Source organism: Streptomyces triticirhizae, from assembly GCF_003696235.1.
GTDB lineage: Bacteria > Actinomycetota > Actinomycetes > Streptomycetales > Streptomycetaceae > Streptomyces > Streptomyces triticirhizae.
Window position 1 is genome coordinate 1 of sequence record NZ_RFFJ01000014.1, and the last position, 53,590, is coordinate 53,590.

Annotated in this window: 40 protein-coding genes and 1 pseudogene; 16 read left to right on the forward strand and 25 right to left on the reverse strand. The window is 74.0% G+C overall.

From position 1 onward, the window contains the following. The 4 genes from EBN88_RS04765 to EBN88_RS04780 form a co-directional block, all read right to left on the reverse strand. Positions 1–629, reverse strand: a 629-nt coding sequence (locus tag EBN88_RS04765; protein ID WP_147472642.1) for a thiamine pyrophosphate-binding protein, incomplete at its 3' end; no start/stop codon positions are given. Next, positions 626–1,393, reverse strand: a complete 768-nt coding sequence (locus tag EBN88_RS04770; protein ID WP_122182531.1) for a class I SAM-dependent methyltransferase — start codon at positions 1,391–1,393, stop codon at positions 626–628. The genes EBN88_RS04765 and EBN88_RS04770, both read right to left, overlap by 4 nt. A gap of 449 nt (positions 1,394–1,842) precedes the next feature. Further along, positions 1,843–2,886, reverse strand: a complete 1,044-nt coding sequence (locus tag EBN88_RS04775) for a porin PorA family protein (RefSeq protein ID WP_122182532.1) — start codon at positions 2,884–2,886, stop codon at positions 1,843–1,845. Positions 2,887–2,990: 104 nt separating this feature from the next. Continuing rightward, the gene (locus tag EBN88_RS04780) at positions 2,991–3,800 is read right to left on the reverse strand and encodes an SGNH/GDSL hydrolase family protein (protein ID WP_233580461.1); all 810 of its coding nucleotides are present in this window, start codon (positions 3,798–3,800) and stop codon (positions 2,991–2,993) included. 322 nt (positions 3,801–4,122) lie between these two features. Here EBN88_RS04780 and EBN88_RS04785 point away from each other — a divergent pair, with 322 nt between their 5' ends. After that, positions 4,123–4,965 carry a glycoside hydrolase family protein gene (locus EBN88_RS04785; RefSeq protein ID WP_122182534.1) on the forward strand — a complete coding sequence of 281 codons (843 nt, stop codon included), beginning with the start codon at positions 4,123–4,125 and terminating at the stop codon, positions 4,963–4,965. A gap of 21 nt (positions 4,966–4,986) precedes the next feature. Here the strand turns inward: EBN88_RS04785 and EBN88_RS04790 are convergent, their stop codons facing one another. The 4 genes from EBN88_RS04790 to EBN88_RS31100 all read right to left on the reverse strand — a co-directional run bounded on the left by EBN88_RS04790 (position 4,987) and on the right by EBN88_RS31100 (position 11,610). Next, positions 4,987–5,709, reverse strand: coding sequence for a siderophore-interacting protein (locus tag EBN88_RS04790; protein WP_122182535.1), 723 nt, complete (start codon positions 5,707–5,709; stop codon positions 4,987–4,989). Positions 5,710–5,873: 164 nt separating this feature from the next. Continuing rightward, a complete protein-coding gene (locus EBN88_RS04795; RefSeq protein ID WP_122182536.1) occupies positions 5,874–6,983 on the reverse strand; it encodes a DUF4037 domain-containing protein in 1,110 nt (369 codons plus the stop codon). A gap of 88 nt (positions 6,984–7,071) precedes the next feature. Then, a complete protein-coding gene (locus tag EBN88_RS04800) occupies positions 7,072–8,406 on the reverse strand; it encodes a purple acid phosphatase family protein (protein ID WP_122182537.1) in 1,335 nt (444 codons plus the stop codon). 177 nt (positions 8,407–8,583) lie between these two features. After that, positions 8,584–11,610 carry an AfsR/SARP family transcriptional regulator gene (locus tag EBN88_RS31100; RefSeq protein WP_199742253.1) on the reverse strand — a complete coding sequence of 1,009 codons (3,027 nt, stop codon included), beginning with the start codon at positions 11,608–11,610 and terminating at the stop codon, positions 8,584–8,586. A 141-nt stretch (positions 11,611–11,751) separates the two neighbouring features. Between EBN88_RS31100 and EBN88_RS04820 the strand changes: the two genes are divergently transcribed. The 6 genes from EBN88_RS04820 (at position 11,752) to EBN88_RS04845 (ending at position 20,206) form a co-directional block, all read left to right on the forward strand. After that, entirely contained in the window at positions 11,752–12,762 is a 1,011-nt protein-coding gene (locus EBN88_RS04820) for a LacI family DNA-binding transcriptional regulator (RefSeq protein WP_122182539.1), read from the forward strand. 246 nt (positions 12,763–13,008) lie between these two features. Then, on the forward strand, positions 13,009–14,358 hold the full coding sequence (locus EBN88_RS04825) for an ABC transporter substrate-binding protein (RefSeq protein ID WP_233580462.1): 1,350 nt from the start codon (positions 13,009–13,011) through the stop codon (positions 14,356–14,358). Between the two features lie 14 nt (positions 14,359–14,372). Next, positions 14,373–15,332, forward strand: a complete 960-nt coding sequence (locus tag EBN88_RS04830; protein WP_122182541.1) for a carbohydrate ABC transporter permease — start codon at positions 14,373–14,375, stop codon at positions 15,330–15,332. Between the two features lie 14 nt (positions 15,333–15,346). After that, positions 15,347–16,249, forward strand: coding sequence for a carbohydrate ABC transporter permease (locus EBN88_RS04835; protein ID WP_122182542.1), 903 nt, complete (start codon positions 15,347–15,349; stop codon positions 16,247–16,249). A 66-nt stretch (positions 16,250–16,315) separates the two neighbouring features. Beyond that, positions 16,316–18,436, forward strand: coding sequence for a glycosyl hydrolase family 28-related protein (locus EBN88_RS04840; protein WP_233580463.1), 2,121 nt, complete (start codon positions 16,316–16,318; stop codon positions 18,434–18,436). Between the two features lie 105 nt (positions 18,437–18,541). Beyond that, on the forward strand, positions 18,542–20,206 hold the full coding sequence (locus tag EBN88_RS04845; protein WP_122182543.1) for a glycoside hydrolase family 13 protein: 1,665 nt from the start codon (positions 18,542–18,544) through the stop codon (positions 20,204–20,206). Positions 20,207–20,768: 562 nt separating this feature from the next. Here EBN88_RS04845 and EBN88_RS04850 read toward each other — a convergent pair. Genes EBN88_RS04850 through EBN88_RS04870 form a run of 5 tightly spaced genes read right to left on the reverse strand, consistent with a single transcriptional unit; the run spans position 20,769 to position 28,055 of the window. Further along, on the reverse strand, positions 20,769–23,660 hold the full coding sequence (locus EBN88_RS04850) for a DUF5682 family protein (RefSeq protein ID WP_122182544.1): 2,892 nt from the start codon (positions 23,658–23,660) through the stop codon (positions 20,769–20,771). Beyond that, positions 23,657–24,784, reverse strand: a complete 1,128-nt coding sequence (locus tag EBN88_RS04855; protein WP_122182545.1) for an ATP-binding protein — start codon at positions 24,782–24,784, stop codon at positions 23,657–23,659. The genes EBN88_RS04850 and EBN88_RS04855 overlap by 4 nt, the downstream gene beginning before the upstream one ends. Positions 24,785–24,799: 15 nt before the next feature. Next, positions 24,800–26,158, reverse strand: coding sequence for a VWA domain-containing protein (locus EBN88_RS04860; protein WP_122182546.1), 1,359 nt, complete (start codon positions 26,156–26,158; stop codon positions 24,800–24,802). Continuing rightward, positions 26,155–27,558: a hypothetical protein gene (locus EBN88_RS04865; protein WP_147472643.1), complete on the reverse strand. Its 1,404-nt coding sequence runs from the start codon at positions 27,556–27,558 to the stop codon at positions 26,155–26,157. The genes EBN88_RS04860 and EBN88_RS04865 overlap by 4 nt, the downstream gene beginning before the upstream one ends. Further along, positions 27,558–28,055: a hypothetical protein gene (locus tag EBN88_RS04870; protein ID WP_122182548.1), complete on the reverse strand. Its 498-nt coding sequence runs from the start codon at positions 28,053–28,055 to the stop codon at positions 27,558–27,560. The genes EBN88_RS04865 and EBN88_RS04870 overlap by 1 nt, the downstream gene beginning before the upstream one ends. A 202-nt stretch (positions 28,056–28,257) precedes the next feature. Between EBN88_RS04870 and EBN88_RS04875 the strand changes: the two genes are divergently transcribed. Further along, positions 28,258–28,701: a cytidine deaminase family protein gene (locus EBN88_RS04875; protein WP_122182549.1), complete on the forward strand. Its 444-nt coding sequence runs from the start codon at positions 28,258–28,260 to the stop codon at positions 28,699–28,701. Between the two features lie 448 nt (positions 28,702–29,149). Here EBN88_RS04875 and EBN88_RS04880 read toward each other — a convergent pair whose 3' ends face one another. From EBN88_RS04880 to EBN88_RS04915, 8 genes are all read right to left on the reverse strand, one after another. Next, positions 29,150–30,403, reverse strand: coding sequence for a sugar ABC transporter permease (locus EBN88_RS04880; protein WP_122182550.1), 1,254 nt, complete (start codon positions 30,401–30,403; stop codon positions 29,150–29,152). After that, entirely contained in the window at positions 30,403–31,230 is an 828-nt protein-coding gene (locus EBN88_RS04885) for an ATP-binding cassette domain-containing protein (RefSeq protein ID WP_122182551.1), read from the reverse strand. The genes EBN88_RS04880 and EBN88_RS04885 overlap by 1 nt, the downstream gene beginning before the upstream one ends. A 1-nt stretch (position 31,231) precedes the next feature. Then, entirely contained in the window at positions 31,232–32,311 is a 1,080-nt protein-coding gene (locus tag EBN88_RS04890) for a substrate-binding domain-containing protein (protein WP_233580464.1), read from the reverse strand. Positions 32,312–32,321: 10 nt separating this feature from the next. Next, positions 32,322–32,972: a histidine phosphatase family protein gene (locus EBN88_RS04895; RefSeq protein ID WP_122182552.1), complete on the reverse strand. Its 651-nt coding sequence runs from the start codon at positions 32,970–32,972 to the stop codon at positions 32,322–32,324. After that, entirely contained in the window at positions 32,969–34,018 is a 1,050-nt protein-coding gene (locus EBN88_RS04900; RefSeq protein ID WP_233580465.1) for a 2-hydroxyacid dehydrogenase, read from the reverse strand. Before EBN88_RS04900 ends, EBN88_RS04895 begins: the two co-directional genes overlap by 4 nt. Before the next feature lie 53 nt (positions 34,019–34,071). Beyond that, complete coding sequence (locus EBN88_RS04905) at positions 34,072–35,547, reverse strand: FGGY-family carbohydrate kinase (protein WP_199742254.1); 1,476 nt, start codon at positions 35,545–35,547, stop codon at positions 34,072–34,074. Continuing rightward, a complete protein-coding gene (locus tag EBN88_RS04910) occupies positions 35,540–37,033 on the reverse strand; it encodes an FGGY-family carbohydrate kinase (RefSeq protein WP_122182554.1) in 1,494 nt (497 codons plus the stop codon). Before EBN88_RS04910 ends, EBN88_RS04905 begins: the two co-directional genes overlap by 8 nt. Before the next feature lie 285 nt (positions 37,034–37,318). Next, positions 37,319–38,122, reverse strand: a complete 804-nt coding sequence (locus EBN88_RS04915) for a DeoR/GlpR family DNA-binding transcription regulator (protein ID WP_199742255.1) — start codon at positions 38,120–38,122, stop codon at positions 37,319–37,321. A gap of 159 nt (positions 38,123–38,281) precedes the next feature. Here EBN88_RS04915 and EBN88_RS04920 point away from each other — a divergent pair, with 159 nt between their 5' ends. The 4 genes and pseudogenes from EBN88_RS04920 to EBN88_RS04935 all read left to right on the forward strand — a co-directional run bounded on the left by EBN88_RS04920 (position 38,282) and on the right by EBN88_RS04935 (position 42,674). After that, positions 38,282–39,226: a quinone oxidoreductase family protein gene (locus EBN88_RS04920; RefSeq protein WP_122182555.1), complete on the forward strand. Its 945-nt coding sequence runs from the start codon at positions 38,282–38,284 to the stop codon at positions 39,224–39,226. Between the two features lie 107 nt (positions 39,227–39,333). After that, positions 39,334–40,692: a family 43 glycosylhydrolase gene (locus EBN88_RS04925; protein WP_122182556.1), complete on the forward strand. Its 1,359-nt coding sequence runs from the start codon at positions 39,334–39,336 to the stop codon at positions 40,690–40,692. Between the two features lie 450 nt (positions 40,693–41,142). Further along, positions 41,143–42,060: pseudogene (locus EBN88_RS04930) on the forward strand (RHS repeat-associated core domain-containing protein); the annotation flags it as partial. A 305-nt stretch (positions 42,061–42,365) separates the two neighbouring features. Continuing rightward, positions 42,366–42,674, forward strand: coding sequence for a hypothetical protein (locus tag EBN88_RS04935; protein WP_147472644.1), 309 nt, complete (start codon positions 42,366–42,368; stop codon positions 42,672–42,674). Positions 42,675–42,733: 59 nt separating this feature from the next. On the opposite strand, the gene EBN88_RS04940 is transcribed toward EBN88_RS04935, so the two are convergent. Beyond that, complete coding sequence (locus EBN88_RS04940; RefSeq protein ID WP_122182558.1) at positions 42,734–45,028, reverse strand: exo-beta-d-1,3/1,6-glucosidase; 2,295 nt, start codon at positions 45,026–45,028, stop codon at positions 42,734–42,736. A 329-nt stretch (positions 45,029–45,357) separates the two neighbouring features. Between EBN88_RS04940 and EBN88_RS04945 the strand changes: the two genes are divergently transcribed. Further along, positions 45,358–45,978 carry a TetR/AcrR family transcriptional regulator gene (locus tag EBN88_RS04945; protein WP_122182559.1) on the forward strand — a complete coding sequence of 207 codons (621 nt, stop codon included), beginning with the start codon at positions 45,358–45,360 and terminating at the stop codon, positions 45,976–45,978. A 73-nt stretch (positions 45,979–46,051) separates the two neighbouring features. Here the strand turns inward: EBN88_RS04945 and EBN88_RS04950 are convergent, their stop codons facing one another. Further along, positions 46,052–46,375: a DUF4333 domain-containing protein gene (locus EBN88_RS04950; protein ID WP_122182560.1), complete on the reverse strand. Its 324-nt coding sequence runs from the start codon at positions 46,373–46,375 to the stop codon at positions 46,052–46,054. Positions 46,376–46,649: 274 nt separating this feature from the next. On the opposite strand from EBN88_RS04950, the gene meaB reads away from it, so the two are divergent. Beyond that, positions 46,650–47,705, forward strand: coding sequence for a methylmalonyl Co-A mutase-associated GTPase MeaB (gene meaB, locus EBN88_RS04955; protein WP_122182561.1), 1,056 nt, complete (start codon positions 46,650–46,652; stop codon positions 47,703–47,705). Between the two features lie 135 nt (positions 47,706–47,840). Continuing rightward, positions 47,841–49,037, forward strand: a complete 1,197-nt coding sequence (locus tag EBN88_RS04960; RefSeq protein ID WP_122182562.1) for a lactonase family protein — start codon at positions 47,841–47,843, stop codon at positions 49,035–49,037. Positions 49,038–49,118: 81 nt separating this feature from the next. On the opposite strand, the gene EBN88_RS04965 is transcribed toward EBN88_RS04960, so the two are convergent. Both EBN88_RS04965 and EBN88_RS04970 read right to left on the reverse strand, forming a co-directional pair. Further along, entirely contained in the window at positions 49,119–51,500 is a 2,382-nt protein-coding gene (locus EBN88_RS04965) for a glycoside hydrolase family 95 protein (protein WP_233580467.1), read from the reverse strand. A 280-nt stretch (positions 51,501–51,780) separates the two neighbouring features. Beyond that, on the reverse strand, positions 51,781–52,530 hold the full coding sequence (locus EBN88_RS04970; protein ID WP_122182564.1) for a B3/B4 domain-containing protein: 750 nt from the start codon (positions 52,528–52,530) through the stop codon (positions 51,781–51,783). 464 nt (positions 52,531–52,994) lie between these two features. On the opposite strand from EBN88_RS04970, the gene EBN88_RS04975 reads away from it, so the two are divergent. Then, on the forward strand, positions 52,995–53,590 hold a 596-nt coding region (locus EBN88_RS04975; RefSeq protein ID WP_147472645.1), incomplete at its 3' end, for an MFS transporter.

The window sequence follows — 53,590 nt, forward strand, 5'->3', positions numbered from 1 at the left end:
ACCGGCCGCCGGGCGGCGTCGAGCCGGCCGGCGGCGGCGCGCACCGCCTCGGGCGGGGCGGCGGGGCGCCGGCCGGGGACGAGCGCCGGCCTCTCGGGGGCGTTGACCTGCGGGGGGAGCGGGACGGTCTCCTCCAGCACGTCCTCGGGGATGATCAGCGCCGCCGGCCCGGGCCGGCCCTCGGTGGCGGCGGCGACGGCGCGGGCGACGAGGGCGGGGATGTCGGCCGGCCGCTCCACGGTCTGCCGCCACTTGGTGCAGGCGGCGAAGAGCTGGTCCTGGTCGACCTCGCTGATCGGCGAGGTGCCCCGGCTGCGGCGGTTGTTGTCGGTGGTGACGGCGAGCAGCGGGACGCTGGCGGCGAGGGCCTCGGCCATGCCGCTGGCCAGGTAGACGGCGCCGGCGCCGCTGGACGCCTCGCAGACGCCGAGCCTGCGGGTGGTGCGGGTGTAGGCGTCGGCCATGAACCCGGCGTGCCGCTCGTCGCGGGCGAGCACGTGTCGGATGATGTCGGCCCGCTCCCGCAGCACGTCGTAGAGGGCGATGCTGGTGTCGCCGGGGAAGCCGAAGACGGTGTCCACGCCGTGTCGGACCAGCGCCTCGACGAGCAGTCGCGCTCCGGCGGTCATGCGGCGACCCCCCGGGGTCCCGGCAGCGTCGGGCGGCCGGCGGCGTGCGCGGTGACCACGGCCCTGACGCGTTCGCCCGAGATGGGGCGCCGGTAGCGGTACTCCTCGGTCTCGGCGGAGCCGAAGCCGGCGCGGAGCGCCTCGTCGCGCAGGTGGTCGGCGGAGAGCCAGTGGAAGCCGTGGACGCCGGGCGCCGGTTGGGCGGGGGAGTCGTCCCTCGGCGCGTCGTTGGAGGCGACGAGGACGCCGTGCGGGGTGAGCCAGGACCGGACGCGGCGCAGCACGGGGACCAACCCGTGGGCGGGGTCGAGGAGATGGCCGAGCACGCCGTCGAGGTAGATCACCGACCAGGGCTCGGCCGGCTCCCAGCGGTGGATGTCGCCGCGCTCGGCGTCGAGGCCCTTGGACCGGGCGATGGCCACCGCCTCGGGCAGGGCGTCGACGGCCAGCACCCGGTGGCCGCGCAGCGCCACCTCGGCCTCGACGGCGGCGTTGCCGCAGCCGAGGCTGAGCAGCCCGCCGCCGGTGTCACCGAGCGCCCGATGAAGCTTTTCGGTCATCCACTGTCGATAGGCGGCACTGTAGGTGGAGGGAGTGACCGAATCTCCGCGACTTCCGCCGGATTCCCAGATGTCGAAGAGATGGCGGCCGCCCTCGACCTCGGCCCGGTAGAAACGGATCAGATCCTCGTGGTTCCTCGCCTCACGGTCCGCCTCGCGGACCCTCTCACGATTCGCCTCGCCGTCCGCGCCCCTGTGGGTCATCGCTCCCCCTTGAAACCCCGTTCACCAGCCCGAACCTCCCCTGGGTTTCGAGCCTTCGCCAGGATGCGGGCGGCGCGGAATGGGCGTCAAGGAATGGCCAAAGCTCCGCGCTCCGCGCGGAATGCAATTGATCGAAGCTGACCGCGACGCTTTCTTCTTCTCGGGAGAACGGCCGATCAATCGACCGCCGTCGCAAGGAATTCGACCGGCCGCAGGGAAAGAACGGAGCCGCGCGGTGATCTGAATCACACCTCGCCGTCGGCGCGGGACGTCAACAGCCGCCAGCCGCACGGAAAGAGCGCCCCCGAGGCGCCGCCACGGCCCCGACCGCGGACCACGTTCAGTTTCGACAACAACCGAACACGGGAGTGCGGACGCAAGAAGGAAGGGGCCCGTGGGGCGGGAGGAACACACCTCCCGCCCCACGGGCCCCGAAGTGGCGCCGGGCCTCAGGCGGTCGCCGGCGGCGGGTCGGCGGCGGCCGGACCGCCGTCCTCCCCGTCGCGGCCCCGGCCGCGCAGCTCGCGCCAGACGGCGAGGATCACCAGCACGGCCGCCACGGCGGCGAGCCCGAGCGGGATGGCCATCCGCACCAGCCAGAGCATCTGGGAGTTGGAGTCCGCGTCGTCGGCCCGTTCCTTGGCGCCCTCCGGCGTGCCCTCCACGGAGAGGGTGCTGACCGGAGCCAGGTCGATCGGGCCGTCCGGGCCCGGGATCTGGGCGACGACGTTCTGTTCCAGGGAGCCGTTGAGCACCGCGCCGGTCTCGGAGTCGATCCAGGCGACCCGCGCCGTGCTGGCCGCGTAGGACAGCGGCACCTCCTCGGGGAGCTGCCCCAGCATCGCCGGGTCCGGCTGCTGCTCGGGGGGCAGCCCCTGGGCTATGCCGGCGAGCACGTCCCTGGGCAGCGCCGCCGGGAAGCGCTCCACCATGGCCGGGTCGGCCAACTCGCCGGCGGTCTCGATCACATAGACGTAGGCGGTGCGGCCCTCGACGTCCTCCGTGCGGTCGTAGACGGCCGGCGCCTCGGTGGCCGTGGTCGGGTCCCAGAAGGTGTAGTCCTTCTCCTCCGGGTCCAGCGGCCAGGAGATCACCAGGCCCTGGTGCTCCTCGGCCTCCGAACCCTCCGGCGGGTCGACGTTGACCAGGTCCACGCGGTCGACGGCCCAGCGGTGGCTGGTGGTGGACAGCTCGGTGCCGTCCTGGCCGGTCACCGTGACGTCGTCGGTGACGACGGCGGTCGACCCGTCGGTCTCCACGACCTTGACGTGGCGGTCGAGGGTGATCGGAACGTCGCTGAGGAAGGCGTTGGCCAGGTCCCCGGTCTCCAGGGCCGCCGCGTTGAGCAGCGTGGCCGTTCCCGTGTACTCGAACGTGGTGTCCGTGTCCCCAGGCAGCTGGTGGACGGACGGGTAGACCACAAGGCGGGTCACGACCGAGGCGGCCACCAGCACGGCGGCCGATCCGGACAGGACCCAGGTGCTTCTGCGCATGGCATCTCCCGGTTACGCGCACACGACATTGTGCGACGGCTGGGTCAACCTATGGTCGGCACCCGTGCGGGTCAATAAACTTCCCACAACAGGTGAACGACTGTTCACCCCAGCTCATGGGCCCGGCCCCACCCCGGGTGGAGGGGCACGGCGGCCGCCATGGCCTCGTTGCCGGCGTCGTTGGGGTGCGGATGGTCGCCGCTGTCGAAGCGCGGGGCGAGGCGGTCGGGCTGGTCGGGGTCGCGGAGCGCGGCGTCGAAGTCGATGACGGAGTCGAAGGCACCCGAGGTGCGGACCCAGGCGTTGACCTCCTGGCGCGTTCGCTCGTTCTCGGGTGTGTCGAAGTCCGGGGCGTCGCGGAAGGGCGTGATGGTCGCGCCGTGCACCCGCACGCCCCGCTCGTGCGCCCGCGCGATCAGCTGACGGTAGCCGGCGACGAGGTCGGCGGAGGTGACGCGTTCCGACTCGGGGGCCACGGTGCCCGGGTGCCCCATGTCGTTGACGCCGAGGTGCAGGATCACATCGCTGACGCCGGGGTGGGCCAGCACGTCGCGGTCGAAGCGGCGGAGTCCGCTCTCGCCGAAGTAGGCCGCGAACCCCTCCGCCTCGGAGCCGGCGGGCGGGTTGGGGTCGTGCAGCAGCCGGTTACCGCTGGTGCCCTTGTTGAGGACGCCGACCGTCCGGCGCCCGGGGGCCTCGGCGAGGCGGTCGTTGAGGAAGTCGGTCCACCGGTGGTGGGCGTTGACCGTGGTGCCGGTCCGGTGAGCCTCTGGTGACGGTCGGGGGAACGGCCGGGCAGCGGGGAGGGTGACGGCACGCTGGGCTCCTGTGAGGGTTCGAGGGCGGCGTTCGAACGGGCCGGCGCTGGCCGGACGGGGCGGGGTGAACCCAGGCAGCGCCACCGGGTCGGTCAAGGCGGCCAACGCGCCCCGCCGTCAGGGGCGTTGGCCCCGCGTGCCGGGTCGCCACGCTGACCTGCGGCGCGGCTGGGCGCCCCGCGTGCGGCGGCGGCGCGGCCGTCGGGGCGGGCGCCCGTTCTGGCCGACGGTCGTCTGACCGCGCCCCGGAGAGGGAAGGCCGGCCGGTCGGGGTGTTCCGGAACGGCCGGGGCGCGTTGACGCTGCTCGGCGGCCCGTGCCAGCATCGCCCCCCAGAGAGCGCTCTCCGGTCAACGCGCCGCCCCCACCGGCGAGTTGCCCCGCTCCCCCACGCCCCCGTTCCGCAAAGGCCCCAGCGATGCCCCTCGTTCCCCGCGTGTTGACCGGTCTGATCGCCTTTCTGTTGGGCATCGGCACCCCGAGCCTGGCGGGCGTCGAGCCCGGCGGGGCCGCCGGCGCCGCGCCCGTCGCCGCCGAGCGCAAGGGCGCCAACGTGACGCCGGTGGACGGGATTTCGGAGGCGCTCGCCGACGTCGGTGCCTCCTGGTACTACACCTGGACCTCGCATCACGACGGGATCGCGACGCCCGACGGCGTGGAGTTCGTGCCGATGATCTGGGGCGCGGACGCGGTCAACGACGAGGCCCTGGCGGAGGCGGCCCGGGAGGGCGAGCAGCTGCTGGGCTTCAACGAGCCTGACCTCGGGGAGCAGGCGAACATGTCGGTCGAGCAGGCCCTGGACCTCTGGCCGCGCCTGGAGGCCACCGGGCTGCGGCTGGGCGCGCCGGCGGTGGCCTACGGGGGCGACACCCCGGGCGGCTGGCTGGACCGCTTCATGGCGGGGGCCGAGGAACGGGGCCTGCGCGTGGACTTCATCCCGCTGCACTGGTACGGAGCGGACTTCGGGCCGGACGCGGTGGAGCATCTGCGGGGCTATCTCCAGGCGGTGGCTGACCGTTACGGCAAGCCGGTGTGGCTGACGGAGTACGCGCTGATCGACTTCTCCGGGCCCAGCCCGCGCTACCCGAGCGAGCAGGAGCAGGTGGACTTCGTGCGGAACTCCACGGCGATGTTGGAGGAGTTGCCGTTCGTGGAGCGCTACGCCTGGTTCACGCTGTCCACGGGCACCCATCGCACCGGGCTCTACGACGGGGCGACGCCCAACGCCAGCGGGCGCGCCTACCGGGAGGCCGGCTCGTAGGCCCGCGCCGGCTCGACCCGCTCAACCGCGCCAGTAGCCGAGGGCGTGCAGCCGGCGCCTGGGGAGGCCGACCTCCTTGCGCAGGAAGGTGGCCAGCGTCCTGGTGGTGGTGGCGTCGCAGGTGACCCAGGCGTAGACCCGCTCGGGGTCGTCGACCAGCTCCGGCAGCTCGGCCCGCACCTGGCGGACCAACCGGCCGCCGCCGTCGGCCCGTTCGACCAGGCGCAGCTCGTGTCGGTCCGGGTCGTGGCGGAACGGCAGGACGCGGTCGCTCAGGTGCGGGGTCTCGAACCAGAGGGTGGCCGGGGTGGCGGGGTGGGCGGCGAGCAGGGAGACGATCGCGGGCAGCGCGGCGGGGTCGCCGACGACCAGCAGCCGGGAGGGCGCGGGCTCGGGCGGCTCGAAGCCGGTGCCCTGGAGGGTGGCCTCGATGGTGTCGCCGGGCCTGGCGGCGCGGGCCCAGTCGCTGGCGGTGCCGGGGTGGAGGGTGAACTCCAGGCTGAACTCGCCGGCCTCGGCGTCGGGTTCGACCAGGGTGAAGGCGCGCTGGTGCGGCTTGCCGTCCCGGTCGAACCAGAGCCGCACCCACATCGTCGGGTGCGGCGGGACGGCGGTCAGCAGCCCGCCGTCGGTGACCCGGACCCGGCGGTAGCGTTCGGTGATCTGCTCCACGTCGGTGACGGTGAACGTGAAGTCCTTGCCCCGGAACAGCCTGAGGACCGCGCCCTCCCAGCCGTGTGCCATCGTCTGCGCCCCTTGTCCGCTTCGTCCGGGCCCGGCCCGGAGCCCAACCCGGCGCGTTCGCGCGCGGGTTCCCCGCACACCGCGCGGGGGTGAGTTAGGTTAGCCTAGGCTAAGTTCTCTGGGCTCGCCCGGTGGCGGGGTAACGGACCGGCATCGGCCGGGGCTCAGGGCTGGTCGTCGGCCAGCGCCCGGACGGTGGCGGCCAGGGCGTGCGGCTGGTGGATCAGGTCGGTGTTGTCGGCCCACTGGTCCACGCCGCCGGTCAGCGGCAGGGCCACCAGCGTCGGGTCGGTGAGGGTGCCGGCCAGGGCCTCGGCGAAGCGCTCGGCGTGCAACACCCGGAACGGGCGGCCGTGGTAGTTCCGCAGCGTGGGGTCCACCGGGGGCGCGAGGTCCGCCGCGTTCTGGAGCCTGGCGACCCGTTCCATCGCCGCGCCCAACGCCCGTTCCCGCTCGGGATGGTCAAAGGCGGCGATCGCGCGGCGCAGCAGGGGCGACAGCTCCCCGGCGACGGGGAGTTGGGCGAAGGCGCTGCCCAGCCACTTGCTGTAGGGAGCGTAGCGGCGGGCGAGCAGCAGGCACAGCCGCATCAGGTCGCGGGCCAACCGGGCGGCGACCACGGCCGAGCCCAGCGCGTCACCCACCTCGGCGCAGCGGCCGACGAACGCCTCCTCCTGGGAGATCCGCTGCCACTGGCAGGCCAGCAGATAGCGCCAGACCTCGTCCGGGTACCAGGCCAGCCGCCGGCGGGCGGCGGTCAGCGCGCCCGGGCCGTCGTGGTGGACGGCCCCGCCGGTCGCCTCGGCGAGGCGCTGCTGGGGCACGGCCAGCCAGTCGAGCGGGGTGAGCGGGTCGGCGGCGCCGGCGGGGCCCAACTGGCGGACCAGCCAGCCGTCCACGGTGTCCACGGCGACCCGGTGGTCGACCGGACCCTCGGTCGGGGTCATCAGGCCGACGGGGTCCGAGCCGGCCCGCACGAAGTGGGTGGGCCAGCCCCGGATCTCCTTGGGTAGCCGCTCGGCGAGGAACGGGCCGATGCGCGGGCCGAGTTCGGCGGCGTCCTCGGGGGCGAGGAAGAGGTCGAGGCGCGGGCCCCACTCGTGGTCGGCGGAGCGGGCGGTGTCGAAGCCCAGCACCTCGGAGCCGGCGCCGACGCGGGCGGCGGCGTGCGGCAGCCCGGGGCGGATCTCCTCCAGCAGGGGCAGGACGGCCTCCCGGTAGAGGATCTCGGAGAGTTGGAGGCCGGGGACGAAGGCGGCCGGGGGTGTGCTCATGGGGCCACTGTGGCCCGAGGGGCCGGGCGCGGGCCAGCGCGTTTCTCCGCGCGCCGGCCCGCGCCCGTCCGCTCTGGTCCGGCCCGGCTCAGTCCTCGACGACGCGCTTGCCCTGGGCGTCGCGGATCACGGTGAACGCGTCGACCACCGCGCCGTCCCCGGTCCTTGACTCGTAGCGCAGGCGGTCGGCGGTGACGTCCACGACCTGGTAGGTCTGGGTGTCGCCGCGCTGGACGCGGACCTCGGCGCCGGCGGCCGTCCAGTCGGCCGGGGTCGGCTCGTACATCTTGGGCCCGGCGACGGAGACGACATAGGCGGGTCCCGTGGTGACGGCGGGGTCGTCGGTGCGACGGTCGAGCAGGTTGCCCCGGCCGTAGGAGTGGTCGTGGCCCTGGAGCACCAGGTCGACGTCGTGCTCCTCCAGCACGTCGAGGAACGCCTCCCGCACCAGTACTCCGGTGCGGCCCTCGCTGTTGGCCATCACCGGCTGGTGCAGGGTGACCACGGTCCAGCGGTTCGGGTTGTCGCTCAACACCCGGTCCAGCCAGACCCGTTGGTCCTCCAGCCAGTCCACCACGTCGAACCAGGGCGCGTTGGTGTAGTTGCTGTTGAGCGAGACGAAGCGCACGCCCTGGTAGTCGGTGTAGTAGACGGTGCCGTCGAGGTCCTCGTCGTCGGGGCCGTTGCCGGCGCCGGGGAACTGGCGGGTCCAGTGGTCGGACAGCTTCCAGCCGTCGTACTCGTGGTTGCCCGGCGTGGCGATCTGCGGGTGGGTGGCGGTGTGCGGCGTGCCGAAGGCGGCGAACCACTCGGCCCACTCGGCGTCCGCGTTCGCGTTGTTGATCAGGTCGCCGGCGTGCAGGGTGAGTTCGGCGTGCGGGACGTCCGCCTGGGCGGCGCGGACCAGGGGGGCGGCGCCCGTGGTGATGTCGTTCTGGATGTCGCCGAAGTAGAGGAACGAGAACGGGGCCCCGGCCGCGCCGGCGGTGCGGAAGGTGATCCAGTCGCTGAACTCGGCGCCGTCGCCCAGCCGGTAGCGGTAGGCGGTGTCGGGGGTCAGGCCGGTGAGGTCGGCGCGGTGGTAGTGGCCGCCGGCGACCTGGCCGGTGGGGGTGGCGGCGACGGTGGTGGCGGGGCCGCCGTCGGCCGGCTGGTACTCGACCACGGGCGCGGCCGAGGCGGCGGGGGTGCGCCAGGTCAGGGTGGCGGCGGTGTCGGGCGTCGCGGTCGGGGAGAGCACGATCCGGTCGAACGTCTCGTTCTGGGCCGCGTGCTCGGCGGCGTCCTGCGCCCGGGCGGGCGCGCCGGCCAGGCCGGCCAGCAGCAGCGCGGCCGTGGCGGGCAGCGCGAGCCGGCGGGCGCGGTGGGCAACGAGGCGCGGGCGGGCGTTCGTTGGGGCGGACCTGCGGGCGGGGACGGTCATGCGGACTCCTCGGGGAGACGGCGGAGCGGGTCCGGGCCTGGCGGCGCCGGGCGCGGCGTGGCTTCGCGGGAACGCTTCCCGGGACATCTGGCATGGGCATGAACGGTGGGGCGTGCGGCGGTGAACGAACGGCTGAGCCACGGGGCGGCCACCCCAGGGCCGTCGCCGGCCCGCCGTTCACGGCTCGATGCGGAGCGGACCTCCCCCGACGGGGCGCTCGCCGTTCGCCGCGAGGCGGGCCGCGGCCTCGTCGGCCTGGGGCAGGCCGAGGTCAGCGACCAGTTCCACGACCCGCCGCCAGTCCTGACGGGCCCGTTCGCGCTCCCCGAGGGCGGCCAGCACGTCCCCCCGGTCGAGCCGGGCGGCGGCCACCTCGCGGCGGTGGTTCCCGGCGGTGGCCACCGCCACCGCCTCGTCGAGGCGGGCCAACGCCTCGTGGGGCCGGTCGGCGGCCGCGAGGGCGACGGCCAGCGACCGCAGGCACTGGGCCAGGATGTCCCGGCTGTCCAGCGGCCGGGTCAGCGCCACGGACTCCTCCAGCAGGGACAGCGCCCGCTCGTGCTCGCCCCTCCTGTGGTGCAGGACGCCCAGCGTCCGCAGGCAGATCGCCTCGACGATCCGGAACCCCGTCTCGCGGGCGAGCGACAGCCCTCGCCGCGCCGGCTCCCACGCCTCCTCGTCCCGGTCCAGGCACACCAGAACGCGGGCCAGAACGGAACGGGCGTTGGCCTCGATGGCCCGGTCGTCGTGGGCGGCGCACAGCTCGACCCCCGGGAGCACGTGCGCCAGCGCCTCCTCGTGCTCCCCCAGGTCCGCCAGGTGCGCCGCGTGGTTGATCAGCAGCGCGCGCCGGAGCTGCCAACTGAGGCCGGAGCCGCCGGAGTCGAGGGCGCGGCGCGTCTGGCGGACGGCCTCCCTCAGGTCGCCCTCGGCGGTGTGGAGGATGCTCAGGTTGTTCAACACCGCGCCCCGCGCCTCCGTCAGGCCGTGCTCCTCGAACCCGGCCAGGGCCAGCCGAAGGTGCTCGAGCGCCGTCGCGTACTGGCCGCCCACCGTGCTCAGGACGGTGCCGAGGTGCCGCCTGGCGTGGGCCTCCTCCACGGTGTCGCCCAGCGTCCGGGCCGCGCGCAGCGCCCGGGTCTGGAGGGTGATCATCTCGTCCTTGAGGCCGCCGATGTCCTGGTAGCGCCAGACGGTCCGCGCCAGGAGCGTGACGAACTCCGGGCCGCCGTGCCGGCTGGCCTCCATCAGGTTGTTCCGCTCGGCGTCCAGCCAACGGCGCGCCTGGTCGGGCGAGTTGAGCGCCGGGATCTCGGCGGGCGCGTCGGGGACCTTGGGGAGCCGGTCGGCCTCGTAGGGGGCGAACGTCTCCATCGCGAGCGCGGCGGTCGCCAGGTAGTACCCGCACAGCCGGTCCAGGGCGGCGCGCCGCTCCTGTGGAGGGTCGAGGGACTCGGCCAGCTCGGCGGCGTAGGCGCGCAGCAGGTCGTGGGGCTGGTAGCGGCCGGCGGGCGTCCGGTCCACGAGGGAGGCGCGGCGCAGCGCCTCCAGGGCCCGGTGGGTGCGGCGCCGGTCCTCGCCGGCCAGCGCGGCCAGGGCGTGCGCGTCGGTGTCGTGCCCGGGGTGGGTGCCCAGCAGGCGGAACGCCCGCGCGGTCTCCGCGTCGAGCCGCTGGTAGGACCAGGAGAAGACGGCGCGCACGGCCGTGTAGGGGTCGCCCTCGACGTCGAGCACGTCCAACGCCTCCTGGCGGCCGGCGAGTTCGTCGGCGAGGTCGGCGATGGCACGGCCGGGCTGGGTGTCGATCAGCTCGGCCGCTACGCGCAGCGCCAGCGGCAGGCGGGCGCAGCGTTCGATCAGCGCGTCGGTGGCCGGCGGGTCGGACTCGGCGCGCTCGCCGAGGAGTTCGCGCAGCAGGCGGCGGGCGTCGGCGAGCGGCGGGCGGTCCAGGTCGAGGCGGCGGGCGCCGTCCCTGGCCACCAGGCCGGCGAGGGACTCCCGGCTGGTGATCACGGTGACACAGGTCGGGGTGCCGGGCAGCAGGGGCCGCACCTGTTCGACGGTTCTGGCGTTGTCCAGCACCAGCAGCATCCGCCGCCCGTCGACCAGGGAGCGGAAGTGGGCGGCGCGCTCGTCGAGTTGTCGCGGGAGCGGCGGCCCGTCGCGGTCGAGGGCGCGCAGGAAGCCGGCGAGCGCCTCGTCGGCCGTCAGCGGGCGGTCGGGCCCGTAGCCGCGCAGGTCGACGTGGAGCTGTCCGTCGGGGAAGCGGTCCCGCACCCGGTGCGCCCAGCGCACCGCGAGGGCCGTCTTGCCGACGCCGGCGGTGCCGGCCAGCACGGCGACGGCGGCCGGCCCGTCCAGCAGCTCGTCGAGCGCGGCGATTTCCGCCTCACGGCCCACGAAGTCAACGATGTCCCTGGGGAGTTGGGCGGGGCGCACGGCCGGCGCCCGCGCGGCGGCGCACGGCGTGGGCTCCAGGGGCTCGCCGGCCAGCATCCGGCGTTCCAGCTCCTGGAGTTCGGGCCCCGGTTCGAGGCCCAGCTCGGTGACGATCAGCCGCCGCGCCGCGCGGTGGGCGGCGAGGGCCTCGTCGGTGCGGCCGGCCCGGTGCAGCGCGGTGACCAGCAGGGCGTGGGCGCGTTCCCGCAGCGGGTGTTCGCCAACCAGCTCGCGCAGCCGCCCGATGGCGGCGTGGCCGGCGCCCTGGGCCAACTCCACCTGGCAGAGCGCCTCCTGGGCGGCGAGGCGGCGCTCCTCCAGCGTCCGCGCCCAGTCGTCGAGCGCGGGGACGTCCAGGTCGGCGAACGGCCGGCCGCGCCACAGCCCGAGCGCCCGGTGTAGCAGCACGGCCGCCCGCTCCGGCTCGCGGGCGGCCACCCGTTCCGCCTCTTCGGTCAGCTCGGTGAAACGGTCCGCGTCCAACTCGCCCTTCGCGACGGCCAGTCGGTATCCCTCGGGCCCCCAGGACAGCCGCTCGGGCCCGCCCAGCGCGGCCCGCAGCCGGTGCACCTGGATGTGCAGCCTGGTGCCGGCCCTGGGCTCGGCGTCCTCGCCCCACAGCAGGTCGATCAGGTGGTCGGCCGAGACCGACTCGTTGGCCCGCGCCAGCAGCGCGCCCAGCAGCGTCCTGCGCAGCCGGCCCGTCACCGGCCGCCGCTCACCGTTCCGCCGGATCTCGACCGGCCCCAACACCGCGAACTCCATGTCCCGCCCGTTCCGTTCGGCCGTCTCGTTCGGCCATCCCCCCAGTCTGACGGGTGGCGGGGCGGGTGGCGGACCGCGTGATGCGTCATTTTTTTGCGGCTTCGCTTCGATATTTTGCAGAGCCCGTTATAGAGTCCCACCGTGAAGCAACGACTCTCTCAGGTGGCCGCCTTCGCCGGTGTCAGCGAGGCGACGGTGCGCCGGGTGCTCAACGGCGCCCCCGACGTGATGCCGAAGACCAGGGACGCCGTGCTGACGGCGCTGGACGTGCACGGCTTCGAGCGGCCGGCGCGCTTCCGGCGGGGCCGGGCCCCGCTGGTCGGGCTGGTCATCCCCGAGTTGCTCAACCCGGTCTTCCCCGCGTTCGTCCAGGCGCTCTCCGGGCTGCTGAGCACGCACGGTCTGGTGCCGGCGCTCTGCAACCGCGCGCCGGACGGCGGGCCCGACGCGCACTCGATCAACCTGCTGCTCGGGCAGCGCGTCGCCGGTCTCGTCTTCGTCGGCGCCAGCTACACCGACATCGGCGAGGAGCAGGGGCGGCGGCTGCGCGAGGAGCGGATACCCCTGGTGCTGATCAACGCGGCCGACGAGAACCTGGACCTGGCCCAGGTCAACGTGGACGACGCGCTCGCCGCCGAGCAGGCCATGGCGCACCTGACCTCGCTCGGCCACCGGCGGATCGGCCTGGTCCTGGGGCCGGTCGGCCATGTGCCGAGCGCGCTCAAGCTGCGCGGCTACGCGGCGTTCCAGGCCCGCAGAGGGCTGGGCAGCGACGACTGGCGACCCTGGGTGGCGCACACCATCTTCTCGATGGAGGGCGGCTCGACCGCGCTGCCGCGCCTGGTGGACGCGGGCGTGACGGCGGTGGTCTGCGCCAGCGACGCGCTGGCGCTCGGCGCGATCCGCGCGGCCCGCCGGCGCGGGCTGCGCGTCCCGGACGACCTCTCGGTGGTGGGCTTCGACGACTCCCCCTTCCTGGTGGCGACCGATCCCCCGCTGACCACGGCGCGTCAGCCGGTGGCGACGATGGCGGCCGCCGCCGTCGCCTCGCTCGTCTCGCAGCTGGGCGGGCACGCCGCCGCCAACGAACTGATGCTCTTCGAGCCGGAGTTGGTGGTGCGCTCCTCGACCGCCCCGCCGCCGGCCGGATGACCGGGACCCGACCGGACCCGGGCGGACCTGGGCGGGGCGCCGGCCGGGACTGAGCCTCCCGGAACCCATGGCTATCGTCAAGATCTTGCGCACAACGATTGACTTCTTGCGTGAGCCGATTCTACTGTCAGGGCTCGCCGTGGGGCGCGGGGCACGATCCCGCGCCGTCGCGGACGTCCCCGGCAGACACCCCAGGGCCGCGCGCGGTTGACGCGGTGTCGCCTCCGCTCCCAGAAAGGCCCCGCCATGGTTGGCTCACACGTCCGTCGGTTCGCGGGACGGGGCACGGCGTGCGCGCTGGTCCTCGGCCTGACCGCCTGTGGCTCCTCCTCGTCGTCCCAGGAGGACGGGGTGGTCACCGTCAGCGTCAACGGGCTGCCGCCCGAGACCCAGGCGATCGACCGGCAGAACTTCGAGGACGACATAGCGGCCTTCGAGGCGGCGCACCCGGACATCCGGATCGACGCCCGCGAGGGGCTGATGGACCCGGAGACCTTCACCGCCAAGCTGGCCGGCGGGCAGCTGGAGGACGTCTTCTACGTCTACTTCACCGACCCGGCCGGCCTGATCGAGCGCGGCCAGGCGGCCGACATCACCGACTACCTCGACGAGTTCCCCGAACTGGCCGACGTCCGCCCCGAGTTGCGGGACGTCTTCCGCGACGATGAGGGCCGCGCCTACGGCCTGCCCACCGGCAACTACTCGATGGGCCTGCTCTACAACCGGGAGCTGTTCCGCGAGGCCGGCCTCGACCCCGACCAGCCGCCGGAGACCTGGGACGAGGTGCGGACCGCCGCCCGCGAGATCAGCGCGCTCGGCGAGGACATCGTGGGCTTCGCGGACTACAGCAAGAACAACCAGGGCGGCTGGCATCTGACCGCGTGGATCTACTCCATGGGCGGCCAGGTCGCCGAGCGGGACGGGGACGGCTGGCGGGCGGCGTTCGACGACGAGGCCGGTCGGGCCGCGCTGGAGGCGCTGCACGCGATGCGCTGGGAGGACGACAGCATGGGCACCCGGCAGCTGCTGGAGATCGCCGACGTGCAACGGATGATGGGCAGCGGCCAGTTGGGCATGTATCTGGCCGGACCAGACAACATCCCCACGATCGTCAAGCAGTTCGAGCGCGAGTACGACGAGTTCGGGCTGGCCGCCATGCCGGGCGAGGCCACCCTCGGCGGCGGCGACGGCTTCATGGTCAACCCCGACGCCTCGCCCGAGGAGATCAGGGCCGGGCTGACCTGGGTGCGGTGGAAGTACCTCAACCCCGAGCGCGAGGAGGAGGTCACCCGGAACGCGGTCGAGGCCGGCATCCCCGTCGGGCTGCCCCAACCCAACCTGTGGCAGGGCGAGTCACAGCGGATCGTGGACGCGATCCACGAGGAGTACGCCAACGTCCCGCTGGAGAACTACCAGCCCTTCCTCGACCGCGCCGACGAGGTGGAGGTCCTGGTCGAGCCGCCCAACGCCCAGCAGATCTACACCGTGCTGGACGGCGTGATGCAGGCGGTGCTCACCGAGGAGAACGCCGACCTCGACCGTCTGCTGAGCGACGCGGCCGACCGCGTGGACGACATCCTCGCCACGGTGCGCTGAGGCGGTCCGACGCCATGACGGCACACACCCGGACCCCCCGGCCGGCGCCCGTCGCCGCGCCCGAGCAACGCGCCGCCCGGCGCCGCGTCCCGCCACGGCGCGGCGGTCGGTCGGCCGCGCTGCGCCGCAACCTGGCCGCCTACCTCTTCCTGGCCGGCGCGGTGGTCTGCTTCGCGCTGTTCTCCTGGTACCCGATCGTGCGGGGCTTCCTGCTGAGCTTCCAGCGGGTCACGTTCACCGGAGCGGACGAGTGGGTGGGCTGGGAGAACTTCCAACGCCTCTTCGACGACCCGCTGTTCGCGACCGCCTGGCGGAACACCGGCTACTTCACGCTGCTGGCGCTGGTCTTCGGCTTCGCCGCGCCGCTGCTGACGGCCGTGGTGCTCAACGAACTGCGGCACGGGCGGGCGTTCCTGCGGATGGCGGTCTATCTGCCGGTGATGCTGCCGCCGATCGTCACCATGCTGCTGTGGCGCTGGATCTACGACCCGGGCCCCGGGCTGCTCAACAACGCGCTGGAGGTGGTGCGGCTGCCGCCGCAGGCGTGGCTTGAGTCGGAGAACCTGGCGATGGTCTCCCTGGTGCTCGTCTCCACCTGGGCCAACATGGGCACCACGACGCTGATCTATCTGGCCGCGCTCAGCAACATCCCCGGCGAGCTGTACGAGGCGGCCCAGCTGGACGGCGCCTCGATCCGGCGGCGGCTGTGGCATGTGACGCTGCCCCAGCTGCGGTTCATCCTGATGATCACCCTGCTGCTCCAGGTGCTCGGCACCATGCAGGTGTTCATCGAGCCGTTCGTCCTCACCGGCGGCGGACCCGACAACGCCACGGTCACCGTGCTGCTGCTGCTCTACCGGTACGCGTTCGTCTACAACGACTTCGGGCTGGCCAGCGCCATGAGCACCGTGCTCTTCCTGGTGCTGGGCGTCTTCGCCGCCTGCTATCTGCGCCTGACCAGGACCCGAGGCTGAGGGGAGCCGCACACATGGCCGTCAAGCCCACGGACCGCGATCCGTCGGTCCGCACCCTGATCGCCCCCGGCGAGATGACCGGCCGCACCGGGCGGTGGATCTACCGCTTCGTGCTGACGCTGACCCTGGTCGGCTTCGTCCTCGCCTTCCTCTTCCCGCTGTACTGGATGGCCTCGGGCGCGCTGAAGTCGTCCGCCGAACTCGCCCGGTCCACGCCGACGTTGCTGCCCCGCTCCTGGCATCCGGAGAACTACGGCGAGGCGTGGTCGACGCTCGGCCTGGACCGCTACTTCTGGAACACGGTGGTGCTGGCGTTCGGCGCCTGGGCCTTCCAGCTGGTGTTCGCGGTGGCCGCCGCCTACGCGCTCTCCGCGCTGCGCCCGGTGCTGGGCAACGTGCTGCTCGGCATGATGCTGGCCACCCTGATGCTGCCGGTCTCCGCGCTGCTGGTGCCGACCTATCTGACGGTGGTGGACGTGCCGCTGCTGGGCGTCAACCTGATCAACACCCCGTTCGCCGTCTGGCTGCCGGCCTGCGCCAACGCGTTCAACGTCTTCCTGCTCAAACGGTTCTTCGACCAGATCCCGACCGAGCTGCTGGACTCGGCCCGGATGGACGGCGCCGGCAGCCTGCGCATCCTGGTCTCCGTGGTGCTGCCGCTGTCCCGGCCGGTGCTGGCCGTGGTGTCGATCTTCGCGATCGTCGGGGTCTGGAAGGACTTCCTGTGGCCGATGCTGGTGCTGCCCGACCCGGCGCGCCAGCCCATCACGGTGGCGCTCAACGCGCTGGCCGCCGACATGCCGGTCAACCAGCTGCTCGCCGGCATGGTCATGGCCAGCGTCCCGCTGCTGGTGCTCTTCCTGATCTTCCAACGCCACATCGTCGCCGGGCTGACGGCCGGCAGCCTCAAGGGCTGAGCCGCGCCCGAGGCGTTCACCCCCCACAACGGCGGCCCCGCGCCGCCCCAACCGAAGGGCTCCCCCATGACACCCACCGCACCCCGGCGCGCCCCGCGCCGGCCGAGCCGCCGCGTGCTCACGCTGCTCGGCGCGGCGGCGCTGGCGCCGACCCTGGCGTTGACGCTCTGGCAGCCGGCGGGCTCGGCCGCCCCGCCCGAGGAGACGACGCCGGCCGCGCACGGGATGATCCCCGTCGCCGACGCCTTCCGCTCCGGCGGCGCCCAACCGGGCCAGGACGCGCTCGCGTTGACCGGCTTCGCCGCCGAGGGCGCCCGCGCCGTGTTCACGGTGGCCGGCGCGGAGGAGGGCGCCAGCGGGCTGACCGTGCACTACCGCACCCAGGGCGAGGAGACGGCGACGGTCACGCTGCTGGCCAACGGCACCGAGGTCGAGCGGCTCGCCCTGCCCGGCACCGCCGGCGCGTGGGACACCCTGGAGACCGGCGTCCCGCTGCGGGCCGGCCTCAACACCGTGACACTGCGCACCGCGTCCGGGGACAACGGCGCCTTCGAGCTGTCCGGCATCACCGTGGCCGACGCCGCCCCCGCCCCGACCCGGGGCGCCGCCCTGCCCTACACCGCCTACGAGGCGGAGGCCGGCACGACCGACGGCACCGTCATCGGACCGGACCGCACCTATCTGACCGTGCCGTCGGAGGCGTCGGGCCGGCAGGCCGTGGTGCTGGAGGAGACCGGCTCCCACGTCGAGTTCGAACTGACCGAGCCCGCCAACGCGTTGACCCTGCGCCACTCGATCCCCGACAGCGCCGACGGCACCGGCATCGACGCGACCCTCAGCCTCTATGTGAACGGCGAACACCACCGCGACCTGGAGTTGACCTCACGCCACGCCTGGGTCTACGGGGAGTACCCGTACACCAACAACCCCGCCGAGGGTTCCCCGCACCGCTTCTTCGACGAGAGCCGGGTGCTGCTCGACGAGGAGTTGCCGGCCGGCACCGTGCTGCGGCTCCAGAAGGACGCCGAGGACACCGCCGACTCCTACACCGTCGACCTGCTGGAGGCCGAGACGGCGCCCGGGCCTGGCACGATGCCCGACGGCTTCGTCGACGCCACCGAGCGCGGCGTCACCCCCGACGACGGGAGCGACGACACCGCCGCCCTCAACGAGGCGCTCGCGCAGACGAGTTCGGAGGGGCTCGGGCTGTGGCTGCCGCCCGGCGACTACCACATCTCCGACCATGTCAACCTGACCGGGGCCACCCTGCGCGGCGCCGGCGAGTGGCACACCGTGCTGCGCGGCAGCGACGGGCTCGGCGGCTTCTTCGGCCGGGGCGGCACCAGCGTGGTGCAGGACCTCACCCTCGACGGCGGCGCGACGGTCCGCGACGACGCCGGCGACCACGCCGCGTTCGAGGGCGACTTCGGCAGCGGCTCGACGCTCCAGAACATCTGGATCGAGCACAGCAAGGTCGGCCTGTGGATCCAGTCGCCCACCGACGGGCTGCTGGCCACCGGGCTGCGCATCCGCGACACCTACGCCGACGGCGTCAACCTGCACCGGGGCACCGCCAACACCGAGGTGACCCACTCCAGCATCCGCAACACCGGGGACGACGGGCTGGCCATGTGGTCGGAGTCCGAGGCGGTCAGCGACAGCGCGTTCCGCTTCAACACCGTGCAGGTGCCGCTCCTGGCCAACGCGGTCGGCATCTACGGCGGGCACGCCAACGGCGTCGAGGACAACGTGCTGGCCGACACCGTCACCTCCTCCGCCGGCATCGCGATCAGCACCCGCTTCTCGCCCGTCCCGTTCAGCGGCACCACCTCCGTGCGGCGCAACACGCTGCTGCGCACCGGCGGCTACGAACCCAACTGGGACAGCGCCTTCGGCGCGCTGTGGATCTACGCCGACACCTCCGACATCACCGCGCCCGTGGTGGTCAACGACCTGGAGATCGTGGACAGCACCTACAGCGGCATCCTGGTCTCCTGGCAGCGCACGGTGACCGAGCTGTCCGTCTCTGACGTGGAGATCACCGGCACCGGCCGGTTCGGCATCGAGATCAACGCGGCCGGCTCCGGAACGTTCTCCGGGGTGCGGGTCAGCGGCGCCGCCGAGGGCGGCCTCGACCTGACCGGCGGCTTCACCGTGGAGCGCGGCGAGGGCAACTCCGGCTGGTAGGCCGGCCGTTCATCCCTCACCGCTTCCCTTCGTCACTCATCGGCCCCCGCCCGCGACCGGGCGGGGGCACCCGACCGCGCGCTCACCGCCTAAGGAGCCCCGCACGTGACCACCCCTGCGCAGCCCGCCGCCTCCCCCGCTCCCTGGTGGCGGACCGCCGCGATCTACCAGATCTATGTCCGCAGCTTCGCCGACGGCAACGGCGACGGTGTCGGCGACATCCGGGGCATCTCCGAGCGGCTGCCCTACCTGCGGGACCTCGGCGTGGACGCGGTGTGGCTGACCCCCTGGTATGTCTCGCCGATGGCCGACGCCGGCTACGACGTCGCCGACTACCGCGACATCGACCCGCTCTTCGGCGACCTCGCCGAGGCGGAGGCGCTGCTGGCGGCGGCCCACGCGCAGGGCCTGCGGGTGGTCGTGGACCTGGTGCCCAACCACTGCTCCGACCAACACCCCTGGTTCCGCGAGGCGTTGGCGGGCGGGCCGGGAGCGGCGGCGCGCGAGCTGTTCTGGTTCCTGCCGGGGCGCGGCCCCGAGGGAGAACTGCCGCCCAATGACTGGGTCTCCTACTTCGGCGGGCCCGCCTGGAGCAGGATCACCGAGCCCGACGGCAGCCCCGGCCCCTGGTACCTGCACATGTTCGCGCCGGAACAGCCCGACCTGAACTGGGAACACCCCCGGGTGCGGGCCGAGTTCGAGGACATACTCCGCTTCTGGCTGGACCGGGGCGCGGACGGCTTCCGGGTGGACGTCGCCCACGGCCTGGCGAAGAAGCCGGGCCTGCCCGACGTCGGCCCCGAGCCCGACGTGACGGACCTGCCCTACCAGGACGTCGCCGGCGTCCATCAGATCTACCGCGACTGGCGCCGGATCGTCGCCGGCTACCCGGGGGAACGGGTGCTCGTTGGCGAGGTGTGGCTGCCCTCGCCGGCCCAGTACGCCCGCTACCTGCGGCCCGACGAGCTGCACTCGGCGTTCAACTTCGACTTCCTGTGCGCCCCCTGGGAGCCGGCGGCGCTGCGCCGGGTGATCGACGAGACGTTCGCGGCCCACGAGCCGGTGGGCGCGCCGCCCACCTGGGTGCTCTCCAACCACGACACGATCCGCCATGTCACGCGCTACGGCCGCGCCGACACCTCGTTCGACATGGGCGACAAGCGGCTGGGCGACCCGAGCGACGAGCGGCTCGGCCGGCGGCGGGCCCGGGCGGCCGCGCTGCTGACCCTGGCGCTGCCGGGCGGCGTCTATGTCTACCAGGGCGACGAGTTGGGGCTGCCCGAGGTGCGGGACCTGCCGGACGAGGTCCTCCAGGACCCGACGTTCGTCCGCTCCGGCGGGGCCGACCGGGGGCGGGACGGCTGCCGGGTGCCGCTGCCGTGGGCGGCGGACGCGCCGGCGTTCGGCTTCTCGCCGCCGGACGCGCGGGCCACGCCGTGGCTGCCGCAGCCGGCGGGGTGGGGAGCGCTGGCGGTGGACGCCCAACGGGCGGACCCCGACTCGACGTTGTCCCTCTACCGGTCGGCGCTGGCGCTGCGGCGGGAGCGGCTGCGCGGGCTGCCGGAGACGCTGCGGTGGGTGGCCTCGGCCCCTGACGTGCTGTGCTTCGACCGGGTGGGGGCGCTGCGGTGCCTGGTCAACCTGGGCGAGGCGCCGGCGCCCCTGCCGGCCGGCGCCGAGGTGCTGCTGGCCAGCGGGCCGCTGACGACAACGGCGGACGGCGGGCGGGCCGTTCCGCCGGACACCGCCGTCTGGCTGGCGCCGGCCTGAGCGGGATTCCGGGACGCCGGCGAACCGGCGGGCGGCGCGCCGGGGTCAGGCGGGCGGCGCGCCGGGGTCAGGCCCAGCGAGCGGCGGACGCCGGTCTCCGGCGCGGTCTCGGCGAGGGCCCGCAGGATCGCGAGCGCCCGGGTCGTCGTCTCGACGGCCGCCGCGTGCCGCCCGCGCACGGTGTGTTCGTCCGCGAGGTCGGAGAGGATCGCGGCCCGCTGGTGCGTGATGTCGTCGGGCCGGAGGCGCGCGGGGTCCACGGCGTGGATCGGTCCGGCCGAGCACGCGGGCGCCGGCCGCGCCGCGCCCCGCCCAGGCCGCGCGACGTCATCCCGTTCCTCAACCTGGCGTGGGCGTTCCGATGAATGACGTAACCGCCGCACGTTCGGATGGACGTGTCGGTGGACGTGTCGATGGTCGGTGCGCGGTTCCGGGAAGGGACCGCGCCATCGCGGTCACAGTATGCGCGGCGGCGCGGGCGCAGCGTGCTGGTTCGGGGACGTCCCGCCCGCCCGGGCCGGTTCTCCTCGCGGGTGGACCGGGCGGGGCGGGCGGGGCGCCGTCAGCCGGGGGTCAGCAGGGCGGCCAACGCCTCGGCGGTCGCCGGGTGCTGGGCCACCAGGTCGGCTGCGGGGCCGGGCGCCGGGGCCTGCCCTTGGGCCGGCGCCCACTCCCCCGCCGCGCCGAGCAGCGCCGCCAACGCGTCGGTGGTGGCGGGGTGGTGGGCCAGCAGCTCGGCGGCGGGGCCCGCCGTCGGCGGGGCGGGCGGCGCGGCGGCCGGCCGTTCCTCCCAGGGCGGGACCAGGCCGTCCACGCCGGCCAGCGTGCCGGGGAACGTCCGGCCCGCCTCCCGCACCAGCAGCGGCAGCAGCTCGGCGGCCTCCTCCCGCAGCGTCATGATCAACCGGGGCAGCCAGGGCAGCAGCACCGCCTCCGGCAGCCGGGCGAACGCCCGCGACAGCTGCTCCACCACGAAGGGCGTGAGCGTCGGCACCGGGTCCAACGCCTGCACGAAGCCGCTGACATAGCGCGGGAACGCCGGCACCACCAGCGGGTTGGCCAGCAGCGCCGCGCAGCGCTCCCGGAGCCCGGGCAGCGGCAGCAGGTCCAGCCGGTGCTCGGCGGCCCACAGCAGGGCCGTCCGGTCGGGCTCGCTCGGGTGCGACTGCCGCACCGCCAGCTCCAGTTGGGTCCGGTCGCAGCCGAGGGAGACGGCGAAGCCCTCAAGACCGAAGAGGAAGCCCAGCATCGCGCCGACCTGCCGCGCCCCCACGGCCTCGTCGGTGAACGCCGAGGGCAGCAGGGTGCAGTAGTGGGCGTAGCCGGTGGTGACGAAGATCTTCGCCCAGTCGGGCGGCCCGGCCTCGGTGGTGCGGTAGTAGCCCAGCAGGCGGCGTATCCGGCGCAGCACCCGGGGCGCGTCGTCCACCGTGCGCTCGGCGGCCAGCAGCGCGACGGCGCGGGCGCCGAGGTCGTCGACCAGCCGGCCGGGGCCGAGGTAGAGCAGGGCCTCCTCGACCGCCTCCAGGGCGGTGGCCGCCGTGGCGTTCGGCTGCCGCACCGCGCGGCGCAGCCGCCGCTCCAGCACCTGCTCGACGGTGACGCCCTCGTAGCCGAGCTGGACCAGCGCCCGCTGCTCGCGGCCGAGCGCGAGGTCCCAGCTCTCCTGGATGGACCGCTCCCCGAGCGTGCGGTCGCCCATCACCGGCCTGACCACGTCGCCGAGCAGTCGGCGCAGCATCCACAGCACGTCCGAACAGGGCCGCAGCTCGGGGTGGTTGGCCAGGTCGAGCAGGGCGCGCTGCTGGGAGCGGGTGGTGAGGTTGAGGCCGAGCGGGGCCAGCCGGTCCAGCACGTCGCGGGCCAGCGGCGGCAGCGCGTCGTAGCCGACGGTGCCGATGCGGTCCCCGCCCAGCAGCATCGCGCAGAGCCGCCGCACGTCACGCTTGCCGGGCACGGTGTCCTTCTCGACGCAGGTGACCGCCGCGTCCTCGAAGTCGTAGGCCGTGGGCCTGGCCCGGCCGCGCATCCCGGCGAGCAGGACGGAGGTCTCGAAGACGGCGATGGCGTCGGCGGTGCTGGCCGCGTACCCGTTGCGGCGGGCGAGGCGGACCAGATCCACGCACCAGCCGCGCAGCTCGTCCTCGTCGAGGGCGTGCGGGACCGGCGGCCGGTCGAGGAACGGCGTCAGCCGGTCAGGGCCGGGCCCGCCGCTCGCCGCCGGGGCGCCGGCGGCGCGCCTCGCCGGCTGCCTGCCCTTCCCCTTGCTTCCGGGCCGCTGGTTGGTGAGCCGGAACGGGGTGAGCCGCTCCCCGGTCAGGGTCCGCGACCAGGTGGCCGCCGCCAGGGAGACGGCGCCGGGCGCGAGGCCGAACTGGGCCTCGATCGCCGAGTTGCTGGAGGGGATCAGCCCGTAGCGCCAGGCGGTCGCGGTGCGCGGCGGGATCGGGAACGGCTCGGCGCGCGAGGCCAACCCGAACTGCTCGACGCGGCTGGCCGCGTGGAAGGCGCCGCAGACGTGGAGGCACTCGGCCGGGTCGGCACCCGAGGCGGCCAGGTGCTCCCTGATCCGCGTCCACATGTAGCGCTCGCGGTCCTCGTCGACGGCGAGCCGGGACCGCCGCTCGGGGCGCAGCCGCCGGAAGAGGCTGCCGATCATCACCATGACCTGCCGGTAGGTCGGGTAGTCGGCGCCGGCCAGCGGCCGCTCCACATACTGGTCCCACCACTCGGACCAGTGCCGGACCTTCCCGTGGTGCAGCAGGAACGCCTCCAACTCGGCGAAGCCGGGGCGCAGTCGACCGACGCCGATGCCGAGGGCGTCCCCGTGGAGCGCGGCCTCGTCGGGCACCTCGCCCGCCTCGGCCGCCCGGGCCGTCCCGGAGGGCTCGCCGGCCTCGGACGGCTCGGCGTCCGGGGCGTTCCCGCGTTCGCGCCACTGGAGGACATGGTCGGCTGAGCGGTCCACCAGCACCAGCTCCACGCCCGGGGTGTCCAGGGCGTAGGCGATGGCCTGGTACTCGGCGGACGCCTCGGTCAGCGGCGCGACCACGCTCAGCGGCGCCCAGTCGGTGGGGAAGCCGTCCACCTCGGTGGCGAACGCCTGGAGCGCCACGGGGAGTTGGCAGTTGCGCAGCTCGTCGAGGAGCGGCGCGAGGTCCTCGGGCAGCTCCAGGTAGATCACCCGGGGGCGCTTCTCCGCCAGCCGCCGCGCCATGGCCAGCGCGGAGGCGGGCGAGTGGTGGCAGACCGGGAAGATCTCCAACTCCTCGGCCAGCGCCCGGTCCACGTCCTCGACCATGCCGGTCAGGATCTCGGGCACCGCGTCCCCGGGCCCGGCGAACGCCTCGGCCGCCTCCCGGAGGCGCTCGCGCAGCGCGCCGAGCCCCGCCGGGGCGTCGCCGGCGGCGTCCGCGTCGCCGGTGCCGGTGCTGATGACGGGGGCGCGGCTCATGACAGGGTCGCGATCGCCTCGCGGCCGCCGTCCAGGAAGTCCCGCCAGGGGCCGCCCTGTTCGCCCTCGCTGCGCGGCTCTATGACGCCGTGCCAGAACTTGTTGAGGATCGCCAGATCCTCCGGGCTGCGCCGGGCGAGCGAGCCGACCAGGGAGCCGGCGAGGGTGTGGGCGCCCAGCTCCTTCTCGCCGAAGAACTGGCTGTGCAGCACGGCGTCCTCCAGCACGCCGATCTGTTCGGCGGTGGAGAGGGCCGACTCCAGCCGTTCGTCGTCGCTGGCGGCGTTGGCCGACACCGCGCGCAGGTCGGCGAAGCTCTGGAGCAGGATGTCCAGCAGGGTGGGCGGCACCTCCACCTCGATCCGGTGGCGGCGCAGCAGCTCGGCGGTGCGGAAGCGGACGATCTCCGCCTCGGTGCGCTTGTTGGTGACCACCGGGACCCGCACGAAGTTGAACCGCCGCTTCAGCGCCGACGACAGGTCGTTGACGCCCCGGTCCCTGCTGTTGGCGGTGGCGATGATGGAGAACCCCGGCTGGGCGAAGACGGTGGCCTCGCCGCTGTCGCCGTCGAGTTCGGGGATGGAGACGTACTTCTCGGAGAGGATCGAGATCAACGCGTCCTGCACGTCGCTGGTGGCGCGCGTCAGCTCCTCGAAGCGGCCGATCACGCCGCGCTCCATCGCCGTCATGATGGGCGAGGGGATCAGCGCGTCGCGGGACTGGCCCTGGGCGATGACCTGGGCGACGTTCCACGAGTAGGTGATCTGGTCCTCGGTGGTGCCGGCGGTGCCCTGGACCACCAGCGTCGAGTTGCGGCAGATCGCGGCGGCGAGCAGCTCGGCGAGCCAGCTCTTGCCGGTGCCCGGGTCGCCGATCAGCAGCAGCCCCCGGTCGGAGGCGAGGGTGACGATGCTCCGCTCCACGAAGCTGCGGTCGCCGAACCACTTCTGCGGGATCTCGCGGTCCAGGCCGTCGGCCCGCTCGGAGCCGAGGATGAACAGGCGCACCATCTTCGGGCTGAGCCGCCAGGAGAACGGCTTGGGCGCGTCGTCGACGGACTCCAGCCAGTCCAGTTCATCGGCGTACTTGACCTCGGCGGGCGCGCGCAGCGGGGTGTCGGTCATGAGTTGTTCAGTCTCCTAGGCGAGGAAGTTCTTGAGTTCGAAGACGAGCTTGCGGATGTGGCCCGAGATGACGGGCGTGCCCTGCTCCTTGAGGCGCTGGCGGAACGTCGGGTTGACGCTGCCCCGGCCGGAGCTGTTGACCGAGCCGACGGGTATCAGCCTGGCCCCCGAGCGGTGCACCGACCTGAAGTCGTCCATGAGCGCCGGGTTGTCGTAGAAGTCGGAGATCCACACCAGCACCGTGTTCTCCGGGTCGGCGATCTTGGGCCGGGCCAGGGCCATGGCGGCCGTGCCGTCCGTTCCCCCGCCGAGGCGGGTGCGCAGCAGCACCTCGAACGGGTCGTGCACCCAGGGCGTGAGGTCCAACGCCCTGGTGTCGTAGGCGACCAGATGGACGTCCACCTTGGGCAGGCCGGCGAAGATCGAGGCCAGGATGGTGCAGTTGACCATCGAGTCCACCATCGAGCCGGACTGGTCGACGACCACCACCAGCCGGGCGGGCGTGGTGCGGCGGGCGGTGTGCCGGTAGTAGAGCCGGTCCACGTAGAGCCGCCGGTCCTCGGGGTTGTAGTGGGTGAGGTTCTTCCAGACGGTGCGTTGGATGTCGAGGTTGCGGAAGACCCGCTTGGGCGGCACCGAGCGGTCGATGGCGCCGACGCTGGTCTTCTCCACCTGGGTGCGCAGCACCTCGGCCACCTCGTCGACAAAGCGACGGATCAGGGCCTTGGCGCTGGCCAGGGCGACGCCCGAGAGGTTGTCCTTGTCGTGGAGGAGCTGCTCGATCAGCGACATGCTGGGGGTGAGCGCCCGGGCGCGGGCGGGGTCGGCGAGGACCTCGCGCAGCCGCATCCGCTTCACCAGGTCGCCCTCAAGTCTGGTCAGGTACCCGGACATCTCCCCCGGGTCCTGGCCGCCGCCCAGCGCCCTGCGGCACCAGTCGGCGTCCCGCTGCCAGTCGGACAGCTGGCCGGCCGTGACCGGCCCGGTGCCGGTGGCGAACGTGTTCAGCAGCAGCTTGGTGACCAGCACGGCCCGGCGCACCGGGTCCTCCTGGCCCTCCTCGCCGCCCAACCCGGCCAGCTCCTCGGCCAGTTCGGGGAAGCGCTGGACCAGGTTGTCCATCGAGAGGCCCGGGTCGAGCACGGCGGGCGGCAGCCCGACGTCCTCGGCGATGGCGACGCCGGCGCTCTCCAACGTCGGCTGCTCCTCGCCGTCGAAGAGGCGGGCCAGCAGCCGCCAGTAGAGGACCTGCCGTCGGTTCTCCGCCGCCCGGTCCCCGGGCGCGCCGGCCGTCGTTCCCGGGCCGGCCGTCGTTCCCGGGCCGGCCGTCGTTCCCGGGCCGGCGGTCGTCGTCTCCTGCTCCGTCTCGTTCATGCGCGGAGCAGCCGTCCCGCTCGTTCCCGCAGGGTCTCGACCGGGTCGCCCCATCTGGCCTCCGCCTTGGCGGCCTTGGGGTCGGTCGGGCCCTGGGTCCAGTCCCCGGTGTGCGCCTCGACCTGCTGGCGGCGCGCGGTGGCCCGCACCCCGAGCGGCCGCAGCGACCAGCCGCCGTCCTCCCAGCACAGCAGGCCCAGGCACGCCGTGGAGGCTTTCACCAGCTGCGGGGTCAACGGGCCTGCGGACGGCAGGTGTTCGAGGTCGAGCGGCAGCCGGTGGCCGTCGAGCGTGAGCACGCCGTCCCGCACCCGGTACCCCTCCAGCAGCACCGGCTCGGCGAGCTGCACCGGATGGCGCCGCAGCGGCGGCACCGCCGGCGCGAGCGCGCCCGCCAGCTGGGTCCGCGCGGTGACGAACGGGTCGGCGGGCTCGTCGAGCGCCACCCCTGACTCGTCCCAGACCAGCTCGCCGCCGGCCAGCAGCGGCAGGCCCGTCACGGTCAGCGCGCGGCGCTCGGCCAGGGCCCGCAGCAGCGCGGGAAACCCGCCCAGCAGCCGCCACAGCGTGGGCCCCGTCAGCGTCTCGACCTTGGCCGCGCCCACGCCCACCCGCACCAGCAGCGCCGGCTGCCCGCCGTCCCGCTCCAGCAGGGCGTGGACGAGCAGTTGAACGGCGGTGGGGTGCTCGTGCAGCTCGGCGCCCAGCGGCAGCAGCCGCCCGCTGACCTGGGCGGTCGGCCCGGCGGCCGCCTCGGCCGCGCCGGCGGCGCCCGGCTGGCAGAGCAGCACGGCGTTCGCCCACAGGTCGGCCCAGCGGCGGACGGGCAGCCGCTCCCAGGTGGACAGCGGGAGGCAGGCGCGCAGCTCGCCGGCGAGCCCGTCCAGCAGCACCGCGAGCCGGCGGGCGGCCGGCTCCGCCCACAGGGCGGTGAGCGCCTGGTCGAGGCCGCGCAGGCTGTCGTCGCCCAGGCCGCGCCAGCCGACCAGGGCCACCTCCCGCAGCCAGGAGCGGGCGCCGTCCAGCAGCCGCTCGCCGAGCGGCTCGCCGCCGCCCGGCTCCGCGCACTCCTCCCGTTCGCGCCCCAGCGCCTCGTCCAGCGCGGCGAGTTGGGCGTCGTGCACGGCGCCGAGCAGCGCCGCGCGGGCCGCCGCGAGCGCGGCCAGCCGCTCGTCGGAGACCGAGCCCGCCGCGATCTTCTCCACCGCCTCGGCCGCCACCGCGCCCAGCGGCGAGGCGGCGACGCGGCCGGCCAACGCGGCCAGCGCCGCCGACTGCTCCGGCGTCGGCCGGCCAAGTCCCGTGACCAGCGCCCGATCGAACCCGTCCACCGCGTCCAGCGCCTCGGCGACCCCGGCCGGCGCGGCGCCCAACAGCCTCTCCAACTGGATGCCCAGCATCAGCGCACCGCCCCCGTCGCCGGGAACCACCGCAGCTCGGGCAGTGGCGCCGTGCTCGCCGGGACCTCCAGATAGGCCAGGTGCCGCAGGAAGCGGCTGAAGACCTCGGCGGCCGGCCGGTCGCGGTTGATCCCGCCGCCGCGCAGTCGGGCCGTCAACTCGCCCTCGCCGGGCTCCACTCGGAGGAACCGCGCGACCCGCTCCTCCCCGTACTGGAGGACGGCCTCCTTCACCAGCGCCTCGACGTGCTTGCAGCCGCCGGGGCGAATCCCGCCGCAGGGCCGGTTGTTGTTGGTGCCGCAGCTGACGTCGTGGCTGCCGGCCTCGACCGCCGACACATAGACCCGCGCGATGTCCGAGCCGCTGGAGACCACCCCCTGCAACCGGCCGTCCACCAACTCGACGAACGGCACCTTCACCACCTTGCGCGGCCGCGCCGCCGGCACGACCCGCGCCGTGGGGCGCCGCTCCCATGCGGCCCGCTCCCCGTTCTCCACCCGTCTCCCCTTATCTCCCAGTGCTCCCGGAACGTCTCCCCAACAGCCCTGCGGGCAGCCGGAACCAGACTGGTCCTTGTCGGAAACCACCAGCCCAGGGGCCCTGTTGGGACCCTGGGTCGCGATCCGGGTAACAGCATGGACCACGCCACTGACAATCGCCGTCCCGCCCTCCCCACGGGCCGCTGGTACCGTCCGAGGCATGATCGCCGACGCCGCCCACGGCCCCTCGACCGACGAGCTGATCGACCGCGCCGCCGCCGTGCTCAACCCGCACCGCGTCGGCGACCGCCTCTTCGGCGACGTGGGCGCCGCGCTGCTGACGGCCGGCGGCAACGTCTACACGGGCGTGTGTGTCGACACCGGTTCCGGCACCGGTTTCTGCGCGGAAGCATCGGCGATCGGCGCGATGGTGACGGCCCGCGAGTACCGCATCGCCCGCGTCGTCGCCGTCTGGCGCGGCGAGGACGGCGCGCTGCGCGTCCTCCCGCCGTGCGGCCGCTGCCGCGAGTTCATCCGCCAGATCGACCCGGCCAACCTCGACACCGAGGTGGTTCTCGGCCGCGCGGAGACGCCACCGCTGCGGGACCTTCTCCCGTTCCACGCGTGGCCGCCGCCGCTGGACCCGCCGGGCCGCTCGGCCTGAACGCGCGCCGCGCCGACGGACCGGTCACTCGTCGGCGGTGGGCGTGGTGAGGGAGATCGCGCCCACCCGGAGGCGGCCGTCGCCGCTGTCGAAGTACACGCGGTCGCCGACGACGGCCGGGTCGGGGTTGCCGGTGGACAGGGCGGATCTCCGTCGGGGACTCGCCGGTGCGCGGGTCGGGGGCGTGCGGGGTGCCGGTGGCGAGGCCGCGAGGGACAGCGTCGCGAGCCGCTCGTGGCAGGCGTCGATGAGGTTGTGTTCTCGCTCTCGGCCGCGTACGCATCGGCGAAGCTGTCGTAGTCGTTGACGCGGCCCCGGGGCGCGGGCCCGGCGTGGTCCTCGGCGGTCGTCATGCCCCGGGTCTCCCCCGTGCCGTCGTTCGCCGCTGCCGGCGGGTGGCCCCCGCCGGCCCGTTCCCCCGGGGGAACGGGCCGGGCTCCCCGGAACGCTACGCCGCGCGGCCGTGGGCCACGCGGGAGCGGCGGGCCACGGAGTCGAGCATCACGGCGAGGGCCAGAACCAGCCCGGTGATGATGAACCGGAACGAGGAGTCGAGGTCGAGCAGCGTCAGCCCGTTGGATATGGACTGGATGACCAGGATGCCCAGCAGCGCGGCGAACGCGCTGCCCCGGCCGCCGAAGAGGCTGGTGCCGCCGATGACGGCGGCGGCGATCGCGTTGAGGTTGACGTCACCCGCGCCGGTGGACTGGTTGGCGGCGGCCAGGCGGGCCGCCGCGATCATGCCGCCGAGCGCGGCGAACGTGGAGCAGAGCACGAACACCGAGGTGTAGACCCGGCGCACGTTGATCCCCGCGCGCCGCGCGGCCTCGGCGTTGCCGCCGACGGCGAACACCGATCGGCCCCAACCGGTCCGGGTGAGCGCGTAGTTGAGGATGAGCACCAGGACCACGAAGCTGACGAAGAGCCAGCCGACGCCGCGCGCCCGGTTGAGGTACCAGACGGCGAAGCCGAGCCCCAGCAGCACGGTGACGCTGCGCGCCACCAGCAGCGTGGTGGAGCGGGCGGACAGGCCCGCCGCGCGGCGGGTCCTGGCCAGGCCGTAGCCGGTGGCGAAGAGCCAGCCGGCCGCGACCACCACCAGGACGTAACTCAACCACTCCGGCAGGAACGCGAGTTGCGCGAAGTGCACCAGCCCGGAGTCGAACGGGATGTTGATCGCGCCGGTGTCGCCCAGCAGCCACAGCTGGATGCCGAGGAAGCTGAGCAGCCCGGCCAGCGTCGCCACGAAGCTGGGCACGCCCAGCCGCGTCACCATCTGCGCGTACACGAAGCCGATCGCCGCCCCGGCGGCCAGCGCGGCGGCCATCGCCAGCGGCATCGGCCAGCCGTGCTTGACGAAGGTGACGGCGGTCAGCGCGGCGGAGAGCCCGCTGACGGAGCCCACCGAGAGGTCGATCTGGCCGACCAGCAGCACGCAGACCACGCCGAGCGCGATGATGCCGACGGAGGCGGACTCCATCAGCAGGTTGACCAGGTTGGCGCTGGAGAGGAAGACCGAGTTCAGCGACTGGAAGACCGTCCAGATGACGACCAGTCCGAGCACGATCGGCAGCGCGCCCAGATCGCCGGAGCGGACGCGCCCCCAGATCCCGGCGAGCGCGGCCTTCAGGCCCTCGCCGCGCCGCAGGCGTTCGTCCAGCAGGTCGAGCGGTGCGGCGGCGGCCTCCCTGACGTCGGCCATCACTCTTCTTCCTTTCGCTGACGTCGCTGACGCGACTGACGCCGCTGGTTGGCGCGTCGGGAGACCGCGTTGTCGCTGGCGCCGATCATGGCGGCGACGATCTCCTCCGTGGGGGCGTCGGCGTCGAACACCCCGTTGTTGCGGCCGAGTCGGAGGACGGCGACGCGGTCGGCGACGGCGCGGACGTCCTCCATGTTGTGGCTGATCATGATCACGCCCAGGCCACGGTCCCGGAGGCGTTCGATCAGATTGAGTACCTCGGCGGTCTGGGCCACGCCCAGGGCGGCCGTCGGCTCATCGAGAATGATCACCTTCGGGTCGCCCAGCAGGGAGCGGGCGATCGCCACGGTCTGGCGTTGGCCGCCGGAGAGCGAGGCGACGGGGACGCGGACGGTGGGGATCTTCGCGGACAGCTGGCGCAGCAGCTCCCAGGACCTGATCTCCATGGTGACCTCGTCGAGCCGGCCGCGCCGCACCTCCCGTCCCAGGAACAGGTTCTGGATGACGTTCAGGTTCTCGCACAGCGCCAGGTCCTGGAAGACGGTGGCGATGCCGAGGGCGTGCGCGTCGGCCGGGCTGGCGACGGTCACCTCGCGGTCGGCGAAGGTGACCGTGCCGGTGTCCGCGCGGTGCACCCCGGAGAGCACCTTGACCAGCGTGGACTTGCCGGCGCCGTTGTCGCCGACGATGGCGACGACCTCGCCGGCGGCGACGTCGAGGTCCACCTCGGTGAGCGCGGCGACCGCGCCGAAGTTCTTGCTGACGCCGCGCAGCGAGAGGATCGGCCGGGTCGGGGCCTGGGACGCGGCGGCGGCCGGAGCCGTCATCTCACTGCTCCCACTCGATGCCGGCCTCGGCGCAGGCGTCCGCGTACTCGGCGGTGCAGACGTCGGCCGCGCTCACCTGGTCGGACTCGGCGAGCACCTCGGGGAGGTTCTCCAGGGTGACCACGGTCGGCTCGAAGAGCTGGGCCGGGGTGTCGAACAGCTCGATCTCGCCCTCGGGGGTCTCGCCCTGCGCGAACTGCCAGGCGACCTCGGCGGCGGCCTCGGCGACGATCTTGATCGGCTTGGAGATGGTGTTGTACTGCTGCCCGGCGACGATGCGTTGGGCGGCGGCCACCTCGAAGTCGTTGCCGGTGACCGGCGGGATCGGGACGCCGGCGGCCTGGAACGCGGCGATCGCGCCGCCGCCGGTGCCGTCGTTGGCCGCGACCACGCCGGCGATGTCGTCCTCGAAGCGGTTGACCTGGGCGGCGACCCAGTCCTGGGCGTCCGCCGGCTGCCATCCGGGGGTGTCGAACTCGGCGAGCAGTTCGTAGCCGCTGTCGTCGATCGCGTTGTGGATGCCCTGCTTGATCAGCCCGGCGGCGGCGTCCGTGGGCGAGCCGTTGACCTGGAGCAGCCCGCCCTCGGCGCCGGTCTCGTCGAGGTGGTCGACGAGCGACTGGCCGATGGACTCGCCGATCGCCTCGTTGTCGAACGATATGTAGTAGTCGGCCGGGGTGCTGGAGATGGGCCGGTCGTAGGCGATGACCGGGACGCCCTGGGAGCGGGAGGCGTTGACGATGCTGGCGGCGGCGTCGGAGTCCACCGGGTCGATGACCAGCACGTCGGCGCCCTGGGCCAGCGCGGAGTTGGCCTGTTCCTGTTGGCGGGAGGCGTCGGCGTTGGCGTTCTGGTAGATGACGGAGCAGTCGGCGCACAGCTCCTTCATCCTGGCCTCGAAGAGCGGGGCGTCCCACAGTTCGTAGCGCGGGGAGGCGATGTCCGGCATCAGGAAGGCGATGGTGGCGCCGTCGCCACCACCGCCCGCGCCGTCGTTGGTGTCCTCCTCCGATGCGCAGGCGGTCGCCGTGGAGACGGCGAACGCGGCGGTCAGGGCCAGTGCGAGGATGCGTCGGCTCACGGTGTCTTCCTTAATCTACGGTTCGGACCGGCAGGGTGCGGTTCAGCGACAGCAGGGCGGCCGGGTGCGAGGCGTCGGCGGGCAGCCGGAGTTCGGTGACCGCGACGTTCTCCAGCCGGGGGAAGGTCCGCCGGTAGTGCGCCACCGGCAGACCCAGCAGGGAGCACAGCGCCAGGCGGAGCCCGGTGCTGTGCCCGACGACCAACACGGTGTGTCCGGGGAGGCGTTCGGCGACGGCGCGCAGCGCGGCGCTGACCCGCGCGGCGGCCTCGGCGGGCGGCTCGGCCCCGGGGAACGGGTGGGCCACGGGGTCGGCGACGAAGCGGCGCACCAGCTCCGGGTCGGCCTCGGCGCGGGTGCGGCCCTCCAGCTCGCCGAAGTCGACCTCGCGCAGCTCGGGCACGGTCAGCACCTCGACGCCCAGCGCCTCGGCGGCCGGCGTCGCGGTGCGCACGGCGCGGCGCAGCGGGGAGCTGACGACGGCGTCGACGCCGGCGGCGACCGCGCCGCGTGCCAGCGCCTCGACCTGCCGCAGGCCGCGTTCGGTGAGGTCGGGGTCGCTGCGGGAGCCGGCGTAGCGGTTCTCGGCGTGCCAGACGGTCTCGGCGTGCCGGGCCAACAGCAGCCGGGCCTTCGCCGCGGGCTCCGTTCCGCTGGTCATGACGCCTCCAGCACGGCCGGGTTGGCGCAGTGCAGCGGCGGCTCGCCGCGCAGCCAGCGGCCGGCCTCGGCGGCGACCATGGTGGCGGCGCGGCGGGCGGTGGCCCGGCTGGCGCCGGCCAGGTGCGGGCTGAGGACCACGTTGGGCGCGGAGCGCAGCGGGTGGCCGGCGGCCAGCGGCTCCTCGTCGTAGACGTCGAGCGCGGCGGCGAAGAGGTGGCCTGCGGCGAGCGACTCGGCGAGCGCGCCGTAGTCGAGGAGGCCGCCGCGCGCGCAGTTGACGAGGACGGAGCCCTCCGGCATGGCGGCGAGTTCGTCCGCGCCGATCAACCCGGCGGTCTCCTCGGTGAGTCGGGCGTGCAGCGAGACCACGGAGGAGGAGGCCAGCAGCTCGGGCAGCGAGACCAGGCGGGCGCCGGCCGGCAGCGCGGCCGGGTCGGCGTAGGGGTCGGCGACCAGCACGGTGGCGCCGAGCGCCAGCAGCGCCCTGGCGACCCGGGTGCCGATGGCGCCGCCGCCGACCAGGCCGACGGTGGAGCCGGCGATCTCCAGGCCGGTGGCCTGGTAGGCGTAGAAGCCGCTGTCCCAGCGGCCGGCGCGCATACTCTCCTGCGCCTGCGGGACGCGGCGCATCGCGGCGAGCATCAGCGCGAGGGTGTGCTCGGCGGTCGCCTCGGCGTTGCGCCCCGGCGCGAACGTGACGCGCACGCCGTGCTCGGTGGCGGCGGCGAGGTTGGCGTTGACGGGGCCGCCCCGGGAGACCGCGAACAGCTCAAGATCAGGGCAGGCGGCCAGCACCCGTTCGGTCAGCGGCGCCATCTGCGTCAGGCAGACCCGCGCCCCGGCGAGCGCCTCGATCATCGCCTCCTCGCTGCCCGAGGCCTCGTCCACCTCGGCGACCTTGCCGAACGGGACGTGCGGCCAGGACAGTTCGAGTTCGCGCACCTCCCAGGCGGACGGGCCGCTCTGCGCGTGGAGGGCCTCGACCAGCAGCCGGTTGAGCACGAAGTCGTCGCCGGCGAGCAGGACGGGGATCGGTTCGTTCACGGTCTGTTCGTTTCCTTTCGGCCCGCCGTGGGGCCCGGTGGGTGGGGTCGGCATCAGATGGCCCCCTCGGCGAGGGCGGGGTCGAGCCAGCCTCGGCCGGCGAGTTCCTCGACGAAGGCGCGGTAGCCGGGCAGCAGGGCCTCGGTGCGCGTGGGGTCGGGCGTCAGGGCGCGGCGGACGCTGACGAGTTGGCGGGCCGCCGCCGGGATGTCGCCGCCGATCGAGCCGGCCGCCAACACGGCCATGCCGAGGGCCGGTTCGGGGTTGACGGGCAGCCAGACGGGGACGCCGAGCATGTCGCAGCGGAGCTGGTTCCACCAGTCGTTGCGGGCGGCGCCGCCGGTGAACGCGACGGGTCCGCCGACGTCGCAGCCGGCGCGGGCCAGCAGCGCGAAGGAGAGCCGCTCGATGTGGGCGACGCCGGTGAGGACGGCGGCGAACGCGGCGGCCGGGTCGTCGCCGACGGCCAGTGGGCCCTCACCGAGGAAGCCGCGCGCCTGCGGGGCGACGAACGGGAACCGTTCCCCCTGCCCGACCAGCGGATAGCAGACCGGCACGTCGGCCACGTCGGCGGCGGCCTCGGTCAGTTGGGCCAGGGCCGCCTGGTCGGCGTCGGGGAAGAGCGCGCGCACCGCGCCGGCGCCGGTGGAGGAGGCGCCGCCGGGCAGCCAGCGGTCGCCGTGCGGGGCGCGGTGCGAGTAGACGGCGCCGGTGGGGTCGCGGGGCAGCCTGGCGCTGACGCCCTTGAGGGCGAGGGTGGTGCCCAGCACCGTGTTCCACTGGCCGATCTCCAGGGCGCCGGCGGCGAGTTGGGCGGCGCAGCCGTCGGTCATGCCGGCGACCACGGGGGTGCCGGCGGGCAGCCCGGTGGCGCGGGCGGCGGCCTCGCTCACGGCGCCCAGGACGGTGCCGGGGCGGACCACCTCGGGCAGGGTCGCGGGGTCGAGGCGGAGCCGGTCCAGCACCTCGCGCGGCCAGCGGGAGGCGAGCAGGTCGTAGCCGGTCTTCAGGGCGTGGCTGGAGTCGCTGGCGACCGGGTGGCCGACGAGGGCGGCGGCGACCACGTCGGGCTGGTGGGCCAGCCGCGCCTCGCCGTCGAGCAGGCCGCGTTCGCGCCACCACAGCAGCTTGGGCAGCGCCCAGGCCGGCTGCATCCGGTAGCCGAGGGTGGTCCACAGCTCGGCGCCGGCCCGCTGGGCGGGGGCGGCGAGTTCGGCGGCGCGGGTGTCGTCGTACATCACGCCGGGGGTGCGGGGGGTGCCGTCGGGGTCGGTGAGCAGCACGGTGCCGGAGGTGGCGCAGACGGCGAGGGCGCCGACGGGGCGTCCGGCGAGCGCCTCGGAGACCTCGGCGAGGGCCTCGGCGGTCAGCCGCCACCAGTCCGCCGGGTCCTGCTCGTGCCGGGGCCCGTCGCGCCGGCCGGTCAACGGGCGGGCGGCGGCGGCGCGTTGGCGGCCGGTCGCGTCGACGGCCAGCGCGCGGACGCTCTGGGTGCCGAGGTCGACGCCGATCCACACGGGCTCAGCCATGGTCCCGCCAACCGGCCCAGCGGGTCGCCGCCAGTTCCCTGGTGGCGAGGAACTCGGCGTGCTGGGCCTCGTGGAACGCGCGGGTGGCGGGGTCGGGTTCGCGGCGGGCGCTCGGCCTGACCAGGGCGCGGGCGGCGGCGGTGAGGTCGGGGTGGTCGCCGAGGAGGGTGGTGGCGAAGAGCAGCGCGCCCTTGGCGCCGACCTGGCTGTCCTCGGTGCGGACGGCGGGCACGCCGGTGATGTCGGCGATGAGTTGGCACCACAGGTCGCTGGCGGCGCCGCCGCCGCACAGGCCGAGTTCGACGGGGCGGTGCGGGGCGGCGTCGAGGCAGTCCCTGATGACGTGGGCGAGCCCTTCGAGGACGGCCCTGGCCAGGTGTTCCCTGCCGTGGGTGAAGCGCGTGCCGGTGACCAGTCCGCTGGCGGCCGGGTCGAGGAACGGGGCGCGTTCGCCGGCCGGGGAGAGGTAGGGCAGCACCCGCAGCCCCTCGGCGCCCGGGGCGACGCGGGCGGCGAGTTCGGTCAGCTCGCCGTGGTCGCGCAGGCCGAGGAGGGCGACGAGCCAGTCGAGCACGCCGGTGCCGGCCAGCGTGGGGAAGGCCCGGACCAGTCGGCCCGGCACGCCGAAGTCCAGGGTGAGGCCGGCGGGTTGGCCCCCGGTGTCGGGGCGCTCGATCAGCACCTCGGTGCACAGGGTGGTGCCCAGCACGCACGTCGCCTGGCCCGGCTCGGTGGCGCCGACGCCGAGCGCGGTGGAGACGATGTCGTAGGGGGCCAGGACCACGGGGGTGCCGGCGGGCAGGCCGAGCCGCTCGGCGGCCTCCGCCGTGACCTCGGCGACCCGGCTCCCGCCGGTGAGCAACGGGGGCAGCAGCCGGCGGTGTTGGGCCAGCCCGTAGGCGTCGACGAGGTCGTCGGAGTAGGCGCCGGCGTGGATGTCCAGCCAGGGCGCGGACGCCTCGGAGGGGTCGATACCCAACACGCCGGTCAGGCGCAGGAAGAGCCAGCCGCCGCAGGTGAGCACGGAGTGCGCGGCGTCCAGCGCCTCGGGCTCCTCGACGGCGAGGTGGCGCAGCACCGCGTTGGGCAGGCCGGCGTTGGTGAGCGATCCGTTGACCCGGTAGGCGCGTTCCAGCACGCCGTCCTCGGCCCAGCGGGTGACGATGTCGGCGGCGCGGCCGTCGTTCCACAGCACGGCGGGGCGGACCGGGCGGTGGGCGGCGTCGACGAGCCAGGCGCCGTCGCCCTGGGCGGTCAGCGCGAGGAACCGCACGGGGGCGCCGGCGCGTTGGACCGCCTCGCGCACGGTTTCGACGACCGCGTGCCAGACCTCGTCCATGTCCTGCTCGGCGCGCTCGCGCCGGGGGCGGGCGACGGCGGTGTCCCGCCGGGTCACCACGCGTTCTCGTCCGTCGGCGTCGAAGGCCACCGCCTTGATCACGGTGGTGCCCGCGTCCACGCACACCGCGACCGGTCCGTCCGACATCACCGTCTCGTGCCCCTTCCGTGGTGGCTCCCGCATCCCGCCCGGTTCCCGGATCGTTCCGTCCCGGCCCGAGCCAGAAGTGAGGCGTATTACAGGCAGGGCTCCAGAATTTCGCAACTTTTAACATTGATCTTGGTCGCGATCGGGGACCGGCTCGCGTCCGGGATCGCGAAAACCCAGGTCGAGGGGCATGGTGGGAGATCTACCCCGGTGGGCTCACCGGATTAACTTCACATGACTTAGCAGTGCACGGTCGGCGCCGCCGCCCCGGACGCGCTCCGCGGTTCAGGCGCGCACCACGTCGACCCGGGCGCCGCGCGCCCGCAGCCCACGAACCGTCAGGACGTCCGTCCCGTCGTCCACCACCACCCGGTCCAGGTCGGCTATGCCGACCAGCCGGTGCTGGGCGCGACGGTCGAACTTGGTGTGGTCGATCATCGCGACCGTGCGGCCGGCCGAGGCGATCAGCGCCCGCCGGGTGATCATCGTGCCGAGCGACTGGAGGTAGCAGAAGCCGTCGGCGACCGCCGTGGTGGACAGGAAGAGCACGTCGGGCCGCAGCTCGGAGGCGGCCTCGGCGGTGGCCCGGCCCAGGAACGAGTCGTAGGCCGCGTCGTAGCGCCCGCCCAGCCCGATCAGCTCGATGCCCGGCTGGGCGGCCAACGCCCGTATCACCGGCAGGAAGTGGGTGACCACGGTCAACGGCGCCCGCTGCGGCAGCAGCCTGGCCAGCACCAGCGAGGTGGTCGAGTCGTCCAGGGCGACGACCTGCCCGGACTCCACCTCGGTCGCCAACACCTCGTGCGCGATGGCCGACTTGGCCTCGACCTGGGCCTGCATCCGGTGTTCCAGGTCGCCGTGGAAGGTGGTGGTCGGCGCGCTGGTCGCCCCGCCGCGCACCTTGTGGAGGAAGCCGCGCTTCTCCAACTCGTCCAGATCCCGGTGGACGGTCATGATGCTGACGCCGAACTCCTTGGCCAACTCGTCCACCCGGACGAACCCGGCCTCCGCCACCCGCCGGCGCATCGCCACCCGGCGCAGCTCGGGATTGCGACGGGCACCCTCGGCGGCAAAGGGATCACTGACCACCTCCCCAGCATCGCACGCCGTCTTGAACGCACCGGCCGCCACCAGCGCCTGAACACCCACAGTGACAGTGCGATGACTTATGGTGTGCGACAGGGCGGCGACCAGGAGGTCGAGCGCCGATCGCCGGATCATCGATCCACCGGAGCACAAGGGGGCATCATGCGCGCCGTCGTCATGGAGAGGTTCGGAGGACCCGAGGTGCTGCGGGTGACGCGGGTGCCCGAGCCCCGGCCGAGCCCGACACACGAGCTTGTCGAGGTCACCCGCGCCGGGGTGAACTGGACGGACGTGCACGCCCGGGTCAACTCCCCGCTCGCGCCCGTGGAGTTGCCGCACGTCCCCGGCACGGAGGTGGTCGGCAGGACGCCCGATGGCCGACGGGTCGTCGGCCTCACCCTCGGCGGCGGCTACGCGGAGCTGGCGCTGGTGGACCGCCGGATGACCTGGGAGGTGCCGGACGACATCAGCGACGACGAGGCCATGCCGCTGCCGCTCCAGGGGCAGGCCGCCTGGCACCTGCTCTTCACGGTGGCCCGACTCCGCGCCGGGCAGCGGGTGTTGGTGCCGGCGGCGGCCGGCGCGCTGGGCTCGATGGCGGTACAGCTGGCGGCGGAGGCCGGGGCCCGGGTGGTCGCGCTGGCCAGCACCGAGGAGCGGCGGCAGCTGGCGCTCTCGCTGGGCGCTGAGGTCGCGGTGGACTCCGCCGCCGAGGGGCTGGCCGAGCGGGTGCGCGACGCGGCGGGCGGCCCGGTGGAGGTGGCGCTGGAGATGACGGGCGGCCCGGTGCTGCACGAGACGATCGCGGCGCTGGCGCCGCGCGGGCGGCTGGTGATCTACGGCTGCGTCGGCGGGGTGCCGACGGACCTGCCGACGCGCGCCCTGATGGAGCGTTCGGTCACGGTCTCCACGTTCTGGCTGCCGCATCTGAGGGAGGCGGGGGACGCCCTGCCGACCAGCATGGCGGGCCTCTTCGAGGCGGTGCGCCGGGGCATCCTGCGCCCGATGAACGGCGGGGTCTACCCGCTGGCCGAGGCCGCCGCCGCCCACCGGGCGCTGACCGCCCGCACCCACCTCGGCAAGTTGGCCCTCGACCCGTCCCGTTGACGCGTGGCGGCACCCGACCGTCGCCCACCCCCTGTGGGAGACGGCCGGATTGGGCTATGACTGGAGCGGTGTAGACCATGACCGTCTCCCAGCCGAGAGGTTCCCCCATGCGTCACACGAGACTCGTGCTGGTGGGGGTGGTGGCGACGCTGGCCGCGCTGCTGCCGCTCTCCCCCGCCGCCGGGACGCCGTCTCCCGCGTCACCCGATCCGTCCGAGCCGTCCGCCGGGGAGGTGTCGGCGGCGGCGGTTGCCCCGCGCCTGGCCATCGACGACGACTTCCCCGACCCCGAGGTGATCGTCGTCGGCGACACCTACCACGCCTACTCGACCAGTTCACGCCACGGCCGGGTGCCGCACGCCACCGCGCCGGGACCGGACGGTCCGTGGACGGTACGCGGCGACGTGATGCCGGACAGGCCGGCCTGGACCGGCGACGGCGGCTTCTGGGCGCCGGACGTCTCCCAACGGGCCGACGGCCGCTATCTGATGTACTTCACCGGGCCGGACACCGCCTCGGGCCGGATGTGCCTGGGCGCGGCGCTCGCCGACAGCCCCGAAGGGCCGTTCCTGGCCACCTCGGACCGGCCGCTGGTCTGCGACCCGGGCGAGGGCGGCGACATCGACCCGTCGAGCTTCGTCGACACCGACGGCAGCCGGTACCTCCTCTACAAGAACGACGGCAACGCGATCGGCCAGCCGACCATCATCTGGCTCCAGCGCGTCGAGGCCGACGGGATCACCCTCGTCGGCGGCCGCACCGAGCTGCTGCGCAACAACCTGCCGTCCGAGGACGGCGTCATCGAGGCCCCGGTGCTGGTCAAGCGGGCCTCGCACTATGTGCTGTTCTACTCGGCCGGCGTGTACACCACGCCCAACTACCAGACCAGCTACGCCACCTCGGCCTCCCTCACCGGCCCCTACGCCCGCGCCTACCGGCCGCTGATGACGACCGCCAGCCTGGACGGCGCGGTCAGCGGGCCCGGCGGCGCTGACATCGGGGACGGCCGCGTCTTCTTCCACGGCGCCCTCCCGGCAGGCGGGCGCGGTCTGTATGTGGCCGACCTCGGCTGGGACAACGACTACCCGGTGGTGCGCGGCAGCCGCGTCCGCCACGAGGCGGAGCGCGGCACACTCAACAACGCGAGCGTGCGGGAGACCGGCACCGCCTCCCAGGGCGCGGTGGCGGCGGGCATCGACTTCGCCGACAGCTGGGTCGACATCCGCGTCTTCGCCGCCAGCGCCGGCCCGCACACCCTGCACATCGGCTACGCGGCCGGCTACGGCGAGGCCCAACACGCCCTGTCCGTCAACGGCCAGCCGGCGGGCACGGTGACCTATCCGGACCGGGGCTGGGAGAACTGGACGGAGGTGTCCGTCGACGTCGACCTGACGGCGGGCGCCAACACGATCCGCCTGGGCCACCTCAGCCGCTGGGCCGAGCTGGACTACGTCGAGGTGTCGTAACCCCGGCCCCCGCTGGTGACGGGCCCTCAGCCCACCGCAACCGCGTCGCCCTCCCCGTCGTCCTCTCCGGTACCTGGTGCGCCGTGCGACGACCTGGGGAGGGCGACATGGCACGAGCATCCGACTGGTCACCCGTGGACATGGACCGGGACCCGACACCGGGGGACCCGGACGAGGCCCCGGCGGGTGTCCCGACCCGCTACGCCTACGACGGCGCCGGGTTGTTGAGCGAACTCGACGTCGACGGGCACCGCATGAGCTTCGCGCACGACGCCGCCGGTCGCGAGATCACCCGCCGCGTCGGCGACGCGCTGACGCTCACCAGGGACTGGGACCCGGCGGGGCGACTGACGCGGGAGACCGTGGCGCACGACGGGAACCCCCCTCCACGACCGCGCCTACACCTACCGCGCCGACGGCCGTCCCCAGTCCCGCACGGACGCCGCACTCGGTGTCCGGCGTTACGCGCTGGACACCGTGGGGCGCATCACCGGGATCGGCGCGCCGGGTTGGGAGGAGAGCTACGCCTATGACGCGGCGGGCAACCAGACGGCCGCGAGCTGGCCCTCCCACTTCGCCGGCTCCGAGTCCACGGGCGAGCGCGACTACACCGGCACGCGTCTGGTGCGGGCCGGCGCGATCCACTACGAGCACGACGCGGCGGGCCGCGTGGTGCCGCGGCGTCGGACGCGGCTGTCCCGCAGGCCGGACGTCTGGCGTTACACCTGGGACGCCGAGGACCGGCTGACCTCTGTCACCACCCCCGACGGCACCCTGTGGCGCTATCTCTACGACGGCTTCGGCCGGCGGGTCGCCAAGCGGAGGATGGCCGCGGACGGCGAGACCGTGCTGGCGGAGACGCGTTTCACCTGGGACGGCGGCGTGCTGGTGGAGCAGCACACGACCGGCGAAGGGCCGGCGTCCGGGACCGTGCTGACCTGGGAGCACGACGGCCTCCGCCCCCTCGCCCAGACGGAGCGGCTGACCGACGACACCGCCCAACGGGTCGTCGACGCGCGGTTCTTCGCCATCGTCACCGATCTGGTGGGTGCCCCCACCGAGTTGGTCGACGAGGAGGGCCACACGGCGTGGAGCGCGCGGTCCACCGCCTGGGGCCTCACCGCGTGGCGGCCCGGGGCGACCGGGATGACCCCGCTGCGCTTCCCCGGCCAGTACCACGATCCGGAGAGCGGCCTTCACTACAACGTCAACCGTTACTACGACCCGCACACCGCCCGTTACGCCAGCCAGGACCCGCTGGGGCTGCTGCCGGGGCTCAACCCGGACGGCTATGTCCCCAATCCGCAGGTCGAGGTCGACCCCCTCGGCCTGGCCGACTACGACATCCCCTGGTCGAGCGGGCGCGTCTCACGCGCCGCGCGCGAGCTGGAGAACGGCGCCACCAGCGTCACCATGGGCAGCCGCAGCGAGGTGGAGGAGCTGTTCCTCGGCGTCTACCAGGGCCAGGGCTACCGCAACGCCACGGGCTTCGACGGGCCGGGAACCAGACAGTACTTCGGAGAGAAGCGCGGCACCTACCATTGGGACGACCAACTCGGGGAGGGCGGTCGGGTGCTCGGCCACGGTCCCGGCAATCGGGACGGCGATCTTCCCCACCTACAGATCCACACCTTCGAAGGGCCCATCGTCCGCGTCTTCTGGACACCATGACCATGCGTATCGCAGCACGGAACCGCCTGACCATGCTCAACGGCGCGCTCGCCGCCCGCAGGGAGCCGGGGTCGCCCGGCCACTACTCCTGGGTGTGGGTGATCCCGCTGCCCGGGGGCGGCTACCGCGTGCGAACCTTCGAGGTCGCCTCGGAGCTGGTGGACGACGACGTGTCCTTCTTCGACGAGGACATGCGGATCGTGGGCGACGAGCGGGTCACGTCCCTCGACGACATCGACGAGGCCGTGGCGCGGGTGGGCGTGGACCCCGAGGCGCTCGACGCCCCCTGGACGTGCGACTTCCCGCTCTGAGACGCCCCGCGCACTTCTCGGGGGTCGCGCCGGCCGGCGCGACCCCCGAGGGGTGTCGCTCAGCCCTTGATGGCGAAGCCCGCGCGGAGCAGCGCCTCGTCACGGGACGAGGGGCCGACGAGGAGTTCGAACGCGCCGGGTTCGACGACCCGGTTGCCCGCCGCGTCGACCAATGTGCAGTCGGCGGCGGCCAGTTCGAGCGCCACCGTCGTAGTCTGGCCCGGCGCGAGCCGCACCTGGCGGTAGCCCTTCAGCTCCTTCGCGGCCCAGGTCACCGAGGTGACCGTGTCGCTCACATAGATCTGCACGGTCTCCAGCGCCGGCCTCTCCCCGGTGTTGGCCAGGGTGACCCGGGCGCGCACCGTGTCGTCGGCCTCCAGGACGGGGGTGAGAACCTCCAGGTCCCGGTACTCGACGGTGGTGTAGCTCAGGCCCTCGCCGAAGGCGAACGCCGGGGACTGGGTCAGGTCCGCGTAGCGGGTGCCGTGCTGGCCGCGCACCTGGTTGTAGTAGGTCGGCTGCTGCCCGGCGTGCCGGGCGAAGGAGAGCGGCAGCCGCCCCGTCGGCTCGATCAGCCCCAGCAGCAGCTCGGCCAGGGCCCGCCCGCCGCGCATCCCCGGGTTGAACGCGTAGACGACGGCCGCCGCGTTCAACGCCGACGGCGGCAGCACCAGCGGCTTGGAGCTGAGCAGCACCACCACCAGCGGCTTGCCCGTCGCGGCCAGCGCGTCCAGCAACGCGACCTGCGCGCCGACCAGTTCGAGCGTCGCCGTGGAGCGGGACTCGCCGACCAGCTCGATCCGGTCGCCGACGACCGCGACCACGTGGTCGGCGGCCTCGGCGGCCGCCACCGCCTCGGCGATCAGCGCCTCGTCGGGCTCGGCCGGGATCACCACGTCGGGCCTGGGCTGCCCGTCGGGGAAGAACTCCCCCTCCGGGTCGGGCCCCACGGTCAGGATCTCCGCGCCCTTCGCGTGGGTGACCGTCCACCCCTCGGGCGCGACGGCCCGGAAGCCGTCCAGCACGGTCTCGGTCATCTCGCGCGGGTGGCCGTCCGGCAGCAGCCAGTCGGTCTGCCCCGACGCGCCGGCCCAGTCGCCGAGTTGGGTGTGCGGGTCGTCGATGCTGGGCCCGATGAGCGCCACGGTGCGGGGCGCGGCGCCGTCCCCGGCGACGGCCCGGCCGTCGGCGCCGGCGGTGTACCCGCCGTCCAGCGGCAGCGTCCCGTCGTTGCGCAGCAGCACCAGCGAGCGGCGGGCGACCTCCAGGTTCAGCTCGGCGTGCGCGGCGCTGCCGACGACGGCGGCCTGCCGCTCGGGGTCGGGGTGGCGCGGGTTCTCGAAGAGGCCCAGCTCGAACTTGAGGGTGAGCACGCGGCGCACGGCGGCGTCGATCTCCGCCTCGTCCAGCGTTCCCTCGGCGACGGCCTGGAGCGCGCCCTCGAAGAACTGCGGGGTGGTCATCACCACGTCGTTGCCGGCGCGGACCGCCTTGGCCGCCGCCTCGGTGTAGTCGGCGCAGACCAGCTGCTCCCACACCATGCGGCCGACGTTGTCCCAGTCGGTGACAAGGGTGCCGGTGTAGCCCCACTCGCCGCGCAGCACGTCGTTCAGCAGCCAGTCGTTGACGGTGATCGGCACGCCGTCGATGGACTGGTAGCCCAGCATGAAGCTGCGGCAGCCCTCACGGGCGACCCGCTCGAAGGGCGGCAGGAACCAGGAGCGCAGCTTGCGTCTGCTGAGGTCGGCCTCGCTGGCGTCCCGGCCGCCCTGGGTCTCGGAGTAGCCGGCGAAGTGCTTGGCGGTGGCCAGGATCGCGGTGGGGTCGGTCAGCCCCTCGCCCTGGTAGCCCCTGACCATCGCGGAGGCCAACTCGCCGATCAGGAACGGGTCCTCGCCGAAGGTCTCGCTCACCCGGCCCCAGCGCAGGTCGCGGGTGATGCACAGCACCGGGGAGAACGTCCAGTGGATGCCGGTGGCGGCCACCTCGACGGCGGTCGCCCGCGCCACGCGCTCCACCAGCTCAGGGTCCCAGGTGGCGGCCATGCCCAGCTGGGTGGGGTAGATGGTGGCGCCCTTCCAGAACGAGTGCCCGTGGATGCAGTCCTCGGCCACCAGCAGCGGGATGCCGAGCCGGGTCTGGGAGACCAACGCGTTGGCCTCGTCGATCCGTTCCGGCGAGGTGTGCAGGATGGAGCCCACGTGCAGCTCACGCACCAGGTGGTCGACGCCGTCCATGCCGGACAGCTGGAGCATCTGCCCCACCTTCTCCGGCAGGGTCATCCGCCCGATCAGGTCGGCGACGCGCTCGGACACGGGCAGCGCTGGATCGAGGTAGGGCAGAGGGGAGTTCACGGGGTTCCTTTCCCGAGGTGTCACAGGGAGGGCGCGTGGGTGCGCGGGTTCACCGCGCGGGGAGGGCGGGGGCCGTCGGCGGGTTGCCGCGTCCCACGCCTGGTCGGGACAACGGTCGGTGGCCGGCTCGGCCGCCGGGCCGTGCCCCCCGCCCGCACCCCGTCGTGCGGGCGCCACGCGTGGTGCTGTGGGCAGGGACCACAATGACTCCGGATTCGCTCAGGCGGACAACGGCGCTGGTGAGGCGCTCTTCACGACGCTAGCACTGAAAACATCCGGATGGAGGTTTTACTGGTTCCGGGACTGCTTCCGGTACTACTGTGCTCGGCATGACGAAGCCCCCAGCGCCCGCCGACGGATCGCCGCGCCGTGGCCCTTATGCCAAGGGGGTTGAGCGCCGCAGGGAGATCCTGGACCGGGCGATCGAGGTGTTCGCCGAGCGCGGCTCCGAGGGCACCTCGCTGCGCGCGATCGGCGACGCCATCGGCGTCTCGCACGCCGCGCTGCGGCACTACTTCGCGTCCAGGGAACAGCTGTTGCTTGAGGTCTACCGGTTCGCCGAGCGCCGCACCGAGGAGCGCGACCCGGAGCCGCCGGGCGGCTCGGTGGTGGGGATGATGACGCACGCCGCGCGGCGGAACCGCGCGGTGCCCGGGCTGGTGCAGCTGTACTCGACGCTGCTGGCACGGGCGTTGGAGGAGGACCAGGAGGAGTCCAGGGAGTACTTCGCCGCCCGGTTCGAGGGGCTGCGCGCGGAGTTGGCCGAGCGCGTGGTGTCCGGCCAGCTGCGCGGCGACATCCGCGCGGACATCTCGCCGCAGGCCGCCGCCGCGCTGGTGATCGCGGCCTCGGACGGGCTCCAGACGCAGTGGCTGCTCAACCCGTCGATCGACGTGGAGGCCACGCTGGCGCAGTTGGAGAAGCTGCTCGCCCCGACGGAGAAGTGCTGAGCGGAAGCGCTGAGCCGCGCCAGTCCGCCGGGGCCGGCGCCGACCTAGTGCGGGGAACGCGCCCCGGGGGCGGTCACTTCGGAGTCTCGTCGACCTGGACGTCGAACTCGGCCCGGTCGCCGTCGACCTCGGTCGTGGTGACGGTCACGCCGTAGGTCAGGCCACCCGAGGTGAGTTCGCAGCGGATCTCGGCCCCGACCTCGGCCGGGAGGTCCTCGGGGCAGGTGAAGTCGTCGGGGGCGGCGCCCACCATCTCCTCCAGCTGCGCGCTGGCCTGCTCGGCGACGTCCTCCTTCTTGACGACGGGGTCGCCGCCGGAGCAGCCGGTGGCGAGGAGCAGCGGCAGCGCGCCCAGCGCCGCGCGGGCGAGGACCCGGTTCGGCCGTATTCGTCTCATGGGTGACCTCCTGGTCGTGGGGAACTTCACGGGGGATGGGTGGGGCACCTCGATGTGCCACGCACCGGGGCGACGCGCGCCCTGCACAGGGACAGCGATACGCGCGCGGTGGTTCCGTGAACGAGGAGAAACTGTACGGCCCCCGTTTCCGGTGAACATCCAGGGACGACGCCCGGCGCCACCGAAGAGGGATGATCTACCATGCGCGCATGGCCCAAGCCACCGACGCTCTCCCCGTCCGCGCGCTGGCCGTCGACGTGACGGGCCGCCCGTCATGACGCCGCCGTCACAGCCCCCGTCGCCCCGCACGCCGCCCACGCCCGACGCCTATGTCACGGGCGTGCTGGACGGCGACCGCGCCTGGATCGCGCGGACCGTCACGCTGCTGGAGTCCCGCAGGCCCGACCACCAACAGCGCGCCCAGGAGGTGCTGTTGGGGCTGCTGCCGCACGCGGGGAACGCGCACCGCATCGGCATCACCGGGGTTCCCGGGGTCGGCAAGTCGACGTTCATCGACGCCTTCGGATCGCTGCTGACCGAGACCGGTCACCGGGTCGCGGTGCTGGCCGTGGACCCCTCCTCCACCCGCACCGGCGGCTCGATCCTGGGCGACAAGACACGGATGGAGCGACTGGCGGCCGACGACCGGGCGTTCGTGCGCCCCTCCCCCAGCGCCGGGACGCTCGGCGGGGTGGCCAAGGCCACCCGGGAGGCGGTGGTGGTGATGGAGGCCGCCGGCTACGACGTGGTGTTGATCGAGACGGTCGGCGTGGGGCAGTCGGAGACCACGGTGGCCGAGATGGTGGACACCTTCCTGGTGCTGGCGCTGGCCAGGACCGGGGACCAGCTCCAGGGCATCAAGAAGGGCGTGCTGGAGCTGGCCGACGTGATCGCGGTCAACAAGGCGGACGGGCCGCACGAGCGGGAGGCGCGCAACGCGGCGCGCGAACTGCGGGGCGCGCTGCGGATGATGGAGCCGATCGACCCGGACTGGACGCCCCCGGTGCTCACGTGCAGCGCGCGGGAGGGCAGCGGCCTGGACGAGGTGTGGGAACGGGTGCGGCGGCACCGGCAGGTGTTGCGCGCCTCGGGCCGGCTGAAGGGGCGGCGCGACGACCAGCTGGTGCGCTGGACGTGGTCGATGGTGACCGACGCGGTGCTCTCCCGGCTGCACCAGCACCCGGGGGTGCGGGAGTTGGCGCCGCGCGTGGAGGCCGAGGTGCGCGCGGGAACGCTGACGGCGGCGCTGGCCGCGCAGCGGTTGGTGGCGGCGTTCGCCGGGGACGCGGACGCCGGGCGCGAGGCGGAGCCGGCGGAACGGCGCGGCTGAGGCGGTCGGCGCGAGGCGGCGGGGCGCGGTTCCGGATGTGCGCGTGGGCGCCAACCCTCTTCCCCGACGCGGCGGTTGGGCGGATGCTGTGACGCGCACCTTCCGACACATCCGTCACGACGAGGGAGTCAACCGATGCCCCCACCACCGGTTACCCGACGTACCGCGCTGACGCTGTTCGCGGCGGCGGCCGGCGGCGGCCTGACGTTCGCGGTCTCGGCCGCCAACGCCTCGACGCCGACGCCGCGTGCCGGCGCGGCAGGCGGCGCCGCGCCGCTCGCCAACCCCGCGCGGTTCTACCTCGGCTCGGTCCAGCACGAGATCGGCGTGGCCACGGCCGACGCGGCCTCCGGCGCGCTGAGCCTGGACGCGCTGGTCGCCGACAGCCGTTCGTCGTTCCTGGCGCTCTCCCCCACCGCCGAGCGGCTCTACTCGGTCATCGGCGACGACGGCGGCCGGGTCGACGCGTTCACCCTGGACGAGGACGGGGCCGTGACCGGCCCGCTGGGCAGCGTTGGCGGCCTGGGCGACGGGCCGTGCCATGTGGCCGTCCACCCGGACGGCGGCCATGTCTTCTCGGCCAACTACAACGACGGCACCGTCGCGGTCGTCGCCCTGCTCGACGACGGCGCGCCGGGCGAGGTGACCCAGGTCGTCCAGCACACCGGCTCCGGACCCCACCCGGGCCGGCAGGACGGGCCGCACGCCCACCAGGTGCTGCCAGACCCGGGCGGCGCCCGGCTGTTCGCCGTGGACCTGGGCAACGACTCGGTCTACGCCTACGCCTTCGACGCCGAGGCGGGGCAGCTCACCCAGGAGCACCAGTCGGCGATGCCGCCCGGCTCGGGGCCCCGGCACATGGTCTTCCACCCGGGCGGCGAAACCGCCTATGTGCTGGGCGAGTTGGACTCCACGCTGACGACCTGCGGCTATGACGCCGCCACCGGCGCCCTGACCCCGGGCGCGGTGGCCTCGCTGCTGCCGGACGGCGCGGACCCGGGCGGGAACACCGCCGCCGAGATCGTGGTCTCCGCCGACGGGCGCTTCGTCTACGCCTCCAACCGGGGCGACGACAGCGTCGCGATCTTCTCCGTGGACGGAGCGGACGAGACCGAGCCGCGCCTGGTGGGCCATGTGGACAGCGGCGGGGCGACGCCGCGCCACATCAGCCTGGGCGCCGACGACGCCCACCTGTATGTCGCCAACCAGTCCACCGGCGTCGTGGTGGTCTTCGCGCGGGACGCGGAGACCGGCGAGCTGACCCCGACCGGGGAGCCGCTGCCGCTGCCCGGCGTGGAGTGCGTGCTGCCGGCCACCAGCGTGCTGGGCTGACGCCGAACGGCCAACGCCGTGGCCCCGACCGCCCGTTGGACGGCGCGGTCGGGGCCACGGCACGATGTCCGGGCCCGGGCCTCAGCGCGGGGTGATGGTGTAGGAGCGGCCGGCGACGGCGGGTATCTCCACGACGCCGTCGGTGGCGTTGAGGATCGTGGGCGTGCCGTCGGTGTCGGTGACCCGGCAGCCGGCGGCGACCAGGCCGCCGCGCACCCGGATCGTTCCCTCGTGGCCGGCCGTCAGCACCGCCTGGACGGGCCGTCCGTCGGCCCACTCGATGTCGACGGTGACGTCGCCGACCGCGCGCAGCCCGGTGACGGAGCCGTCGGGCCAGCCGCCGGGCAGCGCCGGGAGCAGCTCGACCTCGCCGTGGTGGCTCTGCACCAGCATCTCGGCGATGCCGGAGGTGGCGCCGAAGTTGCCGTCGATCTGGAACGGCGGGTGGGTGTCCCAGAGGTTGGGCAGCGTGGACTCCCGGAGCTGTTGGGCGAGCATCACATGCGCGTGGTCGCCGTCCCGCAGCCGCGCCCAGAAGTTGATCTTCCACGCCTTGCTCCAGCCGGTGCCGCCGTCGCCGCGCGCGTTCAGCGAGACCTCGGCGGCGGCCGCCTCCGGGGTGCCGGGCGCGATCTGGTTGCCGGGGTGCAGGGCGTAGAGGTGGGAGACATGGCGGTGGTCGTTGGCGGGGTCGTCGAGGTCCTCCTTCCACTCCTGGAGCTGCCCCCAGGAGCCGATGCGCAGGCCGGGGTCCAACTGCTCCAGGGTGGCGGCGAGTTGGTCGCGCAACTCGGGGTCGACGCCCAGGGTCTCGGCGGCGGTGAGGGTGTGGGTGAGGGCCTCGCGGACGATCTGCTGGGACATCGCGGCGCCGGCGGTGAAGTCCCCGTGCTCGGGCGAGTAGCTGGGGCTGACCACCAGCAGCCCGTCGCGCGGGTCGGTGTGCAGGTTGTCCAGCCAGAACTCGGCGATCTCCCTCAGCATCGGGTAGGCCGTGTCGGCGAGGAACACGGTGTCCTGGGTGAAGCGGTAGTGGTCCCACAGGTGCCGGGTGAGCCAGGCGCCGGCCTCGGGGAACCAGAACGAGGTGGCCCAGTCGTGCAGCCCGGTGAAGCCGTACGGGTTGATCTCGTTGCCGACGACCCAGCCCCGTGACGCGAAGATCTGGGCGGCCGACTCGCGGCCGGGCGCGCGCAGGGCGTCGATGAACGCGTGGAGCGGCTCGGTGGTCTCGGCGAGGTTGGTGATGTGCGCCGGCCAGTAGTTCATCTGGAGGTTGATGTTGACGTGGTAGTCGGCCGACCACGGGGGCGCGGTGGACTCGTTCCAGACGCCCTGGAGGTTGGCGGGCAGGGAGCCGGGGCGGGAGGAGGCGATCAGCAGATAGCGGCCGTAGGCGAAGAACAGCGCCTCCAACGCCCGGTCCGCAGGGGAGCCGCCCCCGCCGTAGGCGGCCAACAGCGCGTCGGTGGGCTGGTCGGCGGGCATCTGCTGGCCGATGTCGAGCCGGACCCGGTCGAACAGGGCCTGGTGGTCGGCGAGATGGGCGGCGAGCAGCGCGTCGAAGCCCTGGGCGGCGGCCGCGTCGACGGCGGAGGTGACGGCGTCGTGTGGGTCCTCGCCCCGGTAGTCGGGGTAGGTGTCGGCGTAGTCGGTGCCGGCGCCCAGCACGAACCAGGCGGCGTCGGCGCCGGAGACGGTCACCGAGCCGCCGCTCTCGCTGCGGCTGCCGCCCTCGGTCAGGACCTGGATCTGGGCCTCGAAGACCAGTCCGTTGTCGGCGAGCGCACCGCGCACGGTGATCCGTCCGTCGGCGGCGCTGACGTCCGTTCCGCCGTGCGGGCCGGTGTAGTCGAGGGTGAACGAGACCCGTTCGCCGTGGTCGGCCGAGATCCGGCCGACGATCACGCCGGCCGGGTGGGAGGCGAAGTACTCGCGGAGGTGGGTGGCCCCGCCCGCCTGGTAGGTGACCCGGGAGACGGCCTCGGCCAGGCTCAGCTCGCGCCGGTAGCCGTCGGGGTTCTCGGGCGTTTCGGGGAAGTCGAGGGTCAGCTCGCCGAAGGTCTGGTAGGCGCCGAACCCGGTCTTGGGCTGGCCGAGTTGGGCGGCGACCTCCTCCGGGGTGGCGCGGCCGTCGGCGTCCAGGGCGGCGCGCACCGCGTCGATGGCGCCGGGGCGGGGCTCGCGCCAGTTGCCGAAGTCGTAGCCGGGCGAGCCGGGGCCGCCGGTCCAGAGCGTCTTCTCGTTGAACTGGAGCCGTTCGGTGGCGACCGTGCCGTAGACGGCCGCGCCCAGCGCCCCGTTGCCGATCGGCAGCGTCTCGCTCTCCCAGGCACCGGCCGGCTGGGCGTACCAGAGCGTCAGCTCCGGCGTCGGCTCGGCCAGCGGCGCGCCACCCGGGACCCCGGCGCCGCGCTCCGACGCCGCCACCGTCCGGGCCAGCGGAACACCCGCGACCGTCATGGCCGCCGCACCTCCCATGGCTGACCTGAGGGCGGTCCTGCGGTTGATCCCTTGCTTCATCGAGGGCCTCCTGAGGCCGACAGGGAAACGGATGCCAGGGCCTGGGCCAGGCTAGACATCCAATGACTCGTCGGCAAGGGAGGCGACAGGAACCGGTTACGCCCCCTCTGGAGCGCAACTGACGGCTGACAAGGGGCCGTTACATGGGATGTGTACGGGGACGCGCCGGTCCTTGGCGCGGGGCCCCGGCTTGTCGGGGTGCGCGGCGCCCGGGGGTGGCTCAGCCCTCCTCCGGTCGCGGGCCGGCGACGACGCGGGTGGCGGTGCGCACCCCGGGGCTGGCCTCGGTCAGCCCGCGCACCAGCGCCTCGCCGGCGGCGGCGAGCGCCTCGTCGTCCATCGCGCCGAGCGCGTCCAGCACGAAGAAGGCGCGGGTGGTGGTGAGGGTGAGCTGGGTGCGGACGCACTGCCGCCAGTTCCAACGGCGGCAGGTGACGCCCAGGTCGTCCCGCCAGATCGGCTCGCCGGGCGCGGCGGTCTCCACCACCGGCTCGCCGCCGGCCACGGTGGCGAACTCCTCGTCGCCCACGGCGCGTTCCAGCCGGGGGGCGCCCCGGTAGTGGTCGAGGTCCTCGCCGCCGACGGGGACCGCGTGGGCGATCGAGACCGCGTTGTAGACGTCGGTGAGCCGGTTGATCCTGGGCAGCCCGGCCGGCACGCGGCGCAGCAGCGCGTCGGCGCTGGGGCGGGTGCGCTTGGGCTTCATCCCGGCGGCCTGGAACGCCTCGCGCCAGGCGCGGACATGGGGATCGTCCTCGTAGGAGCCGCCGGCGTACCGCTCCGTCACCGTGCGCTCGGCCTCGGCGAGCAGCCGCTCGCTCACCTCGTCGCTGGGCCCGGGGCGCAGCCCGTCGGCCACGATCAGCAACGCGCGGTAGTCGGGGCGCAGGGCGGTGATCTCGGGCGCGACGGTGGCCTGGGCCAGCCAGTCGTCGAGGGCGGTGCCGGCGGGCGAGGCGGAGAGGGACATGTCACTCCAGGTGAGGGGGTCGAACGGCGGCCAGTGTAACGACGGGCACGGACAGGGACGGAACGCCCGGGGAGCGGGGGAGGCCCGGGACGGTTTAGGGTGGGCGGGTGTTCAGCCCGGAGTCAGACAGACCGTAGCCGCCGGTTCGCCGGTGGCCTCTCCCGCTTCCTCCCGTTCGCCCGGGTGCCCCGCCGTGTCGGGCCCGCCGCGACGGGGGTCGAGCACGCCATCGGACAGCCGGCCCGCGTCCTCGCGCGCGGCGCGCCGAACGGTTTCCCGGGTGACCGGTGAACGGTTCCGGCAGGTCGCCGCCCGCTTCTGATCCCTGTCGCCCGCGTGCTCCGTGCCGTCGTGCCCCGTGCCGTCGTGCCGTGCGCCGCGTGGCGACGTCCGACGTGGTTGCGGAGTTCTTCGTGTCTTCTTCTGCCGACCCCCGTGGCGGGCCCGCCACGGGGTCCCGTTCCCTGCCGCCGGCCGTCTACCTGCTGGGCCTGGCGGTCTTCGCCCAGGGCACATCGGAGTTCATGCTCGCCGGTCTGGTGCCCGACATCGCCGCCGACCTGGCGGTCCCCGTCTCCGCCGCCGGGTCGCTGACCTCGGCCTTCGCGCTGGGCATGGTGGTGGGCGCGCCCACCATGGCGCTGCTCGGCGCGCGCTGGTCGCGGCGCACCGCGCTGATGGGCTTTCTGGGCCTCTTTCTGCTGACCCATGTGGTGGGCGCGCTCACCACCGGCTATCCCGTGCTGCTGCTCTGCCGGGTGGTCGGGGCGCTGGCCAACGCCGGTTTCCTGGCGGTGGCGTTGGCCACCTCCGCCGCGCTGGCCGGGCCCGCCGCCCGGGCCAGGGCGACGGCGGTGCTGCTGGGCGGGGTGACGCTCGCCTGCGTGGTCGGCGTGCCGGGCGGCGCGCTGTTGGGTCAACTCTGGGGCTGGCGCGCGGCGTTCTGGGCGGTCGCGCTGTTGTCGCTGCCGGCGCTGCTGGCCGTGCCGCGCTCCATCCCGGCGGGCGCGCCGGAACCCGCGCCGGAACCCGCGCCGGGCGGCGTCGGCGCGGAGGCGCC

Excerpts from the sequence above, each read along its gene's own strand:
- EBN88_RS04770 (WP_122182531.1), bottom strand. The coding sequence starts at position 1,393 with ATGACCCACAGGGGCGCGGACGGCGAGGCGAATCGTGAGAGGGTCCGC.
- EBN88_RS04775 (WP_122182532.1), bottom strand. The coding sequence starts at position 2,886 with ATGCGCAGAAGCACCTGGGTCCTGTCCGGATCGGCCGCCGTGCTGGTG.
- EBN88_RS04785 (WP_122182534.1), top strand. The coding sequence starts at position 4,123 with ATGCCCCTCGTTCCCCGCGTGTTGACCGGTCTGATCGCCTTTCTGTTG.
- EBN88_RS04790 (WP_122182535.1), bottom strand. The coding sequence starts at position 5,709 with ATGGCACACGGCTGGGAGGGCGCGGTCCTCAGGCTGTTCCGGGGCAAG.
- EBN88_RS04795 (WP_122182536.1), bottom strand. The coding sequence starts at position 6,983 with ATGAGCACACCCCCGGCCGCCTTCGTCCCCGGCCTCCAACTCTCCGAG.
- EBN88_RS04800 (WP_122182537.1), bottom strand. The coding sequence starts at position 8,406 with ATGACCGTCCCCGCCCGCAGGTCCGCCCCAACGAACGCCCGCCCGCGC.
- EBN88_RS31100 (WP_199742253.1), bottom strand. The coding sequence starts at position 11,610 with ATGGAGTTCGCGGTGTTGGGGCCGGTCGAGATCCGGCGGAACGGTGAG.
- EBN88_RS04825 (WP_233580462.1), top strand. The coding sequence starts at position 13,009 with ATGGTTGGCTCACACGTCCGTCGGTTCGCGGGACGGGGCACGGCGTGC.
- EBN88_RS04830 (WP_122182541.1), top strand. The coding sequence starts at position 14,373 with ATGACGGCACACACCCGGACCCCCCGGCCGGCGCCCGTCGCCGCGCCC.
- EBN88_RS04835 (WP_122182542.1), top strand. The coding sequence starts at position 15,347 with ATGGCCGTCAAGCCCACGGACCGCGATCCGTCGGTCCGCACCCTGATC.
- EBN88_RS04840 (WP_233580463.1), top strand. The coding sequence starts at position 16,316 with ATGACACCCACCGCACCCCGGCGCGCCCCGCGCCGGCCGAGCCGCCGC.
- EBN88_RS04850 (WP_122182544.1), bottom strand. The coding sequence starts at position 23,660 with ATGAGCCGCGCCCCCGTCATCAGCACCGGCACCGGCGACGCGGACGCC.
- EBN88_RS04855 (WP_122182545.1), bottom strand. The coding sequence starts at position 24,784 with ATGACCGACACCCCGCTGCGCGCGCCCGCCGAGGTCAAGTACGCCGAT.
- EBN88_RS04860 (WP_122182546.1), bottom strand. The coding sequence starts at position 26,158 with ATGAACGAGACGGAGCAGGAGACGACGACCGCCGGCCCGGGAACGACG.
- EBN88_RS04865 (WP_147472643.1), bottom strand. The coding sequence starts at position 27,558 with ATGCTGGGCATCCAGTTGGAGAGGCTGTTGGGCGCCGCGCCGGCCGGG.
- EBN88_RS04875 (WP_122182549.1), top strand. The coding sequence starts at position 28,258 with ATGATCGCCGACGCCGCCCACGGCCCCTCGACCGACGAGCTGATCGAC.
- EBN88_RS04880 (WP_122182550.1), bottom strand. The coding sequence starts at position 30,403 with ATGGCCGACGTCAGGGAGGCCGCCGCCGCACCGCTCGACCTGCTGGAC.
- EBN88_RS04885 (WP_122182551.1), bottom strand. The coding sequence starts at position 31,230 with ATGACGGCTCCGGCCGCCGCCGCGTCCCAGGCCCCGACCCGGCCGATC.
- EBN88_RS04895 (WP_122182552.1), bottom strand. The coding sequence starts at position 32,972 with ATGACCAGCGGAACGGAGCCCGCGGCGAAGGCCCGGCTGCTGTTGGCC.
- EBN88_RS04905 (WP_199742254.1), bottom strand. The coding sequence starts at position 35,547 with ATGGCTGAGCCCGTGTGGATCGGCGTCGACCTCGGCACCCAGAGCGTC.
- EBN88_RS04910 (WP_122182554.1), bottom strand. The coding sequence starts at position 37,033 with ATGTCGGACGGACCGGTCGCGGTGTGCGTGGACGCGGGCACCACCGTG.
- EBN88_RS04920 (WP_122182555.1), top strand. The coding sequence starts at position 38,282 with ATGCGCGCCGTCGTCATGGAGAGGTTCGGAGGACCCGAGGTGCTGCGG.
- EBN88_RS04925 (WP_122182556.1), top strand. The coding sequence starts at position 39,334 with ATGCGTCACACGAGACTCGTGCTGGTGGGGGTGGTGGCGACGCTGGCC.
- EBN88_RS04935 (WP_147472644.1), top strand. The coding sequence starts at position 42,366 with ATGCGTATCGCAGCACGGAACCGCCTGACCATGCTCAACGGCGCGCTC.
- EBN88_RS04945 (WP_122182559.1), top strand. The coding sequence starts at position 45,358 with ATGACGAAGCCCCCAGCGCCCGCCGACGGATCGCCGCGCCGTGGCCCT.
- EBN88_RS04950 (WP_122182560.1), bottom strand. The coding sequence starts at position 46,375 with ATGAGACGAATACGGCCGAACCGGGTCCTCGCCCGCGCGGCGCTGGGC.
- meaB (WP_122182561.1), top strand. The coding sequence starts at position 46,650 with ATGACGCCGCCGTCACAGCCCCCGTCGCCCCGCACGCCGCCCACGCCC.
- EBN88_RS04960 (WP_122182562.1), top strand. The coding sequence starts at position 47,841 with ATGCCCCCACCACCGGTTACCCGACGTACCGCGCTGACGCTGTTCGCG.
- EBN88_RS04965 (WP_233580467.1), bottom strand. The coding sequence starts at position 51,500 with ATGACGGTCGCGGGTGTTCCGCTGGCCCGGACGGTGGCGGCGTCGGAG.
- EBN88_RS04970 (WP_122182564.1), bottom strand. The coding sequence starts at position 52,530 with ATGTCCCTCTCCGCCTCGCCCGCCGGCACCGCCCTCGACGACTGGCTG.